This window comes from Mucilaginibacter rubeus (assembly GCF_014643835.1).
GTDB classification, from domain to species: Bacteria; Bacteroidota; Bacteroidia; order Sphingobacteriales; family Sphingobacteriaceae; genus Mucilaginibacter; species Mucilaginibacter rubeus.
Window position 1 is genome coordinate 257,554 of the sequence record NZ_BMKD01000006.1, and the last position, 57,671, is coordinate 315,224.

The window sequence follows — 57,671 nt, forward strand, 5'->3', positions numbered from 1 at the left end:
TCCATGGCGTCCCGGTATGGAACCTGCGCAAAAAGTGGTGCAGCTTAACGCCATGATTAAAGCTTTTGCCGATGCCAATAAAATGGTTTATGTAGATTACCATAGCGCCATGGCCGACGAGCGCAAGGGTTTGCCGAAAAATTTAGCCGCTGACGGCGTGCACCCCACTGTTGAAGGGTACAGGGTAATGGAGCCATTGGTTGAAAAGGGTATTGCGGAAGCGTTGAAGAGGAAGTAAGCCCGATAAACTTTAGCAGTTCATGTTGAGTTTCGAATCTGGCGAACTTTCGAGGTGCAATGATAAGCCGGACAGACTTGCGAAGTTTTTAAAACTTCGCAAGTCTGGTTCCTACAATATGGCCTGGGGACACGCCTTTAAAACCGGTAAGCAAATACCTTCTTTTAAAAATGTGATGCTTTTAACTTAGTAAATCGCATATTAGGACTTAAATACAGTGGCAAAGTTGATGGCACAGATCAACTTGCCGATGAAATCCTCATAAAAAATAGAAGATCTCCATGAAAAACTTATTCAAGCTCCTGATCATCATATTATCGCCGCTGGCATTACATGCTCAAAATCCGGTAGTTGTAAAACAACAGGCAACCCTGATGGCCCAAAGCATGACCAAAGGAGATTATAAGACTATTGTTAGTTATACTTATCCCAAAGCGGTGCAAATGGCCGGCGGCAAAGAAAAAATGGCCGATATGATTGGTACAGCTATGCAGCAAATGAAAACTGCGGGCATCAGCTTTGAAAACATTACAGTTGGCACCCCTGGTAAATTTTATAAAGCCGGGAAGGAAATCCATTGCCTGCTGCCTGAAACTATCATTATGGCAAGCCCAAAAGGCCGTATGGCCATGCACAGCAACCTATTGGCGGTTAGCGGCGATGGTGGCAAAAACTGGTCGTTCCTGGATATGAACAATTCAACCGCGGATAAGGTGAGGCAACTGATCCCCAACTTTAACCCGGCTATGAAAATTCCGCCGGCTACTACAGAGCCATTACAATAACAGCGAGGTTTGGGCGGTTGGCTTATTATCGTCTCTCTGGATAAATTGAGGGCGCATTAATTGGGTGCCCAAAGCGTCATTAAGTTTTTCAACCACATAATCAGCAAGCTCTGGTGAGTAGCGCTCATCATGCTGGTGCATAAAAAACCATACCGATTTAAGGCCTTGCTCTTTCCAGTTTTTGATCCGCTCAACCCATTCATCAACACGGGCATAATCTGTTGGGTGCAGGCTGTTGCCTACAAAACGGATAAAGGCGTGGGGTGTAGGCAATGCCATATGCACCACATCGCGGCGGCCACTGGCATCAGTTATGATAGAGCCAATATTGAGATCGCGGAAAAGATTAAATACCTTGTCGCGGTTTTCGGCAACGGCAAACCAGTCTTTATGGCGCAGCTCAACAAATACGGGAATATCTTTTGGTAGTTGTTCAAGATAGGCTTTAAGCTCCGGGAAACTCTTTGGCGTGTAATTATCGCTCAACTGCAAAAACAGCGGACCAAGCTTATCGCCGAAGGCCAAAATGCCTTCATAATACGTGGTTGTAATATCTTCGGCATTTTTTAAGCGGCGGATATGGCTAATGCTCTGCGAAAATTTAGGGCAAAATTTAAACCCAGGATTACTATCGGCCTTGGCCCTCCATTTGGCGATGGTATCGGGCCCGTAAACATTGTAAAAAGTGGCGTTAAGCTCAATACAGTCAAAGTGTTTAACGTATTCATCTAAAAAATTAGCGTCTTTGGTTTTTGGCGGGTAGATCTTACCAACCCATTCCTTACGCCCCCACTTGGCGCAGCCAACATGCACCTGCAGCGGCGCGTCGTTTTTTGCTGCTGCAAGGGTGTTTAAGGTTATCTGCGGATCAGCCGGCAGGATAAAATCAACCCCTGCTAATTCTTCATCGGTTACTCTGCCAAATTCCATATCGCTTTTTTGTGGGAAAGATAGGAAATTGTCTGAATCAGAATTTACAGGATTAACGAATTTTCAGAATAAATGATTTGTTCGCAATACATCCTGTTAATTTAAAAATTCTGTAAATTCTGATTCAGACAATCAACTACAAGAACATCCCGCCCGAAGCTTCAATACGCTGAGCGTTGATCCAGCGGGCATCTTCGGTGCAGAGAAACGCTACTATACCACCGATATCATCCGGTTGGCCTACCCTGCCCAATGCGGTAGATTTCGACATCATTTCTTCCAAACCGGGATGGGAGTCGAATGCTGCTTTGGTAAAGTCGGTTTGGATAATACCCGGAGCTACAACATTTGCGGCTATACCACGGCTGCCCAATTCTTTTGCCAGGTATTTGGTGAATACCTCAATAGCTCCCTTCATAGAGGCATAAGCGGCATACCCGGGAGTTGAGAAACGGGCCAGCCCGGTCGAAAAATTAATGATCCGGCCACCATCAGCAATTACGGGTAAGCTCTTTTGTGTTAAGAAGTACACGCCTTTAAAATGCACATTAAACAGGTTATCAAAATCCTCTTCCGTAGTTTGCGCGAATGGCGAGGCCGCGTCAATACCTGCATTATTGATCAGGAAATCAAAGGTATCATGGTTCCATTTTTCGTTTAGGGTTGCTTTCAGTTTTGTAATGAAAGCATCAAAGGTGGATACGATACCTGTATCCAGTTGCAAAGCAGCAGCTTTTTGCCCTGCCAATTCAATTTCTGCAACTACTGCTTCAGCTTCCTCTTTTTTACTGCGATAAGTAACTATTACATCAATACCTTTTTTAGCCAGGTGCAATGCCGCATTTTTTCCAAGCCCGCGGCTTCCGCCGGTTATCAGTGCAATTTTATTTGTTCCCATTGTGATGTTTTTTTTAATGTTTTAACAATACAAAGGTGCAATAGTTGGGAATGAAAATTATGGTGACTACTTCAGATTAAATGGTGACCATTTCAGTTTTTTCTTTCAGATACTTCTCCAAAGAATTCGAAATAACATTGTTTTTTTACAATAACTGCAAGTTTATCCCATTCAAAATCAGCGCAAAACGAATAAAAATTAAATTAAACTACTTAAACTATAGGAATTATATAATTTATTATTACATTTGTACTGTCAACAACGACAACACGTTCTTTACATAACTTATCAAGAAAGACTGAGGGAAAGGCCCAAAGACGTCTTAGCAACCTGTACATCCGCATAATGTAAAAGGTGCTAATTCCTGCTCCTGTGCAAAACGGGAGAGAGATAATTATATCTACACCCCACAACCGATCTGATTAAGTGAATTTTTATGGTTTTCAAGTCGCGTGACCGAGAGGATAGGTGGGGGTCCGCAATACCCTAAACGGCAGTTCGAATCTGCCCGCGACATCAAATTTTTCCAATCCTTTTTTTTATAGCTTACAGGTTAACTCTGTACCTTGTTGAGATCCGCAGGTACGGGTAAATTTTGTCTACATCCGGGTGATTTTTATAGTTTCCTTCCAACCTGAAATATCCAGGTTCGGCACTTATCGAGAGGTCTTTTAACACACGGTAACTTATCTCATTGGTTATGGTATGTAAAAAATAATGTGACTTATTACCGTTAATAGTCATGAGCCAACTACCGCGATAATTAATACTATAATAAAATCTGTTACCTATATTAAAACCAGCTCTGCCGTTTATGGCGAAACCCGAGCCGTAGTCATAATTACGCCCTCTATACAGGTAGGGATCGGGAGCGGCTCCTAAAATGATAAGCCCCGCACCCACCGCCGTATTCACTTTAAAGCCATTCAATAATCTAAATTCGGATAGTAAATTAGCCTTTACGCTTTGCCCTCCGTAAAAGAAAGCGGCATTACGTATATAATCATAATTAGCCGATATGATGATCAGGTTTTCCACGCTATCCGATATTGACACGTCCCATCCTGCAAGAGATCCATAAACACTGATCACATTAACCGCACTGCTATCGTCTTTTCCAAACTCGGCTGTGATGGAAATATTGCTGAAAGGTGTGTGCAAATTTTCGTTAGAAGCGCCGTAAAGCAGCTTCGCCCGGCCAAACCAACCAAACCGTCCATGGGTTAACAATCCCTGGTTGCCGCTGTTAAACTTACGTGCGCCCAGATCAAATTCGGCACTTACTTTTGATGAATCATCCTGCGACCTATTTGCCGGCCCAACAACCTTTCCCCATTTTCCATCAATAATGCGGTTAAGCCCATTCATCGGGTTAACCAAAAAACCCAGCACCTCACTGGCCTGCCGTTTAAAACCCCGGCGATGGTTATTAATGATCTTATTTGATAGCCGATAGGTCATTTCACCCAATACTATGCCGCCAAAGCTGGTGTTGATAAAATCATTAGGGGCGGGTGCCTGGTTTTCGGCAAATGTTTCCCACAGGTAACTGCCCACCATAGTAGCCGGTACTGATTGCCAAAAACTATAACCATTACTCCTGAAGGCGCTATAAAACATGCTGCCGTGATATGGATGTCCAAACTGGTTGGTTTGAAACGGATCATTGTCCCAGGTCCAACTGCCTGGGTTCAGGTTATGGCCTGTTGTTTTCCAGGAAATCCGGGCATAATCAACGTTGACTATATAGCGATCATATGTCCAGGGCGCAATCTCGGCGAGGCCAAGCCCTAAGGCAGCCCTTCCAAAACGTTTCTGTTTTGCCGGCGGATCTGAAAATCGTGTTATGGTATCTTTTTCCTTACGCAGGTCAAAAATATTAACCTGGGCCCCTACTTGCCGGCTGCAGAAAAGCATGAACAGTAAAAGCGGCAGTATAATTCCTAACCTTCCGGAGTATTGCCTGGTAAAATGGTAATCCGTTAAAGTCATATACACTAACAATTTAAAAGATACAGCTACGAAAGTTATAAAGGATGAAGTGAATTAGGTTAAAAAATGTTTGAACAATATTTAATTAATGTTAAGCGGATATAATTTTGATAATGCATTGGGCGGTAATGGGTGCCAATAATTGTTATTTCCTTATTTAAGTACTGAAACATATTTTCATATATTTAGCATTGCTTAACCTGTATATTAAGCACCATAACCAGTATAAATTATTGCAATTACTTTTTACTTATGAAGATCTTCAATATCATATGGGTTGTACTTTTTGTCACATTTGCAGGTTTACAGTATAACGATCCAGATCCTTACCTTTGGATGCCTATTTACCTTTATTGTGCCTGGTTTTGCTACCTGGCAGCAAAAAAAGAATTTTACCCCATTGGCTATGCAGCCGGCATAATCATTTTTACAGGTTATGCCATTTATAAGATATTTGATAACAACGGCCTTATCGACTGGTTTAAGTTCCATCATGCCGAAAGCCTTGTGCAAACCATGAAAGCCGAAAAGCCCTGGATTGAAGAAGTGCGTGAGTTTTTCGGGTTACTGATCTGTGTAGCAGTACTGGCAATTAACTGGATCTATGCTATAAGAGAAAACAAAAAAGTACCGGTAAAAAAGGGAAAAAAGTAAGCCCCCTCTAAATCTCCCCCGGTAGGGGAGACTTTTAAGGTCCCTCTCTCCTGGAGATGAGGCTTCTTTTTACAAATACGACAACCCATTAAATTCCCCATCACTATAATAAAAGGGCTCAAAACCGTCTTCGGCAAGTTCACAACTTACCTGCATGGTGGTAAAAGTAACATCGCCAAAAATATTGGCTATGGCCGAGTCGGCAGCATCATGGCCGGTAGCTATTTTGATTAGGCCGTTTAAAGGTACCAGCCGTGTTGCATCAAAAAGAATCCACTTGCCGCCCAGGTATGCCTCAAAACAGGCATGAAAATCGGCTGGTTTCAGGTGATAGGCATACCCTGTAAAATAGCGGGCAGGTATGGTAAGCGCACGGCAAAGGGCTATGCCCAAGTGTGCAAAATCACGGCAAACGCCGGCCTGCTCGGTAACGGTATCAAAAGCTGATGTTTGTGAATTGGTTGATCCGCTTAAATATTGTACGTTTTTATTGATCCAGTTGGTTAATTCAACCACCTGCTCAAAAGGGTTGGTAACATGCCCGAACATATTATGTGCAAGCCGGTATAATTTGTCCGACTGACAATAGCGGCTTGGATTTAAATATGGCAGCACCGGCGAAGGCAGCTCAGAAACGTGGGTTTCCTGTAAATTACCGAAATTGGTTATTTCATAACAATTATCAACCGTAGCTTTGTAGGTAACTTTAATATTGGGCGTATCGGCACTTACATCAAAACGTACCAAACGATTTTCGCCTTGCAGGGTTTGCAGCTCTTCAAACTTGATATATGGTTCCAGGCCAAATTCTTCACTTATTACCGTTTGATTTGGGCTGCGTAACGCGTGTATGTTTAAAATCAATGTGCCCGGCGACCGTACTACATATTCCATTTGGGTAAACACATCGAATTTCATGTTATCAGCTTTCTGTTTTTATTTCTTCTAATTTGTTAAATGTGGCATCCATCCAATCCTCCGAAATATGCTCAAGTGCCAGTTTCAGTTCCTCGGCCCATTGGGTTGAGATATGTTCAAGGTCCTGCTTATTATAACGCTGCTCAACAATATTGAAACTATCCTTTTTATAAACAGCCACATCTATCGGAAAATCGACATTGTTCGAGCTTACCCTTGTTGAATCGAATGAAAGAAAACCTGTTTTTAGCGCCAGTTTCAGGCTCGAATCTTCATTAAGGATACGGTTAAGGATAGCTTTACCATGCCCCGAATTTCCGATAACCACGTATGGCGCCCCCTGCCCTAACTCCACCCAGTTTCCTTCGGGATATAGCAAAAAAAGCTTGTGTTCATCATCATCGCGCAGTTGCCCGCCAATGATGGTATTCAGGTCAAATCGTAACCCGGCTGCATCAAGCGACGCTTTATCTTCCTGTGCGGCACGCTTTACCTGTTCGCCAAATGCATTCACGGCCTTATACATCTTATTAAACTCGGCTGTCTCCAATAATTCATTAAAATATATCACGGCCTTATCACGCACCGAGCGCAAACCGCTGGTCATGATAAACAGCGAAAAATGATCCTTTTGTTCTATAGTGATCTTCTTTTTTACAGTGGTATCAGTCCCCGAAGTTATACGGGTATCGGCAATGGCCAATAAGCCTTCTTTAACTTTAATTCCCAGGCAATAAGTCATTTGATTAGCGTCGTTCGTTATAAATTAATACTTGCCAAAGTAATTAAATAATGCGAGATTTATTTACCGGTTATTCATAAACCATTTATTTGCCGATACATCTTTTTCGGGCCTAACTACCTTTTATTTTATTGCATACAATGAAATTCAAATCAGCATTACTCATCCTGGCATTTATTTTTAACCTCAACTTTGTCAAAGCGCAAAAACACAGCCCTGTCCCTGTTATTTTCGACACGGATATCGCCGGAGATTATGACGATGTTGGTGCGATGGCTATGCTGTATGCCTTTGCAGATAAGGGTGAGGCCAAAATATTAGCAACCATATCCTGCAATGCCTTCGAAACTACCGCACCAACCATCAGTGTGATCAACACCTATTTTGGCAGGCCCAATATCCCCATAGGTATTGTAAAAAAAGACAAACCCAATAAAGACTGTGCACAGCAATGGGCCCAGGCTATTATTGCCAAATATCCGCATAACATAAAATCAAACAGCCAGGCAGTTGAAGCGGTAGCACTTTACCGCAAGGTGCTGGCAAAGCAAGCCGATGGCAGCGTAACTATTATTTCGGTAGGATTTTTCACCAACCTGGCCGATCTGCTCCGGTCGGGAGCTGATAAATACAGCAAACTGGATGGAGAACAACTGGTGAAAAAGAAAGTAAAAAAACTGGTATCCATGGCTACGGGAATAGGTACCGACGGTAAAACCTTTAGCGAATACAATGTAAATGTGGACGCAGCCTCTGCGCAAAAAGTATTTAAAGACTGGCCTACACCTATTACCCTTAGCGGTTTTGAAATAGGTGAAAAAATCCTGACCGGAATCCGCCTGATCAACAATACATCAATAAAAAATAGCCCGGTAAAAGACGCCTTCCAGATAGCGCTTACAAAAGACAACAACACAACCGGCCGAAACAGTTGGGACGAAACCGCCGTACTAACAGCCATCAGGGGGCCCAAACCTTATTTTACCTATCGCAAACTTAACATGGAAATAAAGGACAACGGTACCGATGTAGTGGTACCGGGAGAGCGGTTTCTATATCTTCAATTTGCCATGCAGCCCGGGGATATTGCAAAGGGCATTGAACAATTGATGATGCACCAGCCTGTTAAAAAATGAACAGCGCCACACTGCTAAAAATACCAACTACTTGGTATTGAATTTTTACGCGATAGATAGCACCTTAGTTTAATTATGAGCGAACCCATTAAAATTCAGGTATCCATCTTTTGCGAGCCTTGCATTATCTGCGGCAGCAGGCCTGTAATTGCACAGGCTAAAGGTAAATTTATTGTAAGATGCGGCACCAACCCAAATCATTATCAAACGCCGCCCGGAATGGTGGATATAGCCAATTGGAATAAACATAACCGCCGGGAGCCTGATTTTACCCCAAATATAGGGCATCTTAAACAAGGCTGATCACTTAAAATAACGAGTTACCACATAGCCGATGGCTTCTTTTATATAGGTCCCCCAACCTGCTAAAGCACCTGCATTAGGTAGGAAATCATCGGCAGATACCGAAAACCTGCGGCTGGAAAAATTGCAGGGGTATGCAACCACGTCAACACCCTGTTTTTTAAATATCATCAGGGAACGGCGCATATGAAATGCCGAGGTAACCAGTAAATAAGGCCCTTTAAGTTTATGCTGCTGCAAGAGTTCTTTTGAAAAAGCGGCATTTTCAATGGTATTGCGGGATTTCGGTTCGCTTAGTACGCAACTGTCCGGAACCTGCATTTCCCTGAGTTGCTCCCTTACCCAATCGGCCTCCCTAAAACCCGATGGCCTCAAAAGCCCGTTTCCTCCTGTGATAAGAAGATGGCTGACTTTACCTGTTTTTTGCAAACGAACACCCTGGATAAACCTATCAGCGGCAGAGTTAAAGAAACCGCCGCCATCGCCATCATCCGAGCTAAAACCACCCAGCACTATAGCACAGGTATACTTTTTATCGGCTGGTACAGTAATCTCCCTGATATCCCAACACCAGCTAACCAGGTTAAGTAACAATGAATTAGAGAAAATATAAAGCACAATAATACCTGCAAGCAAAAATTTCCGTTTACGTTTTACGTTCTTTGAAAAAAGGGCGATCAATAAAATTGCGAATACCCATAGAAGCAAATTCATTAAAAACGAAAGAACTTTTGAAAAAATAAAAAACATATGGCGGTTATGGTGTTTAAGTACTTCAAATATAGAAGCTTTTATCAGGTGAAGTAACAAACTGGCATCATCATTGTCATATATCAGAAAAGAAAAATAAATTATGGGCTTTATCAAAACTCTTGCTATAGGTGCTGCAGTTGCTTACGGAATAAATTACGTAACCAAAAAAGGACCCGACGGTAAATCAATTATCGATAACCTGGTTGACAACGCCCCCGAATGGGCAGATCGCGCTAAAAAATACGGCGAACTTACTTTGGAACAAATTGCCGTGCGCACTCAAAATTTCAGGGATAATAACAGGCGTTAATACGTCCTGCCTGGTACTTTATATGTTAACATTTGTTATTAGCCGGCTTTATCTCCTGTCTAAAAAGTTATTGTAGAATAAAGAAGATGTGTCATTGCGAGCGTAGCGCGGCAATCGCATACTTTACAGAGTGGCTATGCTTCCGTGCGGTTGCTACGTTCCTTATAATGACGTGATTATAAGTTACTGATTTATTAAGTATATTTTTTTGATCGTTTTTTTTTAAATATTGGCGTTGCCTGCGGCCCGTGCTATCCGCTCATACTACGCAAGCCTTAGCCACTTGGCCGGTATCCGCTCCTATCACTAACGCGGCCCCCGCGCAGCATTGCAAAAATATATTTTTAATATTATCACGCTGGGAATTGTCTGCAAACGGCATAACTCTTTAACTATTTATCCTGTAATCCTCCAATCCTATAAATCAAGGTTCCTTACCAACCATTGTTCACGATACTGTTTTGGTGTAATTCCCTCAAAACGCTTAAAAAACTTGGTAAAGTTTGATGGATCAAAAGTAAGCCGGTTAGCTATTTCGGCTACACTGACCTTGTTTTCCTGCAGCATGGTTTTGGCAATCCCCATGATTTTTTCCTCGAAAAAGGAACAGGGATGTTTGCCTGTGGTGAGTTTAATAGTATTGCTCAAATGGGTAGGATGGATATGCATTTCATCAGCAAAATCACGGATCTCGTACATGTCCAATACGCGGTTGTTCAGCACATCCTCAAGGTGTTTGTCAATGGCCTTCAGATAGTCGGCGGTAATTTCATGCTGACGGGCCAGTATCTTTTTCGGAACAGTAAGCGTTGCTTCCATCATACAAAATTAAGCAAACAGATCGGGCTTAAACAGCGGTGCTACCCGCTTTTTAGATGCCTGCTCATAAGCATATCCCAATTTTATGATGTCGCCCTCTTTGTAGGCTGTACTAAAAAACGATAACCCAACCGGCAGGCCATGGGCCAACCCCATGGGCACTGTAATATGCGGATACCCCGCCATAGCTGCAGGACCTGAAAAGCTAAAACCATTATCATAGTCGCCATTTACCAGGTCGATACATACAGCCGGGCCATTAGTGGTACCTATGATGGCATCAAGTTTATATTTGGCCAGCATATCGTCAATAACTTTACGGGTACCTGTATTGGTTTGCTTAACTGCGTCAAGATACTCCTTACTGTTCAGGTCACCTTTGGCTTGAGCTAACTCCATCGTTTCCTGTTTAAAGAAAGGCATTGCTTTAACGTCATTTTGCTTGTTAAAGGCAATTACATCGGCCAGGGTTTTTATTTTGCTGTTGGCGTTGCCAAAGTATTGATTAAGGCCGTCTTTAAATTCATAAAGCAGCACGGTAAATTCATTTTTGCCTATGGTTTTTAGCTCCTTGTTTAATTCTATCTCCACCACTTCGGCACCTTTACTTTTCAGGGTTTTGATGGCATCCTGTAATAATGCCACAACGGTTGGGTTATCATTAAGCGCAGATTTCTCAATCCCCAGGCGCTTACCCTGTAAACCATTGCCGTCTAAAAATTTGGTATAATCCGCCTCGATCCTGCCTTTACTACCAAGTGTTGCCAGGTCGAGCGTATCAATACCGGTAAGCGCACCAAGCAGTATGGCGGCGTCCTTAACTGTACGCGCCATTGGTCCGGCCGTGTCCTGCGTTTTGGAAATGGGGATTATGCCCGACCGGCTCCACAAGCCCACAGTTGGCTTAATGCCCACCAGGCCGTTAACCGATGCCGGCGACACTATCGAGCCGTTGGTTTCTGTACCGATACCAATAACGCAAAGATTGGCTGCTACAGCCGTTCCGGTACCGGCGCTTGAACCGCTGGGGTTCCTGTCTAAAACATAAGGGCACTTAGTTTGCCCTCCCCTGCTGCTCCAGGCGCTGGTTGAATGTGTAGACCGAAAGTTTGCCCACTCGCTTAAATTGGTTTTGCCCAATATCACAGCACCTGCCTCACGAAGCTTGTGCACTATAAAAGCATCTTGCTTGGCAAAATTATCGGCCAAAGCTAATGAGCCCGCCGTGGTGTGCATGTTATCGCCGGTATTAATATTATCCTTTATCAGCACAGGTATACCATGCAGCGGACCACGCACCTTACCCTTTTCACGTTCCCGGTCCATCGCATCGGCCATGTTCAAGGCATCTTTATTAAGCTCGATAACCGAGTTAAGCATGATGCCTTTTTTATCTATCTGATCAATGCGTTTCAGGTACAGCTCGGTAATCAGCCTTGAAGTAAACTGTTTGCTCTGCATTTTTTGCTGCAGATCGGTAATGGTTATCTCGCTCAGTTCAAATATATCGTCCTTACTGTTATCGGCAGCGGCAGTTTCATCGGCTTTATTTTCGGCAGATGGCTGATTGCAGGAAGCCGCTACTAAAGTAGATATCGTTAACCCGGCTAATGAACCGATTTTGAGGAAATTTCTTCTGTGCATAACTGTTTAAATAAAGGCATTACAAGTAACAAAATATTTAACTACTTTGAAAGGTGTGGAGGTTGGAGATAGTTAAATGTTACAATAAAGTGGCGGTGCAAATCGTGTTTACTCATAACAGGATAAAAACAGATGTCACGCTGCCGGTCGAAGCATGGCGGGCAAGCCTCTACGAGCGAGTCTCCGACAAGCTACCCATGACATGTTTAAAAAATACATTTTTGTCAGCAGGTAAGCTTCGGGCAAAAACGGGCAGAACAATGGTGGGCTTGAGCGAAGGAAAGGGCATAGCAAGTTTTTGCAGAAGCTGGAGATATGTGTGGGCGAAGCGGGGCAAAATAATTGCAGCCGTGGTTCTGACCGCTTGCAGGGAAAAGGCCGGGCGATGGATATTGGGGCAGGGTGAGCGCAAAGAAGCCTTTCTGCTGACTTGATTTTTTGGTTACTTTTTTATCAAGAAAAAAGTAACTGGCCCCGCGCGGCCAAAAGCGCGACGATGTAAGTTAACTACTAATGAAGCCTGTTACCAGTCTGTCCGCAGATTGCTTCGTACCTCAATGACGTTGCGGGGATGTCATTTTACCTTCTGAGACTCTGGATTTAAATCACTCAGACTGACGGCCTCACTCTTGGCTTCAGAATGCCGTTGGTTTGATCGGCCGTCATGACAACAGCAATCTGACATAATCTTATTTAGATATCATCCCCGATATCACATTAATGCTCAATGCCACAATAGCTGTATTAAACGCAAAAGAAATCAACCCGTGCAGCCAGGCCAGCCTGCGGATAGAGCGTGCGGAGATCTCCACGTCAGATACCTGGAAAGTCATGCCTACTACAAACGAAAAGTATACAAAATCGAGGTAATCCGGCTCTTTTTCATCACCCGGAAATTCAAGACCGCCGAGATGTTTGAGTTTTTTATCATCATCGGGATCTGTAGTATAATACATATGGGCATAACGCAAGGCGAATATAGTGTGTACCAGCCACCATGAAACAATAACCGATGCCATGGCCAATAAAACCCGCGCCGTCACAACCGCGTCCGATTGGTTTTTTGTGGATAACAACAGAAATACTATTGCCAGCAAGCTCATCAGCGATGATACTATCACAAACAAAAATATCAGTGTGCGGCTTGAGTCTTCGATACTTGCTATTTTACGGATCTCGGCGGGGTTAGCCGTTAGGATAATGATCCAATCCATAATAATGATGCATAAACCAAATGCTATCCAGGTTACCAAAGCAACCGTTGGTACCGAAAAACGCGCCCAGGATAAAAACAGTGTTATTGCTGCGGCCCCTAACGAGATCAAGAGGCGGTGATGGGCATCAAGACTAAAAAAGACTTTGGTTTTTGTTTTGGCTTTTTGAGGCATACAATTTAAGCTACACCATAAATATGATAATGTTTGATGTAGATTAAATGAAGATACTAAAAATCGTCTTCCTCAACAATCCAGGCCACACGGCCTACCTGCCCGTCATCCAGTTGTACTTTGATACCGCGTGAATGATACGCCGCGCTGGTTAACAGCCGTTTTACGAAACCCCTGGTCAGCGTACCTGTACGCTGGTCTTTTTTTAGTATGATGTCAACCTCAAGGCCGGGGTATATATCGCTTCTGTTTTGTCCATTCATGACCGTTGATTTATTTGATTACGTTGATTTCGCTGATTTTATTTTTTGATTTTTTTGATTGATATGATTTCACCGATTGAATAGATCGACAATAATCTTATCACAAAAACCAGGCAAATATCAATTTTTCGCAAGATAATCGGCTATAAAAGTTTTAACGCGTTCTTCGTTGCCATTGTCAAAACCATCAATTTTTTTTACTACTATATTTTTATTATTAACCAGGTATACCTGTGGTATGAACCCCAAATTGTACTGTGCCTGTGCTTTAGAAAACACCTGCTGAGGTATGATGAGTTGCTGCCAGGGCATATCTTCAGCTTTCATAACTGGTAACCAGTTCTCTTTCTTTGCATCTATTGATACGCTAACAAATCTGATATCATCTTTATTAAATTGGGCTGCTATCCGCTTTAAGGAAGGGATTTCCTGGCGACATGGGCCGCACCAGCTTGCCCAGAATATCACCATATTTAACTTTTTTGTATTATCCACCAGGTTCACCGGCTTTTCATCAGCATCATTGAAAACGCTATTAGCAAACTGATTTTTATCTGCAGGCTGATTATCAATAAACCGTTTCAGTTTTTTCCCATAGTACGATGCTTTTGCTTCATCGCCAAAAGAGTTGAATAATTCTTTCAATTGGGAATGATCTAAGTAAAATCTAAAACCATGCAACGCAAGTAAACTCCAATAAGAGTCGGGATTCTGACTGATAATTTTTTTTATCCTTTCTGCTTGCGCGGTTCTCCTAATACCATCTTTACTTATACGGATATAAGGCAGCGTTATATTCTTCAAAAACGACTCGGATTGTGGCCCACCTTTTAAGATCGCTCCTTCAGTTTTTGAGAGGTCTCCGGTTATTGTGGTTATTCCCGAACTTATAACAAAAAAAGTATACCTGGAATGATTTTTTGAAGGCTCATACGGATTGGCAACATCTATAAATTGCTGTTTTCCTTTTTCGTCGAGATAATTTAACTGAACAAGATCGGCAAAAAAAGGGGTATCCCGTTTAAATCTAATTTCGAACTTTCCATCAGTAACTTTGGCAGAGTCTGTGGCTTTACTAAAAAATGAATAAGCGGGTTTGTAATACACCCATTTACTTTTAAGGCCTTTTATATCTCCTTTAATTATTACGGTATTATCATGTTTACAGGAAAACACGCTGATAAGCATCAGCAGGATGGTGTAATAAGGTTTTTTCATTGGTTTAGTATCAGGCTGCTAAAAAAATTCCTGATACCATTATAACTATTCAACCAGCCCTTTTATTGCCTGCTCTACTTTTCCGAAATCAAAATAACTGATCAGTTTATCAAATGAGGCAGCAATCTGCTCGTTTCCAAGGTTACCGATGCTACCCTCGTGGGTATGGTTCACCGTTTTATCAGGATTAAAATTTCCTGCTTCAATAGCCAAACCAACCTGTTTATAAGCATCGCGGAATGGCGTGCCGCTTAAGGTTAAACGGTTCACTTCCTCAACACTAAACAGGTAAGCGTATTTGGCATCATCCAAAATGTCCGTTTTTATGGTTATATTTTGCAGCATGAAGGTTGCCATTTGCAGGCAGTGTTTCAAATCGGCAAAAGCAGGAAACAGCAATTCTTTCAGTAATTGAAGCTCACGGTGATATCCTGATGGTAAATTAGTGGTCATCATGGCTACATCGGTAGGCAGTGCTTGCAGGCGGTTACATTTGCCGCGCATAATTTCCCAAACATCGGGGTTTTTTTTGTGCGGCATAATGCTGCTGCCGGTAGTTAATGCGTCAGGATAGCTTACAAATGAAAAATTCTGGCTCAAGTACAGCGTTTGATCCATTGCCATTTTAGCCAGCGTAGCCGCAATGGTTGATATGGCCTGTGCTATGATCCGCTCGGTTTTACCACGGCCCATTTGTGCGTAAACAACATTGTAATTCAGGTTATCAAAACCTAAAAGCTGTGTAGTTAAAGTACGATTAAGCGGAAACGACGAGCCATAACCGGCAGCCGAACCCAGCGGATTTTTATTGGTAATGCGGTAAGCAGCCAAAACCAGTTCAAGGTCATCAACCAGGCTTTCGGCATAGGCGCCAAACCATAAGCCAAATGATGATGGCATGGCCACCTGCAGGTGGGTATAACCCGGCAATAAAACATCTTTATGTTTTTCACTCAATTCAATAAGCTGGCGGAACAAGGTTTCGGTGCTTTCAACAACTTCCTGCAACTGATGACGGAAGAAAAGCTTAAGGTCGACTAAAACCTGGTCGTTACGTGAGCGGCCGCTGTGGATCTTTTTACCGGCATCACCAATGCGTTGGGTGAGCAGCAGTTCAACCTGCGAGTGAACGTCTTCCACATGCTCATCGATCTTGAAACCGCCTTTGGCAATATCTGCATAAATGTTTTTCAACTCGCGCTGAACAAGTTCCAGATCGGTGCTATCCATCAGCCCTACGCTTTGCAGCATCCGGGTATGGGCCAACGATCCTAAAACGTCAAACGCCGCCATTTGCTCATCAAATTCACGGTCGCGGCCAACAGTAAAGTTTTCAACCAGTTCGTTAACGTTGGTAGTTTTTTGCCATAGCTTGCTCATGGTGCAAATGTATAAATTATCTGAACTGTCTTATTTTGTCTGAACTCGAATTTATTGAATTAAATGAATTTATTGAATTTGCTCAGCATTCTGTTAATTCCTTAATTGCATAAATTCGGGTTCAGAAAAAAATCAGCGTAATCAACGTAATCAGAAAAAATCAATGGTCAAAATTCAGGTTCAGACAGTTCAGGATGCCAATCTCAATCCATCCGGGTAACATTGTTGATTGTGACAACTTATCATAGGCTTTGGCCAATATTGTATAAACCGCTATCTTAACCACATGAAACACCCTTTATGTAAGCCATTGCTTAGCATTGCCTTATCATTTTGCTTTTATTCGGTAACACATGCCCAAACGCCCGGGGCTGCAGGTCTTAAAAGTGAGTATCTTGTAAACCCGATAGGTATCGATAATACACATCCCCGCTTAACCTGGCTCATGAATGATAAGGCACAGGGAGCAGCTCAAAGTGCTTACCAGTTGTTTGTTGGTACAGATTCAGTTGCCGTTGTTACCAGTAAAGGCAACGCGTGGGCCACCACCAAAATTGCTTCGTCAAATAATCTTGTTATTTATAGTGGCCAACAACTAAAACCTTTTACTAAGTATTTCTGGAAGGTTCAGCTTTGGGACCGGGCAGGTAAAAAGCTTGCCCCATCAGCTATAAACAGTTTCGAAACCGGCATGATGGGCATGCAAAACTGGAAAGGCTCATGGATCAGCGATAATAAAGGGATAGCAGTAAACCCTGCCCCCTATTTTCGGAATATGTTTAAGGTAACCAAGCAAATCCGCTCGGCAAGGGCGTATATCGCAGTTGCCGGTTTGTATGAACTTTATATCAACGGTAAAAAGATAGGCAATCACAGGCTCGACCCTATGTATACCCGGTTCGACAGGCGCACGCTTTACGTTTCATATGATGTGACCGCGCAGCTGCAAAGCGGTAAAAACGCGGTGGGCGTGTTGCTGGGCAATGGTTGGTATAACCACCAGAGTACGGCCGTTTGGTTTTTTCACCAGGCACCGTGGCGGGGCCGGCCTGCATTTTGCATGGATTTGCGCATCACTTATACCGATGGTACAGTTGAAACAGTAAAATCCGGCACCGACTGGAAAACATCCCTTAGCCCTATCGTTTTCAATAGTATCTATACTGCCGAGCATTACGACGGTCGATTAGAGCAACCAGGCTGGAACACTGCCAATTTTGACGATAGCAAATGGAAACCGGTCATTAACCGCTCGGCCCCATCCATGAACATTGTATCGCAGGCTATGCAGCCTATCCGCGCGGTTGATACCATCAGCACCAAAAGCGTTACCAAAATTGACAGCGATGTTTGGGTGTTTGATATGGGCCGAAATATTTCGGGCGTGAGTCAGATCACTGTTAAAGGAGACTCGGGCACCGTGATCCGCCTAAAACATGCTGAAAGATTAAATAAGAACGGCCACGTTGATCAATCGAACATTGATCTGCATTACCGCCCAACTGATGATAAAGACCCATTCCAGACCGATATTTTCATTTTAGGCGGCAAAGGTGAAGAAACATTTTCACCTCGCTTTAATTATAAGGGATTTCAATATATTGAGGTAAGCAGCAGTAAACCTATCCAGATTAGCAAAGAAAACATCAAGGCATTTTTTATGCACAGCGATGTGGAACCCATTGGTACAGTGAAAGCATCAAACCAAACCATTAACCAAATCTGGACGGCTACCAACAATAGCTACCTCAGCAACTTGTTCGGCTATCCTACTGATTGTCCTCAACGCGAAAAAAACGGCTGGACAGGCGATGCCCATATTGCCAGCGAGACAGGTTTGTACAACTTTGACGGAATAACTGTTTACGAAAAATGGCTGGCCGATCATCGCGACGAACAGCAGCCAAACGGTGTATTGCCGTCCATTATCCCAACCGGTGGCTGGGGCTATGAATGGGGTAACGGGCCCGACTGGACCAGTACCATCGCCATCATCCCATATAATATTTATTTGTTTTATGGCGATAGCAAACTACTGGCCGATAACTATACAGCCATTGAAAAATACGTGAACCATATTGATGAGCTTTACCCAACCGGGCTTACCACCTGGGGCCTTGGCGATTGGGTACCGGTAAAGTCTGTTTCGCCTGTTGAACTTACTTCATCTGTTTATTACTATACCGATGCAAGTATATTGACCAAAGCAGCTAAAATATTAGGCAAGCAAGCCGATTATGTAAAATATTCGGCATTGGCCAATAAGATCAGGAACGCCATCAATGCTAAATATTTAGATACTACAACTGGCTTTTACGGCAACGGCTTGCAAACAGAACTAAGCGTGCCGCTTTACTGGGGTGTTGTGCCCGAAAACATGAAAAGCAAAGTTGCAGCTAACCTGGCCAAACGTGTTGAAGCTGATAATTTCCATCTGGATGTGGGGATATTAGGTGCTAAAGCCATTTTAAGTGCGCTAAGCGATAATGGTTACCCGGATGTGGCTTACAAAATAGCATCACAGGAAACCTTCCCATCATGGGGATGGTGGATGGTTAACGGCGCTACCACACTATATGAAAACTGGCAAATAGATGCCAAATCCGATATCTCCCTTAACCACATCATGTTTGGCGAAATCGGCGCATGGCTGTACAAAGGTATTGCAGGTATCCACCCTGATCCTGAACATCCCGGCTTTAAAAATGTATTGCTTCAGCCTCATTTTGTACCAAACCTAAATGAATTTACGGCTACCCATAAAGGGCCTTATGGTAACATTGTTTCATCGTGGCAACGCACCGGTAACAGTGTAACTTATAAAGTAAGCGTGCCTGCAAACTCAAGTGCAACAATTAGCTTCCCGGCTGGTAAAGTTTATCTTGCGGGCAAAGCAATCAACAACCCTGCGTTGTATAAAATAAATGCGGGCAGCTATGTGTTCGAGGTAAAATAATATCACCGCAAATGCCATAGTATTTTCATATTTTAATATCTGCGCATATCAAATGACCATTTACTGACAGGCCGGGGCAACCCCGGCCTGTTTTTGTATATAAATTTGTCGCACCTTATTTACAATCACTGATACACCATGCGCAGGATACTTACTATCGTATTTTTATTATTTGTTGCCAAATTTGCCATGGCAGGCCCTGAAGAGCCATGGTCATTAAGCACCGATAAGGAAGGCATCAGGGTTTATACCCGCCACATCCCCGATTCAAAAATCAAAGCCATTAAAGTAGAATGCACATTTAATGCCACTGCTGCTCAGTTGGTAGCTGTGCTTATGGATATTAAAACCTGCAGCGAGTGGGTTTATCACACCAAATCGGCTACCATTATTAAGCAGGTGTCGCCATCAGATATTTATTATTACTCGGAAGTAAACATACCATGGCCGGTGCATAACCGCGATTTCGTAGCGCATTTAAAGGTTACACAGGACCCTAAAACCAAAGTTGTCACTATTGACGCTCCGGTTATCTCAAACATGGTACCCGCGAAAGATGGCATTGTAAGGGTGGAAAATTCAACCGGCAAGTGGATTATTACTCCTGTTGATAGCTCCCATGTAAGTATTGTGTACACCCTGCACCTTGATCCCGGAGGATCTGTACCTGCATGGCTTATTAACATGTTTGCCGCACAAGGCCCTACCGAAAGTTTCAAAGGTTTAAAAAAACAATTGCAGAAACCGGCTTATAAGGATGTGAAGCTGGCATATGTGCAGTAGTTGCGTTCTGTCTGAACTCGAATTTTAGGAATTAAAGAATTTATCGAATTGGTTTGTTAGTTCCACAATTCCCGTGCTATTCTAAGTCTGTTAACTATCGGGGAGTATGTAGTTATAACTACACACATAGTACATCCATAGACAGAGTCTGCGAACAGCAAACAGTGAAGAATTTGCTTGGTAGTTCACTGCATAAAGATTCTGTCTATTCTTTAATTCCTAAAATTCGAGTTCAGACAAAATCCTGTCTTCCAAAAATCCCCCCAAATCCAGGTTCAGACAACTTGCAAATAAACGTCAGCATTTTGCAAATAAAATTGAAAACTCGTATCACACTTAGCTGTACTTTCGGTGGTAGTATATAACCGTTTAATTTGCCGGCAGGATACCAGGGGATAGTTGTGCAAATTATAAACGCTAATATTGCTTTAACCAATAAAGTAAACGTATAAACGATGAGAGTTGCCTTGTTTGTTCCTTGCTATGTTGACCAGTTTTACCCAAAAGCGGCCATTGCTACGCTGGAGTTACTGGAGAAACTTGGCTGTGAGGTTCACTACCCTAAAAATCAAACCTGCTGCGGGCAGCCAATGGCCAATTCGGGCTATGAGCATTTAACCGGCGGCTGCAATAATCTATTTGTCGATAATTTTTCGGGATACGATTATGTCGTTTGTCCGTCGGGAAGTTGTACCCTGCACATCAAAGAGCATTTACATGCTGATGGAAAAGAGGACCAGGCAACAGAGATCCGCAAAAAAGTTTATGAGCTTACCGAGTTTTTGGTAGATATTTTACGGGTTAAACAACTTTCGGCAAGTTTCCCTTACAAGGTTGGTTTACACCACAGCTGCCATGGTTTGCGTGGTTTACGCATAGCCCAAATGAGTGAGCTTGTTGCCGAACCATTCAGCAAACCGGCCCAGTTACTGGATCTGGTGAATGGACTGGAACTGGTACCACTTAGCCGCCAGGATGATTGCTGCGGTTTTGGAGGAACGTTTTGTGTAGTCGAAGAGGCGGTATCGGCCAAAATGGGGAAAGACCGTGTAGCTGATCATATATCGCACGGGGCGCAATATATTACCTCGGCCGATCTTTCGTGCCTGATGCACCTTGAGGGCATCCTGCGTCGCCAAAACAGCGATGTTAAAGTAATTCACGTAGCCGAAATTTTAAACAACAGCCTGTAATGAGTACCGCTACTACCAAAGATCACCCGCATTTAGCTGCCGAATTTAACCGCGATGAGCCCCGTGTAAACTGGCATGATGAAACCCTATGGTGGGTACGTGCCAAACGGGATATTGCCGCTCATAAACTCCCCGAATGGGAATTGCTGCGCGAAACGGCATCCCAAATAAAATTCAACGTACTCTCAAACCTGAGCACCTACCTGGAGCAGTTTGAGGCCAATGCCACCAAAAATGGGATCATAGTACACTGGGCGGCCGACGCCACAGAACATAACCAAATTGTACACGGCCTGCTTGAACAAAAAGGCATTACCAAAATGGTAAAAAGCAAATCGATGCTTACCGAGGAATGCCATTTAAATGAATACCTGAAAGAGCAGGGCATTGATGTAATTGACTCCGATCTCGGAGAGCGCATTGTACAGTTGGCCAATGAACCGCCAAGCCATATTGTGCTGCCTTGTATCCACAAAAAAAAGGAAGAGATAGGTGATATTTTCCACGAACATTTAGGTTCGGCCAAAGGCGAATCAGATCCTAAAATATTGACTGAAACTGCCCGTCAACATTTGCGCGAGGTATTTTTAACCCGTCGCGCAGCACTTACCGGTGTTAATTTCGCAGTGGCCGAAACAGGTGAGTTCGTGATCTGTACCAATGAGGGTAACGCCGATATGGGAGCGCATTTAGCCGAGATCCATATCGCATCAATGGGCATCGAAAAGCTTATTCCAGAAAGGAAACATCTTGGTGTGTTTCTGCGCCTGCTTACCCGCAGTGCTACCGGACAGCCTATTACCACTTACTCGAGCCATTTCAGCAAACCGCAGGAAGGCACCGAAATTCATATTGTTATTGTTGATAACGGGCGCAGCATTCAGCTGGGTCGCGAGGAGTTCCGCAACTCGTTGAAATGTATCCGTTGCGGGGCTTGTATGAATACCTGCCCGGTTTATCGCAAAAGTGGCGGTCACAGCTATCATACCGCCGTTGCCGGGCCAATAGGATCCATCCTGGCCCCTAACCTCGACATGAAAAAATATGCCGACCTGCCATTTGCCTCTACCCTTTGCGGTTCGTGCAGCAACGTGTGCCCGGTTAAGATAGATATTCATGACCAGCTGTATAAATGGCGGCAGGTGATTGTGAAGGAAGGATATTCGCCCAAAGCCAAAACTATGGCCATGAAGGCCATGGCATTGACGCTGGCATCGCCAACTTTATACCGCATGGGAGGCAAAACCGGGCGACTGGTGTTTAAATATGTCCCATTTGCGGTAAACAATAAATTAAACCCATGGTACAATCAACGCGAAATGCCAAAAGCACCCGATGAATCGTTTGGCGAGTGGTATGCCAAAAGGAAAGGAGCAAAAAACTCATGAGCCGGGAAAAAATATTAGCTGCTGTAAAATTTAATCAGCCCGCTGCTATGCCGCTGCCAGATATGGAAGTGCTGAATAAGCTAACCGATGTCAGAACTGATCTGGTATCAAAATACAAAGCCATCGCGACAGCAGGCGGCAGCTTTGTTTATGAGGTTAGTGGCTTTGACGAGATCAAAACCATCATTAATAATGAATTTAAAGCCGGCGTTAAGATCATATCCGCCCTTAACGAACTGAGCGATTATATTTACGCCGAAACTGTAAAGCACGAAGACGGTCACACTTTTGCCGATGTAGAGTTGACCGTACTCCGCACCCAACTTGGCGTTGCCGAAAATGGGGCCCTTTGGCTTACCGAAAAAGATATGGGCAGCCGCGTACTACCTTTTATTGCCCAGCATTTGGCGGTAGTGATTAGCAAAGATGATTTTGTACCTACTATGGCGCAGGCTTATCAAACTATTGGCGATGCTGATTACGGCTATGGCTCGTTTATTTCCGGCCCTTCAAAAACTGCAGATATTGAACAGTCGTTGGTTATAGGGGCTCATGGGCCAAGAAGTTTATCGGTGTTTATACTTTCTTAAAGATCTTTTAAAAGCGACCTAAAAGTAACGTCATTGCGAGTAACCATCAGGGAAGCCCTGAAAAAAACGTAATGACATGTAAAATATATTTTAGCGGTGTTGCGCGTGGGCCGCGTTAGGGATTGCAGTGTAAAGTCCACAGCGCGTAGAGAAGTTGCGGGCAGGAAAGGCGAGGACTTGCAACGGAAAGCCCGGGCCGCAGGCAACGCCCATGTTATGAAATTTATCAGAAAAATATACTTAATAACCTGTACTGTTTGGGATTGCTTCGTACCTCTGCAATGACGCTTTTCATTTGCATCCCCCCCAACTCTCCCCCCTAAAAACCTTATCTCGCGCTCGTTTGTAACGAGTGTGTAACATGGGTTTGCGTTTGTAACGCAACTGGCAATGCAATCGCCAAACCATTTTAAGCACTCGTTACAAACGAGCGCAAGAACTTAACTTACTAAGCCCCATACTTTTACTCTAAAAATCAACAATTTACAACAATGACAAATATATGATACAAAAATATACCGATTGGTATATTTTTGTATTGTCAAAACTAAAGGACACACAACAACATGAAAACTTCACAAAATACAGTATTGATAACCGGCGGCAGTGCCGGCATAGGTTTTGAAATTGCAAAACAACTATCAGCTAAAAATAACCATGTAATTATCATTGGCCGCAACCAGGAACGTTTGGAGAAAGCAGCCGCTCAATTACAAAATGTAACCGCTATTAAAGCAGATATCTCAAATGCAGATGATGTAGAGGCACTAACCGCAAAAGTGAAAAAAGATTTCCCTCAGCTAAATGTGGTGATCAATAACGCCGGTGCAGCTTCAATCAATGACCTGCTTACCACACCTAATGTTTTTGAAAACGCGCAAACTGAAATGTTTACCAACTATATTTCAGTAATCCGCCTTAACGAAAAATTGCTTCCTGTTTTACAACAGCAAAGCGATGCCGCCATTGTTAACGTATCGTCAATAGTTGCTTTTTTGCCTGGTAAACAAACTGCTACCTATTCGGCAACTAAAGCTGCCTTGCACTCTTATACCATTTCATTGAGGGCAGCTTTGGAAAACACCAATGTTAAAGTATTTGAGTTGATGCCTCCATTGGTTGACACCGAATTTTCGGCAGAGATTGGCGGTCATAATGGGATCCCGGCTTCGCAAGTTGCCGATGAATTTGTATCCGGTTTTGAAGCCGACAACTACGAGATCCGCGTTGGTGGCACCGAACCATTCTACCGCTTGTTCCTGTCAAACCCAGCCGAAGCATTGAAAGCTCTTCACCAGAGATAATTCTCTGGCTTAATTTTTTTATCCTAAAAAATACCGATTGGTATTTTTTAGGATAATTATTAGTTCCAAATCTCATACTTCAATGAAAAAAAGCATCCTTATCATTACCGTAATAGCTGCTGCTATCATGGAACTGATAGACACCTCCATAGTAAATGTTGCCCTCTCGCACATGAGCGGTAACCTTGGCGCCACACTCGAAGATACTTCCTGGGTTATTACAGCTTATGCCATTGCCAACATCATCGTAATACCAATGACCAGTTTTTTAACCACCAAGCTTGGCCGGCGTAATTATTATATCGGGTCTATCATCGCGTTCACTTTCTTTTCGGCCATGTGCGGACTCGCGTCAAACATATGGACACTGGTTGCTTTTCGCTTTTTGCAGGGCATCGGTGGCGGCGCGCTGTTATCAGTATCTCAGGCTATTGTATTTGAGGTTTACGGCAAAGAACGTGTGGGCATAGCCAGCGCGCTATTTGGCGTGGGTGTGTTTTTAGGCCCAACTATTGGCCCTACTCTGGGTGGCTTCATTACCGAAAATTATAGTTGGCCATGGATCTTTTACATCAACATCCCTATCGGTATTGCTGTAACTATATCCAGTTTATTGCTGGTCACTGAACCGGAGATCAAAGCCAAAGTAAAAAGTGTAGACTGGTGGGGCATCCTCCTGCTCGTCATCGGCATAGGCTCCCTCCAAACCGTATTGGAACGCGGCGAAACGGACGACTGGTTTTCGGCAGGTTATATCATCGTGCTTACTATAATTGCTGTTATCAGTCTCAGTACTTTCATTTGGTGGGAGCTTACAACGCCTAACCCTGTTATCGATCTTAGGGTGTTGCGAAGCAAGTCGCTCGCGGTAGCGGCTATATTGACGTTTGTGACCGGTTTTGGCCTGTTTACGTCTGTATTCCTTACGCCTGTTCTTGCTCAAAGGGTGCTTCTGTTCCCGCCTACCATCACCGGGCTTATTCTGTTACCGGGTGCGGTTCTGGCCATTGTGGGCTTGTTATTTTCGGCCACATTGTTAAAAAAAGGCGTATCGCCATTAATTATTATCACCGCCGGTTTCATCATCTTTATCACCTTTACCTGGCAAATGTCGCGCATGAACCTGGAGGCAGCACCTGGCGATTTGGTTGGTCCGCTTATTTACCGTGCCATGGGTATTGCCTTATTGACCGTTCCGCTTACAGCTTTAGCTGTATCGGGGCTCGAACCTAAAGACATTCCACAGGGAACTGCTTTAAATAACATGATGCGGCAGTTAGGAGGTTCGTTTGGTATCGCCGTTATCAACACTTATGTGGCCCAACGTTTCGGATTGCACCGCAATGACCTGTTATCTAATATTAATATTTTCAACGATCAAACTACGGCACGGATAGCCAAGCTTAGCAATTATTTCAGCAGCCGGGGTTTTTCATCATTTGACGCTCATAAAAAGGCCATTGCGGTTATTGATAATACCATTAACAGGCAATCATTTTTATTAAGTTACCTGGATGCCTACCTATTTTCTGGTTTGATATTTTTACTGGCTATGCCGCTGTTATTCCTTGTTATCAACCGTAAAAAACAAGCCCGGGCTGTTGTTATCATAAATGACCACTAATTAAATACCAATTGGTATATTTGTAATATGGAAAACGAATTGTCAAAAGCCGAACGTACACGTCAATTCATTATTGAGCGTACCTCACCCGTGTTCAATAAAAAGGGGTATGCCGGTACATCTCTTTCCGATCTTACCGAGGCTACCGGGCTCACCAAGGGCAGTATTTACGGTAACTTTAAAAATAAGGAAGAAGTAGCTGCCGAAGTATTTGAATATAACTCGGGCAAAGTGCGCAAACAGATCCAGGAGCGGATTCAGCGGGCTACCAGCTACCATGACAAATTATTGGTTTATGCCCAGGTATACCACAGTTTTACGCGGGGTGATTTTATTCCCGGCGGCTGCCCTATTCTGAATACTGCTGTTGATGCCGACGACACCAACCCATTGCTGAAAGATAAAGCCGCCAGGGCGGTGATCCGTTGGAAAACGGGCATCGAAAACCTCATTAAAGCAGGCATCGATGCAGGCGAGCTTAAGCCGGGCATCAACACTACAGAAACGGCCTTAAGCATGATAGCGCTTATTGAGGGCGGTATCATGATCTCGAAAGTGACAGATTCTCCTGCAAATTTGGATATCGTTTTGGCATCTGTTCATAACCTCGTAGATAACCTGAAGCTGTAAATAATAACAATATCTTAGAGCTACAGGTTGTTACTTGATTGTTACAATAATTGGATATAACTTTGAAAACAAAAGAAACGTCCCCCGCGTTATCTTCTTTACCAATTATTAATTATGTCAAAAAAGATCTTGATCCTCGATGATAGCGAGGATATTTTGGAAGTGATGAAAGAAGCTCTGGAAATGGAGCACTATGAAGTTGAGGTACTGAACTATACTGATGACATATGCAAGGCGGCCCTATCAGCTAACGCCGACCTTGTAGTTTTGGATTACATTTTGTTCGGTATAAACGGTGGCGAACTTTGCCACATGCTAAAAACAAACCCGGCCACGGCGCATATCCCGGTGGTGATGGTATCGGCCTACCCGCGTGTGCTGGAATCATTAGGCAGCTATGGTTCCGATGCTTTTATTGCCAAGCCTTTTAATTTGAGCGATGTTATCGACACAGTTAACCATTGCTTTTTGGCAGCCGGTGATGATGTGGCACACATCGTTTAAAGATTTTTCTTATTGCACTCTTAAACTTACGAAGTTTTAAAAACTTCGTAAGTTTTTCACCATATCCGTTCAGGAAATTTATTCGATCTACCTGAACAAATCAAAACTATACTGCGCTATGCTCCAAAACTCATCAAGCGCGATAATTCTTGGTTTAAAGAAAGAGATCAGCGCGGGCCAGTCCTGCTGGTTAAATACACTTACGCCGGGTAGGGTTTTAATAATGCGGCTCACTGTTTTACCATACTCATCGGTAGTATGCAACTCCCAGTCCCATTCTTCCTCAAGCTGGCTGTTTAGGACATTCTTTAGCTCAACAAACTGATCAAACATCAATTGTTGGATATCAGCATCGGGATGACTCATTTCAATAGCTATAAAGGCAGACTTTTTATCAGCTTCCATTTTAAAGTACAGGTGCTTGATACCAGTTTTATAATTAACCCAGTTAGTGCGCAGGCCATCGGCCGAAAGCTGGGGTTTGAGGTATTGCCCAAACGCTGTCCAGAACGCCTGTTTTAGTTGAGTTGCCTGCTCTTTTGAGTACAATTTACCGGGATTGATGAGGGGCAAAAGTAAGGTTTTTAAAATAAACCGCCATCCTGAGTTTGAAACAGGGTGAACGTTGAAGGCGATATAACAAAGGAAGAGCTGTCAGTCTGAGCCTGTCGAAGACTCGTGCGCAGAGGCCTTGCCCACCATGCTTCGACAGGCTCAGCATGACACCCAATTTTAATCTTTTCGCGTGTGACCTTCGAAAGACGCACGCTGACACCCCAAGCATAACGCTTTTAATGACTTTCTTCTAACCTTCTTATTACTTATTAAACCATATCTTTACAATTACCACACTAATATTTTATGGCAAGCTACCAGGTAAACTGTATTGATAAACCCAAAGCATCAAGCACACATGAGCAAATAACCCACATCGGTTATTATGAATCGTTAGACAGACCAAGAGTAGTGATCTCCGTTGCCGAAGCCATAGCCCGTATCGAAGTCAACAGCCAGGCTTTTTATGTAAGCACCGAGCGGGGCAAAACCTATCTTACTATAGTAAAACCCCAAAACGGCAAAAAACACCTTAAGTCGTTAGCAGATAAGTCGGGTATCGATAACCTGCTAACGCTCGAAGAAGTTTAGATCGCAGAAGTCAAAACCCTTCGCCTTTAACCTTTTTCCTTTCACCTCAAAAACAATCTATTCCTTTTTGTCAACTATGTACGAGGTAATTTTTTTTACCTTGTCATTTTCAAGTTCATATATATCCGCATAGTACATAGCCATGTCTTTGCCATCTTTGTCTTTGCACCGAACAAGGCCATCGACAGCCGCAGTGTTGCTGTCCACAATAATATGCTCCTTGGTTGATGACACCATTTTCACGTCTTCCATTCCGCCTAAAAATTGCTCCACTTCATTCTTCCCGTTCATAATAGTTACGGATGAGCCTTTCATAGTCCATTTTACGTCGTCGGCAAAAAAACTTAGGATCTTTTCAACGTCATTATTATCAAAAGCGTCGATAACCTGCTGTACAATTTCTTTAGTTGTCATGATAGTATGTTTTTGTTTAGTATAAAGTTAAGCCTAATGTGGCCTGGCGAAGAGGGGCAAAAATGCCATTATCGGGGTGCTATATGACTTATATGATTCAAAAAGTACAATTCTTCAATTGATATTATTCCATCACAAATAACCTTCAAATCATTTCTATTATTTATATTGCCTCAAGATAACCAACCTTAACATGATGAATAAACAGCCGGTAGTTCAAAGCCCCAATACCTTCCTGAAAACTATATCAATAATCCACCTGGCTCTGATCGCCGGACAAATTATGTTTGCCGCAGTAACTTTCATGATAACTAACAAAACCACTACTGGGCAGCGTGATAACGTGTTCATTTATGTTGTACCCATAATGGCCTTTACTGGTCTTGCCGTAAGCAACATATTATTTAAAACATTGGTGAACAAAATTGACGGCCAAAGTCCGTTGAAGACTAAACTCGCTGCTTATCAATCTGCCTTGATCGTGAGGTTTGCTTTATTAGAGGGGCCTTCCCTTTTTGCTATTGTGAGCTTCATGCTAACCGGCAACCTGATTTTTTTGGGCATATCCGGAGCTATCATAGCCTACTTTATTTATCTGCGCCCAACAAAGCAAAAAACTGAAGACGATTTAAATTTAGGGTATGAGGAAAAGGCAGAACTTGATGGCGCAGGTAAAGTTTATTGATGATGTATTAGACAAATGAGATCTAAGTTCAAATTTTGGCCTAAATTCCTTATACTGATGTGCCTGTTTTTGAGCTGTCTGATGTTTATTTATATTTTCATTAATTTCGATATTCTTTTTGCTCACGGTAAGCCCCTTCATTTCCTTATATGATATTTAACTGGACTATCTGTAGTTTGATAGGGTATCAACTAAATCATAAAGCCCATAAAATAGTTATTGATGGTGACACAGTAATCAGGGTTCGCTGGTTTTGGATTTGGCTTAAAAAAAGTTTATAAAATAAGCGATATAGAAGGCTTTTTGACCTATGCAGTATCCTATAAGAAAAATGCTGTTGAATATTTATACCTAATTTCCGGAAACGAAAGAATAGTAAAACTATCAACCTATTATCACCAAAACTATCAAGAACTGAAGTTGTCATTAGTTCAGCATCAGATTAGAAATTTAGCCAATGAACATTGGACGATATGGAAACATATCAGCGCATAAATAATGGGGGCTTTTATATAAACAGCATTTATTTTTTATGAGATATAAGTTTAATTCGCGCAATTCAACCTAATTTGACAAATTTGCTCCTGCTAATTCATACCTGATCTATGTATCCCGAACTAATCAGCCATGTTAAACGATATGTTCAGTTGTCACTGGCCGACGAGGAAACTATTTGCCGGCATTTTGAATTAAAGAAGTTTAAAAAGAAAGAGCTCATTTTAGAACCGGGCAAACATTGTGCAGGTAATTATTTTGTACTCAAAGGGCTTGTAAGGCAGTACTTTGTTAACAATAAGCTTAATGAGCAGATCATCCAGTTTGGTCTTGAAAACTGGTGGATAGCCGATCAGGACAGCCTGCTTAATCACCAGCCCGCCACAACCTATATCCAAGCCATTGAGGCTTCAGAAATGCTGTTGCTTACCGAAAAGAATCGTATAGCATTATTTGAAGCGGTTCCACAGATGGAAAGTTATTTCCGGATCATGATGCAAAAGGCCTTCATTGCATCACAAAGGCGTATAGGTTATATCTTTAATCAAAACGATGAGGAGCGTTATCGTCACTTCACCGGTTTGTTCCCGGCCTTTGTACAGCGGGTACCCCAATATATGCTTGCTTCCTATTTAGGCTTCACCCCACAATTTTTAAGCAGGCTCAGGGCTAAAAAAATCTGATTTTCTTAAACTCAGTTCATTTTTTGAGGCCATGTTTATCCCCAATTTTGTATTAACAAAAAAGAAAAAAACATGAATCGCTTAAAAATCAACATCGCCGAACCGGCTGCATACAGGGCCATGTTTGCCCTCGAAAAATACATCGAAAGCACTGAGTTAACCACCCGTCATAAAGACCTGATCAAGATCCGTGCTTCACAAATTAATGGGTGTGCCTACTGCGTGGATATGCACACTGCCGATGCCCGCAAAGCCGGCGAAACAGAGCGTCGTATTTATAACATCAGCGTATGGCACGAATCACCTCTTTTTGATGAGCAGGAACGTGAAATATTAGCCCTTACTGAAGAAGTAACCCTGATCACCGGCCGCGTATCTGACGAAACCTATAAAAAAGCCGCAGAATTGTTTGACGAAAAATACCTGGCACAAGTGATTATGGCTATCATCACCATCAATGCCTGGAACCGCATTGGTGTAACTACCCAACTTCAGCCACCACTCGATTAATCCTTTTTAATTTTGTTGTTTTGATTTTAGGCCGCCTGCATTACCGGGCGGCTTTCTTGTTAACTTAAAACTAAGCCGATATCCAGGCCATCATCAACGCCACTTCATAAGTACCTAAAACATTGGCCGGATCATTGGCAATAATTTCGTGCACCTGAGCTTCGTCATCAACTGTAAGGATGCCAAGGCCATAAACGCCTTTCGGGTCGAAAACCGGGCCAAAAATAAGCACCAGGCCTTCTTTCATTTTCCCTTTCAGATATTCGGAATGAGCTTGCATAATAACGCGTTCGTCATCGGTCATATCGTTAGGAAACGTTGGGCGGTTGCCGGTCAGTTTAATTACGAAATGCTTTTTCATCCTAATAAATTTAAGAATTATTACTGAATGGATAAGTAAGGGAATAATTATTGATGGTTATATTAAATCATTTTGTAACCTTAAATAACCATTCCTATGACAACAGAAGCAGGTGCAACAGTTGGCAGCGCCAATGACGTAGTGCTTTCCTTCATAAAAGCATTAAACGAAGAAAATTTTGCAGAGGCCCGCAATTGCGTGGCAGACGACTTGAAATTTGTAGGCGTACTTGGCCAGCGCGACGGTGCCGATGCCTATTTTGCCGATATGCAGCACATGAAACTAAAATATGATATTAAACGCGTGTTTAGCGATGGCGATGATGTATGTATCTTTTATGATATTGATATGGACCGCGCCACCATATTCAGCTGCGGGTGGTATCATGTGGTTGATGGTAAGATAAACTCCATCAGGGTAATATTTGATCCGAGACCATTGTTGTAACTGACAGAGCGGTTGAAGACTTACGAAGTTTTAACAACTTCGTAAGTCTGGATTTTGGAAGATGATTACGTTGTATTATGTTAATTACTTCCTTTCCCAATTATCCGTGCGGAAAGGCGAAGCCGGTAATCCGACGCCATTGTACAACGAACTTACCGGGTTATTGGCCCAGGCGTACCTTACGGCAACCGGGTTTGTAACATCCGGGCTGCTCACTATAACCTTATCGCCTTTTATAACAGCGGTAGCCCAATGAAACTTCATATCTTCACCGGCTATGGCAAAACCCTGCATATTGTCGCCTCCCTGTGCTTTTAAACCGCCATCGGTATAATTAAAGCTTAATTCAATTTTATCACCCTCGATTTTTTGTGATTTGTACATCGGCCCGGAATAGGGCTGTTTTTTATGATAGGTTTTATCAAGCGCGACCAATGCCAGCCTCCGGCCAACTTCCTGTTTATTTTTTGGGTGGATATTATCAGCTTCGCCCAGATCGGCAGCTACAGCCATGCCGGTGTTAGGCAGTTCAAGTGTTTGGGTTTGAGCTTCTCGTAATTCGGCCCAGCTGGAAGGAACAGGTTCGGTATCACGTTTTTGCCAGTTAGCTAACTGTACAAAATAAAACGGAAAATTGCCCTCGTTCCAAATGGTGCGCCAGCCGTTTATCATGCCCTCAAATAATTCTTTATACTGGCCCGACCTGCCTGTATTGGCTTCGCCCTGGTACCAGATAGCACCACGGATAGCCATAGGTGTAAGCGGATTGATCATCGCATTATACAATACAGCCAACCGGTTCGGGTTATTGGCAACAGGCATTGGCGGCAGGCTTTTTATATTAAAACCAACTTTATAATCCCAGGTACCGGCTAAGGAGATCTTTTCACCCGATGCTGATACCAACTGCATTTCATCGGCGCCGTACAGACCGCCACCGCCACCGCTGTCAAAAACCCGCACGGTGATCACCGACTCCCCGGCCTTTACCTTTGTAGCAGGAATAATGTAATTACGCGACTGTGTGTAACCATCCGTAGCGCCTATCTTTTCACCGTTAAAAAATGTTATTTCATTATCATCTATCTTACCCAGGCTAATCTTTACATCCTGCCCGGCCCAGGCTGCAGGAATGATGATCTTTTTACGGAACCAAACAACGCCATCGAAATCTCCTAAAGCGCCTTTTTCAAAAAACTGGGGCAGCAACATGCTCCGCCAGCCGGCAGTATCAGGATTAAACGCGTTATTATTGGTATACCCCCAATCAGCAGCGGCGGCAAGTTTGTTCCAAGCATCCATTTTTTGTGCAAAGGTTAATGGCGTTTCTGTTTTAGCAGATTCCTGCTGCTGTTTGATCTGTGCGCTGAAAACCGGGTTATTAGTAAGCGTGTTTTCATCGCTCCAGGCTTCGATCATAGTACCCCCCCAGTTTGAACTGATGAGGCCGATAGGAATTTTAACCTGTTTATTGATCTCCCTGGCAAAAAAATAAGCTACCGACGAAAATTCGCCGATAGTTTGAGGTGAGCATACCATCCAGCCGTTATTGGCAACTTTAATATTGGTTTGCGGGGTAAGGCTCGTTGCCTGCGATACCTGTAACAAACGGATCTCCGGATAATTTGCGTTGGCTATTTCTTCTTTATAGTTATTTACCTGGCCCCAACCGGCCACGGGCATTTCCATGTTCGACTGGCCCGAGCAAATCCATACCTCTCCTATCAGTACATTATTTAAAACCACCGGGTCGCTGCCGTCGGTTATAGTTACCTGGTAAGGCCCTCCGTACGATGGCGTCTTGATCTTCGTTTTCCAGTTACCATCAGCATCGGCAATGGTTGTATAGGTTTTATTGTTCCATGAAGAGGTAATGGCTACTGTTTTACCCGCATTCGCCTTGCCCCAAACCCGAGCCATGGTTTTTTGCTGTAAAACCATATTATCGCTAAAAACACCCGGCATGATCACTTTGGCAAATGCACCGGCATTAAGCAATACACTTCCGATTAGTATGGATAAACACTTTTTAAGGTTCATTAATTTAGGTTTAATACGGTAATTATTGACGAATTGACTGGCCCTAAGTTAAGTGTAACCGACAAATTAAAAAACGTCCTGGCAACATTTAATAAACAATTCATTTCTGTAAGGCTAACGAATGCAGCATATCAATGGTCAGTAAGGAATTTGCATTTATAAGTTTCGAAGAATAATGGGAGAAAGTGCCTGGATAAAATGAGCTGGCCCGGAAGGCGAATAAACAATGTGCTATCCCTGGCTAACACATTGTTTTTTTAACTAAAACTGTATTTTACAATGAAAATACTCATTAAAGAACTATCGGGAATATCGTTAGGCAGCATTAAACGCTGCCTGGTATGTTTAAATTATACCGTAAATTTTTCAGCAAAAACACATCGTTAATCCAATCAACCGGACACAGCCGTTAACATCTCCATATTTCAAGAAGACGACCTTGATAGGGTTATTGTTACAGGATAGGATATTTTTTTCAATACTGATAAGTTTAGGGTTGATGCAAAACTAAACATTTCGTTAATAAAAAGATCAAGAAGGATGTAAAAAAGGTGTTTTTTACCTATTAATTAATATAAAGATTATAAGTTACAGTTACCGGCACATCCAATTTGGCGGATATAATCCCATCTTTTTACCATTTTTTAAGCCCGGCCATCATTAACTATGTTATAGCTTTTAGCTATCCGCTTATAGAATTAATTGATTGTGATTGTTGCTATTAACATCCTACTTTTATAAAACTTAATACCCAACGGCGGTTTAAGCAGTCTATTCAATTTATAACTATAATTATGGAAAACGGATCAAATGACATCAGTAAATGCCCGTTTCACAACGGTACAATGAAGCACAATGTTGGCGGCGGCGGTACACGGAACCACAATTGGTGGCCTAACCAGCTAAAGCTTAATATCCTTCGGCAGAACTCTTCATTATCAAACCCTATGGATGAAGGCTTTAATTATGCCGAAGCCTTTAAAAGCCTCGACCTTGAAGCTGTAAAAAAAGATCTGCACGCGCTTATGACCGATTCGCAGGATTGGTGGCCGGCAGATTTTGGTCACTATGGTGGTTTGTTTATCCGCATGGCCTGGCACAGTGCAGGTACCTATCGTGTAGGTGACGGTCGCGGAGGTGCCGGAGCAGGCTTGCAACGTTTTGCGCCGCTTAACAGTTGGCCCGATAACGTAAGCCTTGATAAAGCCCGCAGGCTGCTTTGGCCTATTAAACAAAAATATGGCCGCAAAATTTCATGGGCCGATCTGATGATCCTTACAGGAAACATAGCACTTGAATCAATGGGTTTTAAAACCTTTGGCTTTGCCGGCGGCCGCGAGGATGCCTGGGAAGCAGATGAATCGGTATACTGGGGTTCAGAAACTACCTGGCTGGGCGGCGATATCCGTTACGCACATGGTTCGCCGGGTGTGCAGGAAGGTCATGGTGTACTGGTATCAGATGATGATGCCGATGGCGATATTCATACACGAAACCTCGAAAAACCGCTTGCAGCCGTACAAATGGGCCTGATTTATGTAAACCCTGAAGGCCCCGATGGCAATCCTGATCCTATCATGGCAGCTAAAGATATCCGGGATACCTTCGGCCGGATGGCGATGAATGATGAAGAAACCGTTGCGTTAATTGCAGGCGGCCACACTTTTGGCAAAACCCACGGTGCTGCATCTGCAGATAATGTAGGGAAAGAGCCCGAAGCTTCTGACATTGGCGCACAGGGCTTTGGCTGGCATAACGGTTATGGCTCAGGCAAAGGTGCCGATACTATTACCAGCGGCCTGGAAGTAACCTGGACTACAACCCCTACCAAATGGAGCAATAACTTTTTCGAAAACCTGTTTGGCTTTGAATGGGAATTAACCAAAAGTCCGGCCGACGCGCACCAATGGGTAGCTAAAAACGCGGAAGCTATCATCCCCGATGCTTATGATGCTTCGAAAAAGCATTTACCAACCATGCTCACCACCGATCTTTCTTTAAGGTTTGATCCTGCATATGAAAAGATATCAAGGCGATTCCTGGAAAACCCTGATCAGTTTGCTGATGCCTTTGCACGCGCATGGTATAAATTAACACACCGCGATATGGGGCCAAGAGCACGTTACCTTGGTGCCGATGTGCCTGAAGAGGTATTGCTTTGGCAAGACCCTATCCCGGCTGCTGATTATGCGCCGATAGTTGAAAGCGACGTTGTTGCTTTAAAGGGAAAGATACTGGCATCAGGCTTAAGTGTACCTGAGTTGGTTTCAACAACATGGGCTGCTGCTTCTACCTTCCGTGGTACTGATAAGCGCGGTGGTATAAACGGTGGCCGCATTCGCCTGGCCCCGCAAAGGTACTGGCAGGTAAACAACCCTACGCAACTGCAAAAAGTACTGAGTGTGCTTGAAGGCATTCAAAATGAGTTTAACAGTGCTCAAACCGATGGCAAAAAAGTTTCACTGGCCGATTTGATCGCGCTGGCAGGAAGTGCCGCTATTGAAAAAGCTGCTAAAGATGGCGGGCATACTATCACCGTTCCGTTCACTCCGGGCCGTACCGATGCCTCACAGGAAGAAACCGATGTAGAATCATTTGGCTATCTTGAACCGGCAGCCGATGGCTTCCGCAACTACCGCAGGTCAAAATTTGCAGTATCAACCGAAGAATTGCTGATTGATAAAGCGCACCTACTCACCCTGACCGCTCCTGAGTTAACCGTATTGTTAGGTGGTCTGCGTGTATTGAACATTAATTTTGACGGATCGAAACACGGTGTATTCACCACGCGCGAAGGTGTGCTTAGCAACGATTTTTTTGTAAACCTGCTTGATATGGGCACTGCCTGGAAAGCCACAGCTGCCGATAGAGAACTTTACGAAGGCAGCGACCGTGCTACCGGTGCAATAAAATGGACAGCAACCCGCGCCGACCTTGTGTTTGGCTCCAATGCCGAACTAAGAGCTATTGCCGAAGTATACGGAAGTGCCGACGGACAAGACAAATTTGTAAAAGATTTTGTAGCTGCCTGGACCAAGGTGATGAACCTTGACAGGTTTGATCTGGCTTAATATTAAAGTATACTGTAAACAAATACAGTGTCAGAAAAAAATGGGTGTCATGGGTAGCCAGTCGAAGCATGGCGGGTAGGGCCTCTGCGCACGTCCTTCGACAAGCTCAGGATGGCAGTCCCTCTACACCTAATGTCATTTATGAATACACTGTTGGGCTATTATTCACATGTAATACATGTAAATAATAGCCCACAGTTTTTTAATTAAAAATCCGGGTAAACTTAAATAGCGCCCTCGGTTTGTCTTTAAATCAATTTATCGCTTTTAGCGTTGTGCTTTCTGCTTTGAGCTTCATTATATTAATTCCATATAACTATAGTCAACATTGGTTGTAATTGGCGAAAAGCGTCTCATCATCTCTTCTGCTTTAGTCACCATATTTTTTGAGCCGATGAAGATGCCTGTACGCTGATGCAGCTCGGTAACATCAAGATCTAAAATGCGTTGATACCCGTTACTGGCTTTTCCCCCAGCTTGTTCAATGATGAAAGCCATAGGGTTGCACTCATAAATTAAACGCAGTTTCCCTTTTGGATCGCTTGCATTTGCCGGGTAAATAAAAATCCCGCCTTTTATCATATTCCGGTGCAGGTCGGCCACCATCGATCCGATATACCTTGCCTTAAACGGCCTGTTTGTTGTTACATCCTCTACCTGGCAGTATTTGATATACTTTTTTACTCCGTCAGGGAAATGAGAATAATAGCCTTCATTTATAGAGTAAATTACCCCATCATCAGGGATTTGCATTTTGGGATGCGAGAGGCAAAATTCACCGAGTGAAGGATCTAACGTAAAACCGTTTACCCCTTTGCCTGTTGTGTAAACCAACATGGTTGATGAACCATAAATCACATATCCCGCGGCTATCTGCTCGGTACCCCTTTGTAAAACATCTTTAATGGTAGCTCTTCCCTCTGTTGTTGTTCTGCGGTAAATAGAAAAAATGGTGCCCACGCTCACATTTACATCAATGTTAGACGAGCCATCCAGGGGATCTATTGCTACAATGTATTTAGCATTTTTTGAGATCTCACTGTCGATATCAATATATTCATCGCTTTCTTCCGATACTACCACACAACATTCGCCGCCGTGCTGTAAGGCCGAAATAAACTGTTCATTGGCAAAAACATCCAGCTTTTTCTGGCTTTCGCCCTGTATGTTTACCGAACCGTTATCGAGGGTCAGATCAGCCAATCCCGCCCGGTTAACCTCCCTGTTAACAACCTTTGCAGCAATGCCTATATCTCTCAGCAACCTGGATAGTTCGCCTTTGGCGTATGGAAATTCTGCTTGTTTTTCGATGATAAATTGGCCTAAAGTTTTTACCGCTTTCATATAAATAAAATTTTAATATTAGTACCGCTACCCGGATTGAGTAGCGGCTTTAGCATTAGTTAATAAATCGTTCGTATCAGGCAGATAGGCAGAGCCGTTTTGCCGCTTCAATCTCATCCTCTATTTTCCTGATAGCCATTACGGTTTTAAAAAATGAGTCGGGAGTAACGGAGATGCTGTCAATCCCTTCTTCTACCAGGAACTGGGCAAAATCAGGATAATCGGATGGCCCCTGCCCGCAGATCCCCACTTTTATACCTCTCTTCTTCGCGGTTTTTATCAAGGATGAGATCATGAATTTTACCGCGTCGTTACGCTCATTATACAAGCCGGCCACTAAGGATGAATCACGATCGAGTCCCAATACCAGTTGGGTTAGGTCGTTGGAGCCGATTGAAAAACCATCGATGTAATCAGCAAATTGCTCGGCCAAAATCACGTTCGACGGAACTTCGGCCATCAGATAAACTTCAAGCCCGTTTTCCCCGCGTTTCAGGCCATACTCGTTCATGGTTTCGTATACCAATGAAAGTTCATTCACTGTGCGGCAAAAAGGGATCATCACCACCACATTATCAAGGCCCATCATCTCTCGTACCTTCTTAATAGCTTTACACTCCATCCCAAAGGCATCTTTATATACTTTAGAATAGTACCTGGATGCTCCCCTCCAACCGATCATTGGATTTTCCTCATTCGGTTCGAAATACTTGCCGCCCGGCATATTGTAGTATTCATTGGTTTTAAAATCCGAGAAACGTACAATTACTTTATTGGGATAAAATGCAGCGGCTATCTTGGCTACTCCATACGATAATTTTTCAATAAAAAACGCCTCTTCACTATCATAACCCAGCATAGCCTCCTCAATATGCGCTGTTAATGAGGCATCATTCAGGCCCCTGTGCTCGAGGAGGGCCAACGGGTGAATTTTTATGTAGTTATTGATGATAAATTCTTCCCTGGCAAGCCCTACGCCTTTTCCGGGATAATGCGCATAATTAAATGCTATTTCAGGCGATCCGATATTCATCATCAGCGGGGTTTCAATTTCAGGCAGGTCATTAAGATCATGTTCCCGCTTACTAAATGCTACTATGCCGCTGTAAATAATTCCGGCATCTCCTTCGGCGCATGAAGCGGTTATTTCATCACCGGTTTTTAGGATAGTGGTAGCGCATTCGCAGCCAACTATTGCCGGAACGCCTAACTCGCGGGCAACAATGGCGGCATGGCAGGTTCGGCCACCTTTATTGGTGATGATGGCCGATGCTTTTTTCATTACCGGTTCCCAGTCAGGGTCGGTCATATCAGTAACCATGATATCGCCGGGCAAAAAGTTGATTTCGTGGATATTTTGCTTACCAATACCGGAGAGATTATGTACCCTGCCTGTCGCTATTTTATCGCCAACAGCGATCCCTTTCAACAAGATCCTGTCCGCTCTGTCGGGATCATTGATGCGAAATTCGGTAAGCAGGTTTACCTGCTTGCGGGAGTGGATGGTTTCGGGCCTTGCCTGTACTATAAACAACCGGCCGCTGATCCCGTCAACCGCCCATTCAATATCCATAGGGCACCATTTGCCTTTTAATTTTGTGTAATAGGCCTCAATGATAATTACCCAATTACTCAATTGGATGATCTGATCGTCCGACAGGCAAAATCTTGAGCTTTCATCAACAGGAGTATCAACGACTCTTACAGCCTCTTCTTCGGAATTGCCGTAAATCATCTTTTTATGTTTTTTGCCTAATTTCTTTTCAAGGATGGGCCTGAAACCGCTTTTAAGCAGCGGCTTATAAACGATAAATTCGTCGGGATTAACCGATCCCTGTACCAGCATTTCGCCTAAGCCGTACGATCCGTTAATGATTACGGCATCTTTGAAACCACTTTCTGTATCTAACGAAAACGCAACCCCCGAAACGCCAATATCAGAGCGTACCATTTTTTGAACGCAAACAGATAGGCCGACATTGAAATGATCATAATTAAATGATTCCCGGTAGCTGATTGCCCTGTCGGTAAATAATGAGGCAAAACAATTCTTTATCGCTGTTAATAGGTTTTCTTCTCCCCTGATATTTAAATAAGTGTCTTGCTGGCCTGCAAATGATGCATCGGGCAGGTCTTCAGCAGTAGCCGATGAGCGGACTGCAACGTCGGCTGCGTTATCTGCATATTGGATCAGCAGATCCTTATAAGCTTCAAGGATCTCATTCTGCATAACAGCAGAAAACCGGCCGTTTTGTATAAGCTTTCGTATTTTACTGCCACAGGATAACAGAACCTGCAAGTTGGACAGATCTTTATCCTCAAGGATATCCCTGATCATTTTATCAAGCTGATTGTCTGCAATGAACTGGTAATAAGCCTTACTTGTTATGATAAATCCATCAGGAATATCAATACCAAACTGCGATATGTTCTGCATCATTTCTCCAAGCGATGCATTTTTACCTCCTACTAACTCAATGTCACTTATCGAAGCTTCAATAAGTTTCATAGTAAACTTCTTTTCCTTCATGGCTTAAATTTTATAAAACGAAGTTAGGCGCTTAACAAACTGCCCAATGCTTAAATATTCACAACAAGTAATACTATATTCATAACATATTACCTATTTTTAACTTTCTATATCACTATAGTATAAAAATGAAAGATTTCTTCGAGCAAGTACTGAAAGTCGACAATTCAGCTTTTACAATAGCCGAAGCAAAAACCTACCATGCTATCAATAACTTCCACAACCATCCGGAGCTGGAACTTATTTATATTATAAGTGGTGAAGGCACTTTTTCGATAGGAAATACTTCAAAAAGGGTTTCGGGGGATACTATGATCATCATAGGCTGTAACGTACCTCATATGTTCAAATTTGAAACCAACCGCTACTATGATTACTCCATGAAAAGTGGTAAAATACCCAAGCCACTACAACTGCTTACCCTTCATTTTGATCCTAATAAATTGGGAAGCACTTTCATGACGCTACCAGAAAACAACCTGATAAACAATCTTTTAAATAGCGCCAAAAATGGATTACTAATCAATGAAAATTCTAAAGCTGTGGCGGTCGACTTTATCCGTCGAATAGAAAATTCGGCCAAGCATGAACAACTTCCGTTATTGCTGCAACTGTTAAATAAAATTGCCGAGGGGGAACAGGTCTCAAACCTTGCCGGTGAAACGGAGAAGAAGATCTTTAACAGGATAGATGAAGTGCGGCTAACAAAGATCTATCTGTATACCATGGACAATTTTTACAAAGACATTAAGCTTAAGGAAATAGCTAACATCATACACATGGTGCCGAAGGCATTTTGCCATTATTTTAAATTGCGTACCGGCCAAACCTACTTTGATTTTTTACTGACCGTAAGAATAGAAAACTCCTGTAAACTGATTAGGGAGACCAATGAAAATATAAACTCAATCAGCCGCGATTCGGGGTTTAACAACCTTTCAAATTTTAACAGGTATTTTAAATTAGCTACCGGGAGCACACCAATGGAATACAGGAGAAAATTCAGGGAGTTTTAGGATCGTTAAAAGCCCGTTTAAAAAAACAAATGCAGGCTTCTTAGGGCCTGCGTTTGTTAAATAAATAATAGAACTAAATTAATAACCCGGATTTTGTACCAGTTTCGGGTTCAACTGCATTTCCGGTCTTGGGATCGGGAAAATACGTTTATTAGGATCGGCATCTGTTTTTATACCCCATTTTTTCTCAAACTGACCAAAGCGGATCAGGTCATTACGACGCCACGTTTCCATAGAAAATTCGCGGCCCCGTTCATCTAAAATATCAGACAGTGTTACCGAAGTTAAAGGCGAAGCTTTTGCACGCGCTCTCACCTGGTTAACCAATGATAAAGGCGAATCGCCATTGGTTGCTGATGCGCCGCGTAAAATAGCCTCGGCTTTTTCAAGCAAAATATCGGCATACCTGAACATAGGCACATCGTTGCCCTGGTTACGATCGTTACTTAAGCTATCAGGATAAAATTTATTGTTCCTGTAACCTTCTTCGTTAGCAAGCTCGTCATTACCGATGTCAAAAGTAGCAGGGTTTTTCCATACGATATCTGGTGTAAATTCTAACTGGTGTACAACAGTAGCATTTGGGTTAGGGCCTGAGTAGCTTGCATCCAGTCCGATATTAGTTGTTGTGATTAATATTGGAGAGCCATCATTGTTGTACTGCTTGCCAACTAAAAATTGCTTTTTGCGAATATCATTTGCATCATTAAACAAGGCATAATACTCCTTGTAGGTGTACACCGGCCCATCTGGCGTGTACGGCATTTTATACTTACTTTTCAGGTTAGGGTTCAGCGTCCAGCGGGCGTAATACTGCCCCTGTGCCAAAATGCCGTCATAAGGTATGGCAAAAATAAAGTCCTTAATACCCGGGCCGTTATTAGGTTTAAACATGCCTAAATAATCTGCATCTAAACCATATTGACCGCTTTTAATAACGTTATCACACATGGTAACCGCGTCCTGGTACCTTGGTGTACCAATGTAATATTGCGCGTTAAGGTACATTTTTGCAAGTATGGCATACGCCAAACCTTTGGTCGGCCTGCCATAAGTAGTTACCCCTGCTGTGCCGCTCAGATCAGGAATCTGGGCAAGCAATTCACTTTCAATAAATGCAAACACTGCCGCCCTTGGCTGGGTGCCCAGGTTGGTGGTATCGCCAAAGGTTTTGCTGATAGGCACGTTACCAAACAGGTCCATCAGGTAAAAATATGACAGGGCACGCATGGTTTTAATTTCGGCAATGGTTTGTTTTTTTGAATCGCTTTCGGGCGTAGGTGCCAATAACGACAATACCTGGTTACATAAACTGATGGTTCCGTAACCTCCCGACCAGCAAGTTTCGGTCATGCCGTTATCAGGCGTAACAGTGTGCAGGTTTACGGTTGAATAGGTACCGCCGTCAAGCCAGTTACCACCACGTGCCACAAGTACGCATTCATCGGTACTTAAATTTTGCAACAACCAGTATTGCCTGCCCGGCGCCCCGCGAAACGAGGTATAGATAGGCCCGGTAGCAGCTACATACTGCGCTGGTGTAGTAGGAAAGTTAGCCGTTGTAAGCGCCGATTTTGGCGTGATATCCAATTTAGTACAACCTGAAAGGTAAATTGCTCCTATAAACATGGCAATGAGGCCAGGTTTTATATATCTTTTTAAATTATTCATGTCAGTTAGGTTAAAATTTATTATAAATCAACTTGTACGCCGGCAAGGAAGCTCCTTGTTTTTGGATAAAAATTATTGCTGTCTACCCCGATAAACTGGCCGCTTAATTGGTTATCGATGTTCAGGTTCAATTCAGGATCAACGCCTTTGTATTTGGTGATGATAAATAAATTAGTACCGGTAACATACAACCGGATACCATGTACATAATTACCCGGAACATTTATTTTATAAGACAGTGTAGCATTACTTAACCTGATAAAGGCTCCACTTTCAAGATAACGTGTTGAATAATAATAGGCATTAACATCGGTACCCGGCTCGCTTAATGTTAAAGCAGGTACGCCATGTACCGAAGCCTGGGTAGGCTGGTTAAAGCTGGCTAATGATGCATTCATGATCTTGTTACCGCCCTGTCCCCTGAAAAAGAAGTTAAGGCTGAAGTTTTTATAGGTAAGATCATTACCAAAACCAAACGTGTATGTAGGTTGGGCATTGCCTGCATAAGTCTGATCGGTACTTTGAGGTGTTGTTGTTGGCTGGCCATTAGCACCCATGAAGGTAGATACACCATTGGTGCGGCCAAGGTATTTCAGGGTGTAAAATTCGCCAAGCGGATAACCGGCCTCAATGATTGATGTTTTGATACCGCTTTGTCCTGGACCTTCCGGATCGCCTGCATATATTTTTGAAAGGTTTGGCGCCAGTGCAGTGATCTTATTTTTATTAAATGAGATATTGCCATAGCTGCTCCAGGTAAAATCTTTTGTTTTTATTGGTGTTCCGTTAAGGGCTATCTCAACACCTTTATTGGTCATACTGCCTACGTTTTCAACTTTTGTATTTACAAAGTTGTTAATAAGCGATACCGGTACCGTGGTGATCATATCGGTTGTTTTTTTATTGTAGATATCAACCGAGCCGCCCAAACGTCCTTTAAATAAGGAAAAATCAACGCCGCCGTTTAACGTAGCTGTACTTTCCCATTTCAAATCAGGGTTTGGGTTTTGAGTTACACCAATTGCACCAATATAAGCGTTATTGTAATAAAAGCTACCGGTAGTGCCATAAAGCGTGAGGGGCGTATAAGGCGAGAAGCCTAATGAGTTACCGGTTTTACCATAGCCAACGCGCAATTTCAAATCATCAAATAAGGATTGAGATTTCATAAAACCCTCGTCGATAACCCGCCATGCGGCCGAAGCGGCCGGGAAATAACCCCAGCGTTTATTAGTACCAAAGGCATTTGAACCGTCACGTCGTAAAGATGCCTGTAAAAGATATTTGCCCCTGTAGCTATAATTAAGACGAGAGTAAAAGGATATTAAACGTAAAGTTTCGACGTTAACGTTACCATAATCAACCCGGTAGTTCCCGGAAGGCGTACCTAAACTAAGATTGTCTGAACCCGTAGCATCCGAAATAAATCCTTGATTGGTTGATTGAAAGCCATTCCCGGTGGTAGTTTGATCTATTGAATAGCCAAACAGGGCTTTAAAATCATGTTTATCGCCCCATTTATGAGCATAGGTCAAATAGTTTTCAAACAACTTTTTGTTATCCTCATAAGTTGAACGGATGGCTTTGCCGTTGAGGCCAGGTGCCAGCTCTGATGCAGAGTTGTAATAGGTATTATTGTCGGTATTTGTTTCCTGGTAAGCTAAGTTAAAATTGTAAAGCAAGCCTGCAGGCAGTATCAACTCACCGCGTACATTACCCAGCAACAAGTTAACTTTTTGTTTGTAGCTATCGTTAGTAATAAGCCCTACCGGGTTATAACCTAATTTTAAAGTAGGATCGTTGTAAAAAGTACCATCGGCATTGTAAATAGTGCGGGTAGGTAAATACTGTACTATCGATTTAAACAACCCGGGGCTTTGTCCATTTGCCGATGATAGCGGAATATCATTAACTAACAGGTTAGAATTGGTTACCGAATTACTTAGCGAAAAATCCAATTTCAATTTATCATTCAGTGCTTTTTGGGTGATATTAAGCCTGCCTATAACACGCTTCATATCGCTGCTTTTAACTATACCCTGGTTTTGCAGGTAGTTTATGCTTCCGTTATAAGTAGTTTTATCGGTGCCACCGCCAAAAGAAAGGTTATGATTTTGGGAAAATCCGGTGCTGCGTTCAACGGCTTTTTGCCAGTCGGTATTTCCACCGTTGTCATTCGCAGGGGTAAAACTTTGTCCGTTAGCTTTTACATAGGCCCTTAACTGGTCGGCGCTGGCAACTTTAAACTGGTTAGATACTTTTTCAAATGATCCGTATCCGTTATAAGTCATCCTCAACTGGCCTGCTTTTGCCCTTTTAGTAGTAACGATAATTACACCATTGGTAGCCCTGGTTCCGTAAATTGCCGCTGCCGAAGCATCCTTCAACACATCTATCGAAGCAATATCTGATGGAGCCAATAGGTTAAAATCGGCGCCAGGCACGCCGTCAATTACATAAAAAGGCACAGACGCTGCGCCAGCCCTTATTGAAGATGGACCGCGCAGTGTTACCGAAGCTTTACCATTAGGGTTACCATCGTTGGTGATATTTAAACCGGCTACTTTACCTTCTAACAGATCAGCAGGAGTTGCAACAACACCGGCATTAAATTGCTCGGCTTTTACAGTTGCAATAGCGCTGGTCAATTCCTTTTTGGTAGTAGTACCATAACCAATTACTACAACGGTAGATAACGAGTTTGCCGAAGGCAGTAAAATTACTTTTATAGATGTTTGTTTGCCTACGGCTATTTTTTGAGTTTCAAAGCCTATGTAAGAAAACACAAGCACAGCTTTTTCGTTGGCAACCTGCACCCTGAATTTACCATCTATATCGGTTACCGCACCCGTTGCAAGGCCTTCTATTTTAACAGAAACACCTATTAAGGGCTGCCCTTTATCATCAACAACAGATCCGGTAACGATAACTGGCGGCGGGAGCTCGATCTTCTTCTCTACCGGTGGCTTTGGCGCGGGTTTAACCAGCAAACTTCCTTCAACCTCGGTATAGATAAACTGGTTATCTAATAAAACTGTTTTCAAAACAGCCTGCAGCTTTTCATTATGAGCTGTAAGGGTTACTTTAACATCGCTTACAATGTTATTCCCGGTGTACATGATCCGTACGCCGGTACTGGCCGAAATCCGCTCCAGTGCATCAGCAAGAGGGGTATTTTTTAATTTAACGGTAACTGGCTTTTCCAGTACGCTTTGTCCGTATGAGTTATCAGCCATGGCAATGGTTGACAGGGAACAGACTACTAATAAAATGATCGCATTAATTTTCATAACATATGTTATGGCTCGAAAGACTCTTTCGGGTATGTTTATTTTCATATTTTTGCTATATTAAAGTGTTATAGGTCAAGCTGGAACGTGCTGCGGTTGTGAGAGGCCCTGTGCATGGTCCATTAAAAAATCTTTACATTTTATTCCTCCAAAACTGGCCCGGCCATTTTGGAGGATCATTTTCTCTTTCCTTGGTTTAACTCATAGCAATTTCATTTTTTTAGGTTGTCAAACATTTATTTGTTTTTATAATTGGTATATCAGGTACATTAATTACAGCCTTTGCCCTTTAACGTATAAGCATCGCCTGCCTTTTTAAAATGGGCATTTATAAGGGCTTCCGTCAGCTTCAATACTTTTTCTAATGGCATATTGTTAAAATCGGCGTATAACGTACAGTTCAGTAAATTTTTGTCGGCCCTGATTGTTACATTATATTTTCGCTGCACATCGGCCAAAACATCAAACAAAGGGGTGTTATGGTATTGCAGTTTGCCCTGCTGCCAACTGATTACAGACGAAGCATCTTCAATTTTTCCGGTAATCAGTTTTTGGCTGGTTTTATTATATACCATTTGCATATTCGCTGTGAGTAATACAGCAGGATGTTTTGAGGCCGTTGGAACAACTCCTACTTTTCCGCTTACCACGGTGACCTTAACCGATTTATCTTCGGTATAAGCTTTAACATTAAAGCTGGTACCTAAAACAGTGGTTTTAATTTTACCCGAGTGAATGACAAACGGTTTGCTGCTATCGTGCGCTACTTTAAAGAAAGCCTCGCCTGTAAGTGTAACCTCGCGCATCTTCTCTTTAAACTTATCCGGGTACTTTAAACTACTGCCGGCATTAAGGCAAATGCTCGTTCCATCGGGCAAGGTGATCAGTTTAATTTCGCCGTTTAGTGCCACCGTTTCCTGGTAGTGAACCGGGTTTAACCAGTTGTCCAATTGTTTTCTGAATATATATGCTGCACTAAAAACGGCTGTTACAGATGCGGCTACAGCTATTTTCACCAGCAAACGCCAAAGAGGAAACACCTTTCTGGGCGGAGGCTTAATTATACGCTGATGGATATTGTTAAGTATCTGATCAGATTCCTGCTGGCTAAGGGACAGTTTTTTTTCAAGTGCATCTTTACTGAAACCTTCAAGCGCTACAAGGTATAATTCTGAAACATCTCCTTGCAGGTATTCGGCAAGCCAGCGCCTGTCCTCAGGAGTTAAATTCTCGGTATTATAAAGCCTTTCTAAGCGTTTGACTATAGTTTCCACAAGCTATTTTTATATAAATACGCCGGGAGCTTTAAAACGGGGGGATGGGTTTATAATTATTTTTAAGAAAAATAAAAACTCATAAAATTGAGCTGCATTTAATTTTTTTTCACAGCCACATTATTGTCATCAATGTACTGCAGCCCTTGTGTTAACTTACTTAAATACTACCTTTATCATCAATAAATAGCTAAATAATTACCTCTGTATGAAAAATGCCTGGACAGAAAAATGGGACCAACGATATGCCGAAGAAGAATTTGCCTATGGTGAACAGCCTAATAATTTTCTACAACAACAACTGTCACTTTTAAAACCCGGCAAAATTCTTTTCCCTGCAGAAGGCGAAGGGCGCAATGCTGTTTTTGCCGCCGGGCTTGGCTGGGCAGTTTCTGCATTCGATATAAGTGTTGAGGGACAAAAGAAAGCCCTGAAACTTGCAGAAAAAAAACAGGTAGCTATTGATTATCAGGTTGGAGAGTTGCAGGAGCTCAACTATACAGCGGGGCAATTTGACGTGATCGCCTTGATTTATGCGCACTTTCCTCCCAACATCAAATCACTTGTACATCAAAGCCTTAATAAATATTTAAACGTCGGAGGGCTTATCATTTTTGAGGCTTTTAGTAAAAGTCACCTTGACTACCTTGCAAAAGATGAAAAAATGGGCGGTCCGAGAGATATCGAATCACTATTTTCTTTAGAGGAAATTAAAACAGATTTTAATAATTACGAGATTTTAGAACTTCTGGAAACGGCGATCCATTTAAATGAAGGGCCTTATCACAGCGGACAAGGCTCGGTTATCAGGTTTGTAGGAAGAAAGAAATTAGTTGGAGCAATTGTTTAAAATAAATCCCCATCATCAATTTGTTCCAATCCAATAACAAACCATTATAACTCCTGCGGTTTTCCATTCGGCCTGGTGTTCTTTTATGTGGTTTTTAACTGCCACAACCGCATGTCCGAGGTATTCCTTAACAGTATGTTTAGAAAGGTTCAATTTCTCGGCAGCCTCTTCATAGGTTTTCCCTTCCAATTTGCAAAGGGTAAATACCTTTTTTCGCTGCGGCGATAATTGGTTAATAGCCTGTTGTAATAAATAATATTGCTCATCCATTAACTGTACGTCGCCGTTATCGGTTTCCATTTCAGCAAAAGGCATGGTGTTAACAACAGCCGTTTCGCGTACTTTTTTGCGGAGATAGGAGATGGATTTATTGAAGCTCAATACAAACAACCAGCCGCTTACCGATTGATCGGGGTTAATATCAGCCCGTTTTTCCCATAGAGCCACAAAAATATCCTGCAAAATATCCCGGGCGATATCATCGTCTTTAGTGAGTTTGAATATGTTACGATAAATAGCCTGATGATACTTTTGATAAAGCATATCAAATGCACCGATGTCATCATCGTGTAAGCGAAACACTAAATCTTTATCTCCATTTGAATCCATAAAAAACTGATAATTATTTATTTATTCTTTAATCAACAGGCAGGAATTATTGTTAAAAGTACAACTATTTTTCAATCAACGAAGCCACGCCATAGCAGCGCCATTAATTATTTATTCAGTAACAGGTAGGAGGCTTATCGCCTTTTGTAAAGCTTGACCCAGACTATAAACTTATTTTTTATAGCCTGGGCTAAACAGGTAACTGGAATGACCAATATATAAAAACGGGACTAAACTACAGCCCGTTAAATTACAACTTAACTGTCGCGGGCAGGTATTTGGCAATCAAGTCCTCATAATAAGGTTTTAACTCCGATACTACCGGCGGTTTCGGGCTTTTGGAGTACAGATCGTAGGGGTTAAATTTATCAACCCATTTAAACATCTCCTGGTCATGCGCGTTCAATAAATGATCGTAAGCTTTTTCGCGGTGCTGTGAGTAAAATGAGTGATAGCGGATCATGTACAAAGCTTCTTCGGGCAGGTAATCTTTGGTGATATGGTACAGGTACTCATCATGTCCCCATGACATATGCACGTTTTCGAGCCCGCATTGATGAGTATAAACGCCATACTTGGTATTGTAACGCTCATCGTAGCTATCAGGATTTGCGGCAAAAAATTCCGGGTAAACTATCTTATCCGAAAACTTGCAGCCTACCGGGAACGTGTCGCCCACTACATTCCATTGCGGTTCGCCAAAAAGGCAAAGTACTTTACCCAAATCATGTATAAAGCCTGTTAATACAAACCAATCCGGGTGACCATCTGCACGGATAGCCTCTGATGTTTGCAGTAAATGCTGCAGCTGATCGAGCGAAATATCCGGATCCGATTCGTCAACCAGCGTATTCAGATATTCCATTGCCGACCACCATGGCATTTCCTTTTTATCAAACTGTAAAAAGTTTGCCTTTTTAGCCAGCACGTTTCCATAAGTTTGATAAGTATGGTTAAGCCTGTAAAACTCGCGCACAGGGTTATCTTCCTCGTTGTTGTAAACCCTAAACTCCTCCTTAGCTTTTTCGGTACCCGGTTCAGGATACCTGCTCAATACATCATCTTCCCATACATCAAGACTTGGCAATGGCGAGATCTCTTTTTCAGTTAACTTTTCCATATTGTAAACCTTTTATTAAATATTAAGCACCTTGATATTTATTGCGCTCCAAACCAAATACCACAGAAAAATCCAATTAATTATTGCGGCTTTAAGTTTTACTGGAGCTGCAATTCAATGCTCCGTTTAGTTTTATAATGATTAAATTTTGATAAAAAAAACGGTCCTTTTATATTAACTGCAATATTTATTTACGTAAACGATTAAGTTACACTAACGTTAAAAGCTGCACGCACAACGTTAAAAGCCCTTAAATTGATTTAGCAAGGCTGATTCCTACTGTGAAATGGAATTACCTCTTAAGGATCTTATTTTTACTTGTTCCGGGAATCTGAATGCCTTTAACCGAAGATTTGCTTACCCCGTTAAACACAATCACCGGCAGTGATTTAACCTGTGGTATTTTGAGGCCATTAATAGTCAACCCATCCACATTATCAAACACGCCGGCAGCCCTGAAATCATTTCCCAGGCAACTAAGGGTTACATTTTTAAACGTTACCCCTTCTGCATGGCGCGTGTAAAAGCCCCAGGCTGGCAATTCACCAAACATTGAAAATTCGGGATAATCATGCGGGTTTTCGGGGATCTTCGCCAATGAATCGAGGCTAACACTTGCCACAGCTTTGCTGGCATCTCCATGGTACACTATCTTAATATTTTCGAGGATTACATTTTTAACCGGGTGCCCCGGCAAGCCCGCAATTGACGAAGGAAAGATATTATGGTCCCCTTTAACTAAAGGCCCTTCCATCGGGTAACCTTTATCGGGTTTACCTTTAGGCACATCAACAGTTACATTACTGATACGGATGCCATTGATGCGGCTTACCACGGTATCTTTATTACGATGACCAAGGCGAATAAAGATGGCATTGCCTGTATTAGTGGCACGGATGTCGCTGATATCAATATCTTCCATCACGCCACCATCAACACACTCCAAAGCAATGGCCGACCGGTAGGTATCGTAAATTTTCACATTCTTTATCGTTATCTTTTTAAAACCGCCACGCGAAGCCGTGCCAAATTTGATGCCACTGGCACTTGACCTGGTGGTACAGTTTGCAACATAAATATTTTCACAGCTGCTGTTCCTGTCGCTTGATTTTAGGCAGATGCCATCATCATCGGCATTAAAAAAGCTATTGGTAAGCTTTACATTTTGGCAGTCGACCAAATCAATACCGTCGTTATTCCAATAAGTATTGCTTTCTACTTTTATACTGTCAATAACCAAATCGCGGCATTTGGTGTAATCCTGTACCCATACCAAACCGTTTTTCATGGTTACACCTTTTATCTGCACATCGGTGCAATTGGAAAAATGGATCAGCTTAGGCCGGTTAGGTTCCTCGGGCTGAGTTTGGCCCCATGGGTTTTGCTTTTGCCATAACGAATCTCTTAATTTCCCTGCCTTCAGCATCGCGAAAAGGTCTTTCAGTAATTCTTCACCGTTTCCGTCAATTATCCCTTTACCTGTTATGGCAATATGCTGCAAGCCATTGGCAGCTATCAATGGAGCTGCATGGCCTTCGCCGTAATCAATTCTTTTTGCGCTGCCCAGCAATACAGCATTTTTGGCAAGGTTAAGGGTGACATTTGATTTTAGGCTGATAGCAGCCGTTAGAAACTTTCCGGCAGGAACATATACCGTACCGCCTCCCTGCTCGCTTGCATTATCAATAGCTTTTTGAATGCTGACAGTGTTATTGGTAATACCATCGGCTTTAGCGCCATAATCGGTAATGTTAAATACTTTTTGCTGAGCATAACCCGCAAATGGCGTTATAAGCAACGTTAAAAAATGAAAGATTTTCATTATCAGTTATTATTAAAAGAAAAATTTAAGCAGGTTTATCGCTTATTGAGTTTACGAACAATGAAGCGTTTAATTGTACATTAAACACCTAAACTATTAAACTTTCAATTTAATTGGCGATGGCGGTGTACTTTTTATTTACGTAAACGTTTACGTAGCGCCGGTATCGATAACAATCGTTATTAAACCGGGGATTATTTCATACGCGTTAATATATCAAACAATGCTTTTGGTTTAAATCAATTTTATATCTTTGCCCCTGTCTGCTCCCGTAGTTCAATGGATAGAATTATGGTTTCCGGTACCATCGATATGAGTTCGAATCTCGTCGGGAGCACAAAAGAGACTTGCAAGTTGCAAGTCTCTTTTTGTTTCATCTATTCACTTCCGCATACCTTTTCCTAAACGCCGTAGGGTTCTCCCCTTTATACTTTTTAAAAATCCTATTCAGGTGGCTTTCATCGGTAAAACCAAACTCATAGGCTATTTCGCTCATGCGTTTATCGGTGTATTGCAGGCGGGTTTCTATCAATTTCAGCTTATAGCTGGTAATGTACTGCTGTAAGCTTTCGCCGGTGGTTTTCTTAAAATATTCGCTGATGTAGTTTGGCGAAAAGTTAAATGAGGAGGCTATACACTCGGCCTTGAGGCGGTCGGGCTGGTAAATATATTCGTGGATATAGTTAAGCAGCGGCAACGTAGTTGTTGAAGGCTGTTTTAAAATATTGGCATGCTGCTGTAGCGTGATATTGCGGGCGGCAATGGTTATAATGGTATTCATCAATTGCTCAACTACCTCATTATGCTGAGGAAACTCGTTTGATGTTTCTCGTTGTAAAGCCTCTATCAGCGCCCTTACCAGCGGCTTATCGGTAACAGTTTTCAAAATACAACCAGGCAAATGGTTATGGTTATGAAAAATGTATTCCATTTTTTTAACCCACTTTTCGCTTTGTGTTTTCAGGTAGCTATCAGTAAAGCGGATGAAGTAAAAGCGGGTTAGCTCGTGCACCTCAAAGCCGTGGTGATCTTCCGGAAAAATCAAAAAGAATTTATCAGAAGCATAAGGCAGTTCATGCCCGTTAATGATCTGGATCCCCCTGCCTTCCAGCGTAAATACCATTTCGAAAAAAGTATTGCGGTGCGGTTTAGCCGTATACTGGTTTGTTTCAAGCAGCTCCAGTTCATAAGGCCGGTACAGGTTTTTGGTTTCCATACCCGTAAAGTTACAGATCATCCCCATGAATGTACAAGACCAAAGCCCTGATTATACAGAACTTTGACTTATCAAAACAAACACATCATGAACGATTTAACATTTGTACTACTAAGACTGGCCGCCGGAGCCAGTATGTTTGGTCACGGCCTGGTCCGCTTACCTAAACTAAATGGTTTCAGCCAATGGATGGTTGGCACTTTTGAAAAGTCAATGCTGCCTGAAGCTATGGTAACACCCTTTAGTTACTTGTTACCAATTGCCGAATTTATTATAGGTATATTGCTCTTATCGGGCTTATTTACTAAACCTGCTTTAATTGGCGGCAGCCTGGTAATGATCCTGTTAATATTTGGCAGCTGTTTGATCGAGAACTGGGAGATCCTCCCTTCACAGCTGATCCATGCTGCTTTCTTCGCCGTACTGCTTCAGTTTGCGGCTAACAATACCTATTCATTAGATAACCTTTTCTTTAATAAATAAGATCATGAGCTCAAGAAGAGATTTTGTAAAACAAGGCGGACTTTTAGGGTTGGCCGGCCTTGTGGGCAGTAATTTGGCATCGGCTAAACAAAACACACCGGTAAATAACTTTAATACCTCAAAATGGGCCGATGGTTCAAGGCTGGTGGTTTCTGTATCCATGCAGTTTGAGGCCGGTGGTCAGCCGGATAATGCCGAGAGCCCGTTTCCGCAGAATATGCAAAAAGGTTATATCGATCTGCCCGGTGCAACCTGGTTTCAATACGGTTATAAAGAAGGGATTCCCCGTATGCTGGATAACTGGGATAAACTGGGCATTAAAGTAACGTCGCACATGGTTGGTTCGGCTGTACTTAAAAACCCCTCCTTAGCTAAAGAAATTGTGGACCGCGGACACGAAGCTGCAGCACATGGCATGAATTGGGCCACGCAATACACCATGCCCTATGAACAGGAAAAGCAGTTTATAAAAGATGGCGCCGATGCCATTAAAAAAGTAACCGGTTTTACCCCGGTAGGCTACAACGCCAATTGGCTGCGCCGTGGCGAAAACACGCTGAAAATATTACAGGAACTTGGTTTTGTATACCATATTGACGATTTGAGCCGCGATGAGCCTTTTATCATCCCCATAAATCAAAAAGATTTTGTGGTGGTACCTTATACCATCCGCAACAACGATATTGTGCTGATTGAAGGCAAAAATTTCTCAACAGATCAATTCCTCACACAGTTAAAAATTGAATTCGACCAGCTTTATGTCGAGGCCGAGTTCAAACGCCGGCAAATGTCCATCAGTTTCCACGATCGCATCGGCGGCACCCCACAAATGGCTAAAGCCGCAAACGACCTGATCAAATACATTCAACAACACAAAGGCGTAAGCTTTAAACGGAAGGATGAAATAGCTAAAATGGCATTGGAGGATAAAACGACGATAAGGGAGAATTGATCCTCTGATCCAGGGGCTGTCAGTCTGAGCCCGTCGAAGACTTGCGCGCAGAGGCCTCCCCGGTATGCTTCGACGGGCTACCCATGACACCCATTTTTAGCAAATTGTTCATGCTAAACTCATTCCTAATTCTCCTTCATACCCGGATATTGGTCAAAAAGAGCTTTTAGCTTTTGAGCCATTTCAGGGTATTCATTTATAACATTGGTACGTTCGCTGGGGTCATAAGCCAGGTTAAACAGTTCGGTTTTTGCAGGTAGCGGCGAACCTGCTACGCCACCAACATTGTTATTTGCCTTTACTTCACGATACTTCCAGTCGCCAAGGCGCACAGCCTCGCAAACGCTGTTGTTATAATAGTAAATAGGTCTGTGTTCGGGATGTTTAGGCACTTTGCCAGTTAATACATCAGCTATCGACTGCCCATCCAAGGTACGGCCTTTCGGCAGCGGGGCACCAGTCCAATTGGCAAGTGTAGGCAACACATCCAGGTTACTCATCATGCTGGTGATGCTTGCGCCAACCGGAGTATGATTTTTCCAGTAAACAATGAATGGCTCACGTACCCCGCCTTCATATGTTAATCCCTTGCTGCCGCGAAATACACCGGCGGTACCTGCATCCCAATGTTTAGTGGCACTATCGCCAAGCATCCGGTCAGGAAAATCTACCCATGGACCATTATCGCTCGAAAACATGAATATTGTATTATCAGCCAGTCCCTGCTTTTCAAGCTCTGCCCAAACCTGGCCAAGGCTTTCATCAAGCTGTTCAACTACATCACCTAAATGACCGCCATCGCTTCTGTTTTTATTTTTCGCCGATGATGCAAAGGCTACCGGTAAATGCGGCATATTATGAGCCAGGTACAAAAAGAAGGGTTTATCATTCTTTTTTTGTTCCTTAATAAAATGGATGGCTTCCCGTTGATACAACTCTATCAGCGATGAATCGGCAGGTTTTAAGATCTCGGGCTTATGATTACGGAACACTTTAATAGTAGTATCTGTTTTTACATAAGGCGAACGATAATCATGGCTGTACAACAAACCATAGTATGAATCAAAGCCCTGTGCCATGGGGTGGTTGTAAGCAGCATGGTCGCCGAGGTGCCATTTGCCTATCATGGCAGTTTTATAGCCAATTTGTTTCAGCATTTCGGGAATAGTAACTTCCTGATCGGGGATACCAAGCTTTGATCCGGGGCCTATCGGTGTCGGTAAATTCATCCTTGAAGCATAGCGCCCAGTAAGCAACGAAGCTCGCGAAGGTGTACAGGTGGGGCTGCTCACTACGTAATTGGTAGCCCTTACACCCTTTTGTGCCATTTTATCCAAAAACGGTGTACGGATCACGGGATTACCATAACAACTCAGGTCGGAGTATCCCATATCATCGGCCAGTACAAAAATGATATTAGGCAATTGCTTTCTCTGTGCCGAAGCCGGTGCAATTAAAAATATAAAAACCAAAAGGAAAAGGCCTTTGCAGGTTAATTGGGTGAATTGTTTCATTACCTGGTGAAAATAGTTTTTTATAGCGGATGACCGTTAAAAATAACTTAACTTTTACAATGGGGAATGACAGTGACGGAAAGCCAAAAAGCTTTCAAGTCGTCTCGTGACAGTAATAGGCTATGAAGGGCAGTTAAAGAAAACGGCATGGCGCATAGTTGACTCACCCGGTCTACGCTTCGCTGGACCACCCTCTCTATCCTTCGGATAAAGAGGGTAAGAAAAATATAAATAAATCGCCCTTCTTTACGCTTTCGTAGAGAGGGGTGACAAGCGCAGCGATGTCGGGGTGAGTTGATACGGCGTCTAATTCTTTGTTTATGCCCTAATCAACAACTACTGCTTACCAGCCTTCCTCAACATTTCCCTATGCTCCTTGCCCCATTTTATCATCTCCAAAATGATGCCGCCAAAACTCCGGCAGTACTCTGTCGATTCGTACTCAATTAAAACCGGCGAAGTTGGGGTCACCGTACGTTTAACAAGTTTGTTCATCTCCATGGTTTTCAGCTCGCGCGATAACATGCGCGTGGTGATGCCGGGGATGCTCCGCTCAATTTCTCTGAAACGTTTGTTTCCGTTGCAAATAGAATTAATGATTGGCAGCGTCCATTTACCGCCAATAACATACATGGTGTCTTGTAAAGCCTGCCGCTCATCGGCATGATTACGTTGGTATGACGTTATTCCCTCTTCCATACTGGTATACTCTGTGTAACTGGTTACAAAATTATACCAATTATAACATACTTTTGCATCAAAAAATAAAATACCATGTCAAAAAC

General features: G+C 42.8%; 54 protein-coding genes, 1 tRNA gene and 1 riboswitch (2 of these 56 only partly in view). Of the genes, 28 read left to right on the top strand and 27 right to left on the bottom strand.

Features of this window, described 5'->3' with window-relative positions:
* Together IEX80_RS20075 and IEX80_RS20080 are read left to right on the top strand one after the other, a co-directional pair.
* Window positions 1-238 carry the final stretch of a GDSL-type esterase/lipase family protein gene (locus tag IEX80_RS20075; RefSeq protein WP_188833921.1) on the top strand. 1,343 nt of this gene lie to the left of the window's left edge, so 238 of the gene's 1,581 nt are visible here — the last part of the coding sequence; its start codon lies beyond the left edge, outside the window; it ends in the stop codon at window positions 236-238.
* Window positions 239-519: 281 nt separating this feature from the next.
* On the top strand, window positions 520-1,023 hold the full coding sequence (locus tag IEX80_RS20080) for a hypothetical protein (RefSeq protein WP_176628555.1): 504 nt from the start codon (window positions 520-522) through the stop codon (window positions 1,021-1,023).
* Here IEX80_RS20080 and IEX80_RS20085 read toward each other — a convergent pair.
* The 3 genes from IEX80_RS20085 to IEX80_RS20095 form a co-directional block, all read right to left on the bottom strand.
* Complete coding sequence (locus tag IEX80_RS20085) at window positions 1,015-1,953, bottom strand: DUF72 domain-containing protein (RefSeq protein ID WP_188833922.1); 939 nt, start codon at window positions 1,951-1,953, stop codon at window positions 1,015-1,017. The two genes, IEX80_RS20080 and IEX80_RS20085, sit on opposite strands and share 9 nt — an antisense overlap.
* Before the next feature lie 136 nt (window positions 1,954-2,089).
* Window positions 2,090-2,851 (bottom strand): SDR family oxidoreductase, encoded by a 762-nt coding sequence (locus IEX80_RS20090; RefSeq protein ID WP_188833923.1) that lies wholly within the window; start codon window positions 2,849-2,851, stop codon window positions 2,090-2,092.
* 282 nt (window positions 2,852-3,133) lie between these two features.
* A riboswitch (SAM riboswitch) is annotated at window positions 3,134-3,248 on the top strand.
* Between the two features lie 149 nt (window positions 3,249-3,397).
* The gene (locus tag IEX80_RS20095; RefSeq protein ID WP_188833924.1) at window positions 3,398-4,843 is read right to left on the bottom strand and encodes a DUF3943 domain-containing protein; all 1,446 of its coding nucleotides are present in this window, start codon (window positions 4,841-4,843) and stop codon (window positions 3,398-3,400) included.
* Between the two features lie 252 nt (window positions 4,844-5,095).
* Between IEX80_RS20095 and IEX80_RS20100 the strand changes: the two genes are divergently transcribed.
* Entirely contained in the window at window positions 5,096-5,497 is a 402-nt protein-coding gene (locus IEX80_RS20100) for a transmembrane 220 family protein (RefSeq protein WP_176628551.1), read from the top strand.
* Window positions 5,498-5,566: 69 nt separating this feature from the next.
* On the opposite strand, the gene IEX80_RS20105 is transcribed toward IEX80_RS20100, so the two are convergent.
* Complete coding sequence (locus tag IEX80_RS20105; protein WP_188833925.1) at window positions 5,567-6,415, bottom strand: transglutaminase-like domain-containing protein; 849 nt, start codon at window positions 6,413-6,415, stop codon at window positions 5,567-5,569.
* A 4-nt stretch (window positions 6,416-6,419) separates the two neighbouring features.
* Complete coding sequence (locus IEX80_RS20110; RefSeq protein WP_090527862.1) at window positions 6,420-7,157, bottom strand: proteasome-type protease; 738 nt, start codon at window positions 7,155-7,157, stop codon at window positions 6,420-6,422.
* A gap of 140 nt (window positions 7,158-7,297) precedes the next feature.
* On the opposite strand from IEX80_RS20110, the gene IEX80_RS20115 reads away from it, so the two are divergent.
* Entirely contained in the window at window positions 7,298-8,293 is a 996-nt protein-coding gene (locus IEX80_RS20115; protein WP_188833926.1) for a nucleoside hydrolase, read from the top strand.
* Between the two features lie 75 nt (window positions 8,294-8,368).
* Complete coding sequence (locus IEX80_RS20120; protein WP_188833927.1) at window positions 8,369-8,596, top strand: hypothetical protein; 228 nt, start codon at window positions 8,369-8,371, stop codon at window positions 8,594-8,596.
* Here IEX80_RS20120 and IEX80_RS20125 read toward each other — a convergent pair whose 3' ends face one another.
* On the bottom strand, window positions 8,597-9,310 hold the full coding sequence (locus IEX80_RS20125; protein ID WP_188833928.1) for a YdcF family protein: 714 nt from the start codon (window positions 9,308-9,310) through the stop codon (window positions 8,597-8,599).
* 139 nt (window positions 9,311-9,449) lie between these two features.
* Between IEX80_RS20125 and IEX80_RS20130 the strand changes: the two genes are divergently transcribed.
* Complete coding sequence (locus tag IEX80_RS20130; protein WP_090527874.1) at window positions 9,450-9,659, top strand: hypothetical protein; 210 nt, start codon at window positions 9,450-9,452, stop codon at window positions 9,657-9,659.
* A gap of 417 nt (window positions 9,660-10,076) precedes the next feature.
* Here the strand turns inward: IEX80_RS20130 and IEX80_RS20135 are convergent, their stop codons facing one another.
* Together IEX80_RS20135 and IEX80_RS20140 are read right to left on the bottom strand one after the other, a co-directional pair.
* Entirely contained in the window at window positions 10,077-10,478 is a 402-nt protein-coding gene (locus IEX80_RS20135) for a helix-turn-helix domain-containing protein (RefSeq protein ID WP_176628547.1), read from the bottom strand.
* A gap of 9 nt (window positions 10,479-10,487) precedes the next feature.
* Window positions 10,488-12,122 carry an amidase gene (locus IEX80_RS20140; RefSeq protein WP_188833929.1) on the bottom strand — a complete coding sequence of 545 codons (1,635 nt, stop codon included), beginning with the start codon at window positions 12,120-12,122 and terminating at the stop codon, window positions 10,488-10,490.
* 62 nt (window positions 12,123-12,184) lie between these two features.
* On the opposite strand from IEX80_RS20140, the gene IEX80_RS20145 reads away from it, so the two are divergent.
* Window positions 12,185-12,556 carry a hypothetical protein gene (locus IEX80_RS20145; protein ID WP_188833930.1) on the top strand — a complete coding sequence of 124 codons (372 nt, stop codon included), beginning with the start codon at window positions 12,185-12,187 and terminating at the stop codon, window positions 12,554-12,556.
* Between the two features lie 255 nt (window positions 12,557-12,811).
* Here the strand turns inward: IEX80_RS20145 and IEX80_RS20150 are convergent, their stop codons facing one another.
* The 4 genes from IEX80_RS20150 to argH all read right to left on the bottom strand — a co-directional run bounded on the left by IEX80_RS20150 (window position 12,812) and on the right by argH (window position 16,371).
* Window positions 12,812-13,336: a DUF1345 domain-containing protein gene (locus tag IEX80_RS20150; RefSeq protein ID WP_229701690.1), complete on the bottom strand. Its 525-nt coding sequence runs from the start codon at window positions 13,334-13,336 to the stop codon at window positions 12,812-12,814.
* A 230-nt stretch (window positions 13,337-13,566) separates the two neighbouring features.
* Window positions 13,567-13,773 carry a YwbE family protein gene (locus tag IEX80_RS20155; protein WP_091211944.1) on the bottom strand — a complete coding sequence of 69 codons (207 nt, stop codon included), beginning with the start codon at window positions 13,771-13,773 and terminating at the stop codon, window positions 13,567-13,569.
* 120 nt (window positions 13,774-13,893) lie between these two features.
* On the bottom strand, window positions 13,894-14,991 hold the full coding sequence (locus IEX80_RS20160; protein ID WP_188833932.1) for a TlpA disulfide reductase family protein: 1,098 nt from the start codon (window positions 14,989-14,991) through the stop codon (window positions 13,894-13,896).
* 45 nt (window positions 14,992-15,036) lie between these two features.
* On the bottom strand, window positions 15,037-16,371 hold the full coding sequence (gene argH, locus IEX80_RS20165) for an argininosuccinate lyase (RefSeq protein WP_188833933.1): 1,335 nt from the start codon (window positions 16,369-16,371) through the stop codon (window positions 15,037-15,039).
* A gap of 286 nt (window positions 16,372-16,657) precedes the next feature.
* Here argH and IEX80_RS20170 point away from each other — a divergent pair, with 286 nt between their 5' ends.
* The 9 genes from IEX80_RS20170 (at window position 16,658) to IEX80_RS20210 (ending at window position 27,343) form a co-directional block, all read left to right on the top strand.
* The gene (locus IEX80_RS20170; RefSeq protein WP_188833934.1) at window positions 16,658-19,327 is read left to right on the top strand and encodes an alpha-L-rhamnosidase; all 2,670 of its coding nucleotides are present in this window, start codon (window positions 16,658-16,660) and stop codon (window positions 19,325-19,327) included.
* Window positions 19,328-19,465: 138 nt separating this feature from the next.
* Window positions 19,466-20,110, top strand: coding sequence for an START domain-containing protein (locus IEX80_RS20175; protein ID WP_188833935.1), 645 nt, complete (start codon window positions 19,466-19,468; stop codon window positions 20,108-20,110).
* A 455-nt stretch (window positions 20,111-20,565) separates the two neighbouring features.
* On the top strand, window positions 20,566-21,303 hold the full coding sequence (locus IEX80_RS20180) for a (Fe-S)-binding protein (RefSeq protein WP_188833936.1): 738 nt from the start codon (window positions 20,566-20,568) through the stop codon (window positions 21,301-21,303).
* Window positions 21,303-22,691, top strand: coding sequence for a lactate utilization protein B (locus IEX80_RS20185; RefSeq protein ID WP_188833937.1), 1,389 nt, complete (start codon window positions 21,303-21,305; stop codon window positions 22,689-22,691). The genes IEX80_RS20180 and IEX80_RS20185 overlap by 1 nt, the downstream gene beginning before the upstream one ends.
* Window positions 22,688-23,281: a LutC/YkgG family protein gene (locus IEX80_RS20190; RefSeq protein WP_090527908.1), complete on the top strand. Its 594-nt coding sequence runs from the start codon at window positions 22,688-22,690 to the stop codon at window positions 23,279-23,281. Before IEX80_RS20185 ends, IEX80_RS20190 begins: the two co-directional genes overlap by 4 nt.
* A gap of 566 nt (window positions 23,282-23,847) precedes the next feature.
* Window positions 23,848-24,585 (top strand): SDR family oxidoreductase, encoded by a 738-nt coding sequence (locus IEX80_RS20195; RefSeq protein ID WP_090527911.1) that lies wholly within the window; start codon window positions 23,848-23,850, stop codon window positions 24,583-24,585.
* Window positions 24,586-24,667: 82 nt separating this feature from the next.
* A complete protein-coding gene (locus tag IEX80_RS20200; RefSeq protein WP_188833938.1) occupies window positions 24,668-26,209 on the top strand; it encodes a DHA2 family efflux MFS transporter permease subunit in 1,542 nt (513 codons plus the stop codon).
* Between the two features lie 27 nt (window positions 26,210-26,236).
* Window positions 26,237-26,839: a TetR/AcrR family transcriptional regulator gene (locus IEX80_RS20205; protein WP_188833939.1), complete on the top strand. Its 603-nt coding sequence runs from the start codon at window positions 26,237-26,239 to the stop codon at window positions 26,837-26,839.
* A gap of 114 nt (window positions 26,840-26,953) precedes the next feature.
* A complete protein-coding gene (locus IEX80_RS20210; protein ID WP_188833940.1) occupies window positions 26,954-27,343 on the top strand; it encodes a response regulator in 390 nt (129 codons plus the stop codon).
* 87 nt (window positions 27,344-27,430) lie between these two features.
* Here IEX80_RS20210 and IEX80_RS20215 read toward each other — a convergent pair whose 3' ends face one another.
* Complete coding sequence (locus IEX80_RS20215; protein WP_229701691.1) at window positions 27,431-27,916, bottom strand: DUF4268 domain-containing protein; 486 nt, start codon at window positions 27,914-27,916, stop codon at window positions 27,431-27,433.
* 288 nt (window positions 27,917-28,204) lie between these two features.
* On the opposite strand from IEX80_RS20215, the gene IEX80_RS20220 reads away from it, so the two are divergent.
* Complete coding sequence (locus IEX80_RS20220) at window positions 28,205-28,489, top strand: DUF3892 domain-containing protein (RefSeq protein WP_188833941.1); 285 nt, start codon at window positions 28,205-28,207, stop codon at window positions 28,487-28,489.
* Between the two features lie 57 nt (window positions 28,490-28,546).
* On the opposite strand, the gene IEX80_RS20225 is transcribed toward IEX80_RS20220, so the two are convergent.
* Window positions 28,547-28,903 carry a nuclear transport factor 2 family protein gene (locus IEX80_RS20225; protein ID WP_188833942.1) on the bottom strand — a complete coding sequence of 119 codons (357 nt, stop codon included), beginning with the start codon at window positions 28,901-28,903 and terminating at the stop codon, window positions 28,547-28,549.
* A 193-nt stretch (window positions 28,904-29,096) separates the two neighbouring features.
* Between IEX80_RS20225 and IEX80_RS20230 the strand changes: the two genes are divergently transcribed.
* From IEX80_RS20230 to IEX80_RS20240, 3 genes are all read left to right on the top strand, one after another.
* Window positions 29,097-29,588, top strand: a complete 492-nt coding sequence (locus tag IEX80_RS20230) for a hypothetical protein (protein WP_139159976.1) — start codon at window positions 29,097-29,099, stop codon at window positions 29,586-29,588.
* A 605-nt stretch (window positions 29,589-30,193) separates the two neighbouring features.
* The gene (locus tag IEX80_RS20235; protein ID WP_188833943.1) at window positions 30,194-30,766 is read left to right on the top strand and encodes a Crp/Fnr family transcriptional regulator; all 573 of its coding nucleotides are present in this window, start codon (window positions 30,194-30,196) and stop codon (window positions 30,764-30,766) included.
* A 72-nt stretch (window positions 30,767-30,838) separates the two neighbouring features.
* Window positions 30,839-31,276 carry a carboxymuconolactone decarboxylase family protein gene (locus IEX80_RS20240; protein ID WP_188833944.1) on the top strand — a complete coding sequence of 146 codons (438 nt, stop codon included), beginning with the start codon at window positions 30,839-30,841 and terminating at the stop codon, window positions 31,274-31,276.
* 70 nt (window positions 31,277-31,346) lie between these two features.
* On the opposite strand, the gene IEX80_RS20245 is transcribed toward IEX80_RS20240, so the two are convergent.
* On the bottom strand, window positions 31,347-31,637 hold the full coding sequence (locus IEX80_RS20245) for a YciI family protein (RefSeq protein WP_090527937.1): 291 nt from the start codon (window positions 31,635-31,637) through the stop codon (window positions 31,347-31,349).
* Window positions 31,638-31,733: 96 nt separating this feature from the next.
* Between IEX80_RS20245 and IEX80_RS20250 the strand changes: the two genes are divergently transcribed.
* Complete coding sequence (locus IEX80_RS20250) at window positions 31,734-32,084, top strand: nuclear transport factor 2 family protein (RefSeq protein ID WP_188833945.1); 351 nt, start codon at window positions 31,734-31,736, stop codon at window positions 32,082-32,084.
* 84 nt (window positions 32,085-32,168) lie between these two features.
* Here IEX80_RS20250 and IEX80_RS20255 read toward each other — a convergent pair whose 3' ends face one another.
* On the bottom strand, window positions 32,169-34,124 hold the full coding sequence (locus IEX80_RS20255; RefSeq protein ID WP_188833946.1) for a sialate O-acetylesterase: 1,956 nt from the start codon (window positions 34,122-34,124) through the stop codon (window positions 32,169-32,171).
* 794 nt (window positions 34,125-34,918) lie between these two features.
* On the opposite strand from IEX80_RS20255, the gene katG reads away from it, so the two are divergent.
* Complete coding sequence (gene katG, locus IEX80_RS20260; RefSeq protein WP_188833947.1) at window positions 34,919-37,195, top strand: catalase/peroxidase HPI; 2,277 nt, start codon at window positions 34,919-34,921, stop codon at window positions 37,193-37,195.
* Between the two features lie 297 nt (window positions 37,196-37,492).
* On the opposite strand, the gene fbp is transcribed toward katG, so the two are convergent.
* Together fbp and ppsA are read right to left on the bottom strand one after the other, a co-directional pair.
* A complete protein-coding gene (gene fbp / locus IEX80_RS20265; RefSeq protein ID WP_188833948.1) occupies window positions 37,493-38,539 on the bottom strand; it encodes a class 1 fructose-bisphosphatase in 1,047 nt (348 codons plus the stop codon).
* A 76-nt stretch (window positions 38,540-38,615) separates the two neighbouring features.
* On the bottom strand, window positions 38,616-41,069 hold the full coding sequence (gene ppsA, locus IEX80_RS20270) for a phosphoenolpyruvate synthase (protein ID WP_188833949.1): 2,454 nt from the start codon (window positions 41,067-41,069) through the stop codon (window positions 38,616-38,618).
* Window positions 41,070-41,197: 128 nt separating this feature from the next.
* Between ppsA and IEX80_RS20275 the strand changes: the two genes are divergently transcribed.
* Entirely contained in the window at window positions 41,198-42,085 is an 888-nt protein-coding gene (locus tag IEX80_RS20275; RefSeq protein ID WP_188833950.1) for an AraC family transcriptional regulator, read from the top strand.
* Window positions 42,086-42,163: 78 nt separating this feature from the next.
* Here IEX80_RS20275 and IEX80_RS20280 read toward each other — a convergent pair whose 3' ends face one another.
* The 3 genes from IEX80_RS20280 to IEX80_RS20290 form a co-directional block, all read right to left on the bottom strand.
* Window positions 42,164-43,756: a RagB/SusD family nutrient uptake outer membrane protein gene (locus IEX80_RS20280; protein WP_188833951.1), complete on the bottom strand. Its 1,593-nt coding sequence runs from the start codon at window positions 43,754-43,756 to the stop codon at window positions 42,164-42,166.
* A 20-nt stretch (window positions 43,757-43,776) separates the two neighbouring features.
* Entirely contained in the window at window positions 43,777-47,046 is a 3,270-nt protein-coding gene (locus tag IEX80_RS20285; RefSeq protein ID WP_188833952.1) for a SusC/RagA family TonB-linked outer membrane protein, read from the bottom strand.
* Window positions 47,047-47,315: 269 nt separating this feature from the next.
* Entirely contained in the window at window positions 47,316-48,320 is a 1,005-nt protein-coding gene (locus IEX80_RS20290; protein WP_188833953.1) for a FecR family protein, read from the bottom strand.
* 208 nt (window positions 48,321-48,528) lie between these two features.
* On the opposite strand from IEX80_RS20290, the gene IEX80_RS20295 reads away from it, so the two are divergent.
* Window positions 48,529-49,170, top strand: coding sequence for a class I SAM-dependent methyltransferase (locus IEX80_RS20295; protein WP_188833954.1), 642 nt, complete (start codon window positions 48,529-48,531; stop codon window positions 49,168-49,170).
* 15 nt (window positions 49,171-49,185) lie between these two features.
* Here IEX80_RS20295 and IEX80_RS20300 read toward each other — a convergent pair whose 3' ends face one another.
* The 3 genes from IEX80_RS20300 to IEX80_RS20310 all read right to left on the bottom strand — a co-directional run bounded on the left by IEX80_RS20300 (window position 49,186) and on the right by IEX80_RS20310 (window position 52,721).
* The gene (locus IEX80_RS20300) at window positions 49,186-49,779 is read right to left on the bottom strand and encodes an RNA polymerase sigma factor (protein ID WP_090527972.1); all 594 of its coding nucleotides are present in this window, start codon (window positions 49,777-49,779) and stop codon (window positions 49,186-49,188) included.
* A gap of 250 nt (window positions 49,780-50,029) precedes the next feature.
* Window positions 50,030-50,899: an inositol oxygenase family protein gene (locus IEX80_RS20305; protein ID WP_188833955.1), complete on the bottom strand. Its 870-nt coding sequence runs from the start codon at window positions 50,897-50,899 to the stop codon at window positions 50,030-50,032.
* A gap of 292 nt (window positions 50,900-51,191) precedes the next feature.
* The gene (locus IEX80_RS20310) at window positions 51,192-52,721 is read right to left on the bottom strand and encodes a glycoside hydrolase family 28 protein (protein ID WP_188833956.1); all 1,530 of its coding nucleotides are present in this window, start codon (window positions 52,719-52,721) and stop codon (window positions 51,192-51,194) included.
* A gap of 265 nt (window positions 52,722-52,986) precedes the next feature.
* Here IEX80_RS20310 and IEX80_RS20315 point away from each other — a divergent pair.
* Window positions 52,987-53,058 (top strand) — tRNA-Arg (locus IEX80_RS20315).
* 36 nt (window positions 53,059-53,094) lie between these two features.
* Here the strand turns inward: IEX80_RS20315 and IEX80_RS20320 are convergent.
* The gene (locus IEX80_RS20320) at window positions 53,095-53,937 is read right to left on the bottom strand and encodes a helix-turn-helix domain-containing protein (RefSeq protein WP_188833957.1); all 843 of its coding nucleotides are present in this window, start codon (window positions 53,935-53,937) and stop codon (window positions 53,095-53,097) included.
* A gap of 87 nt (window positions 53,938-54,024) precedes the next feature.
* Between IEX80_RS20320 and IEX80_RS20325 the strand changes: the two genes are divergently transcribed.
* Together IEX80_RS20325 and IEX80_RS20330 are read left to right on the top strand one after the other, a co-directional pair.
* Window positions 54,025-54,420 carry a DoxX family protein gene (locus IEX80_RS20325; RefSeq protein WP_188833958.1) on the top strand — a complete coding sequence of 132 codons (396 nt, stop codon included), beginning with the start codon at window positions 54,025-54,027 and terminating at the stop codon, window positions 54,418-54,420.
* Between the two features lie 4 nt (window positions 54,421-54,424).
* Complete coding sequence (locus tag IEX80_RS20330; protein ID WP_188833959.1) at window positions 54,425-55,372, top strand: polysaccharide deacetylase family protein; 948 nt, start codon at window positions 54,425-54,427, stop codon at window positions 55,370-55,372.
* Window positions 55,373-55,497: 125 nt separating this feature from the next.
* Here IEX80_RS20330 and IEX80_RS20335 read toward each other — a convergent pair whose 3' ends face one another.
* Both IEX80_RS20335 and IEX80_RS20340 read right to left on the bottom strand, forming a co-directional pair.
* The gene (locus IEX80_RS20335) at window positions 55,498-56,886 is read right to left on the bottom strand and encodes a sulfatase family protein (protein WP_188833960.1); all 1,389 of its coding nucleotides are present in this window, start codon (window positions 56,884-56,886) and stop codon (window positions 55,498-55,500) included.
* 336 nt (window positions 56,887-57,222) lie between these two features.
* The gene (locus tag IEX80_RS20340) at window positions 57,223-57,585 is read right to left on the bottom strand and encodes a winged helix-turn-helix transcriptional regulator (RefSeq protein WP_090527994.1); all 363 of its coding nucleotides are present in this window, start codon (window positions 57,583-57,585) and stop codon (window positions 57,223-57,225) included.
* A 75-nt stretch (window positions 57,586-57,660) separates the two neighbouring features.
* Here IEX80_RS20340 and IEX80_RS20345 point away from each other — a divergent pair, with 75 nt between their 5' ends.
* Window positions 57,661-57,671, top strand: partial view of an SDR family oxidoreductase gene (locus tag IEX80_RS20345; RefSeq protein WP_188833961.1) — the start only. 805 nt of this gene lie beyond the right edge of the window; 11 of the gene's 816 nt are visible here — the first part of the coding sequence; its start codon is at window positions 57,661-57,663; its stop codon lies beyond the right edge, outside the window.

Bases quoted from the DNA above. Each gene is read 5' to 3' on its own strand.
- IEX80_RS20080 (WP_176628555.1), top strand. From the start codon at position 520: ATGAAAAACTTATTCAAGCTCCTGATCATCATATTATCGCCGCTGGCA.
- IEX80_RS20085 (WP_188833922.1), bottom strand. From the start codon at position 1,953: ATGGAATTTGGCAGAGTAACCGATGAAGAATTAGCAGGGGTTGATTTT.
- IEX80_RS20090 (WP_188833923.1), bottom strand. From the start codon at position 2,851: ATGGGAACAAATAAAATTGCACTGATAACCGGCGGAAGCCGCGGGCTT.
- IEX80_RS20095 (WP_188833924.1), bottom strand. From the start codon at position 4,843: ATGACTTTAACGGATTACCATTTTACCAGGCAATACTCCGGAAGGTTA.
- IEX80_RS20100 (WP_176628551.1), top strand. From the start codon at position 5,096: ATGAAGATCTTCAATATCATATGGGTTGTACTTTTTGTCACATTTGCA.
- IEX80_RS20105 (WP_188833925.1), bottom strand. From the start codon at position 6,415: ATGAAATTCGATGTGTTTACCCAAATGGAATATGTAGTACGGTCGCCG.
- IEX80_RS20110 (WP_090527862.1), bottom strand. From the start codon at position 7,157: ATGACTTATTGCCTGGGAATTAAAGTTAAAGAAGGCTTATTGGCCATT.
- IEX80_RS20115 (WP_188833926.1), top strand. From the start codon at position 7,298: ATGAAATTCAAATCAGCATTACTCATCCTGGCATTTATTTTTAACCTC.
- IEX80_RS20120 (WP_188833927.1), top strand. From the start codon at position 8,369: ATGAGCGAACCCATTAAAATTCAGGTATCCATCTTTTGCGAGCCTTGC.
- IEX80_RS20125 (WP_188833928.1), bottom strand. From the start codon at position 9,310: ATGAATTTGCTTCTATGGGTATTCGCAATTTTATTGATCGCCCTTTTT.
- IEX80_RS20130 (WP_090527874.1), top strand. From the start codon at position 9,450: ATGGGCTTTATCAAAACTCTTGCTATAGGTGCTGCAGTTGCTTACGGA.
- IEX80_RS20135 (WP_176628547.1), bottom strand. From the start codon at position 10,478: ATGGAAGCAACGCTTACTGTTCCGAAAAAGATACTGGCCCGTCAGCAT.
- IEX80_RS20140 (WP_188833929.1), bottom strand. From the start codon at position 12,122: ATGCACAGAAGAAATTTCCTCAAAATCGGTTCATTAGCCGGGTTAACG.
- IEX80_RS20150 (WP_229701690.1), bottom strand. From the start codon at position 13,336: ATGGATTGGATCATTATCCTAACGGCTAACCCCGCCGAGATCCGTAAA.
- IEX80_RS20155 (WP_091211944.1), bottom strand. From the start codon at position 13,773: ATGAATGGACAAAACAGAAGCGATATATACCCCGGCCTTGAGGTTGAC.
- IEX80_RS20160 (WP_188833932.1), bottom strand. From the start codon at position 14,991: ATGAAAAAACCTTATTACACCATCCTGCTGATGCTTATCAGCGTGTTT.
- argH (WP_188833933.1), bottom strand. From the start codon at position 16,371: ATGAGCAAGCTATGGCAAAAAACTACCAACGTTAACGAACTGGTTGAA.
- IEX80_RS20170 (WP_188833934.1), top strand. From the start codon at position 16,658: ATGAAACACCCTTTATGTAAGCCATTGCTTAGCATTGCCTTATCATTT.
- IEX80_RS20175 (WP_188833935.1), top strand. From the start codon at position 19,466: ATGCGCAGGATACTTACTATCGTATTTTTATTATTTGTTGCCAAATTT.
- IEX80_RS20180 (WP_188833936.1), top strand. From the start codon at position 20,566: ATGAGAGTTGCCTTGTTTGTTCCTTGCTATGTTGACCAGTTTTACCCA.
- IEX80_RS20185 (WP_188833937.1), top strand. From the start codon at position 21,303: ATGAGTACCGCTACTACCAAAGATCACCCGCATTTAGCTGCCGAATTT.
- IEX80_RS20190 (WP_090527908.1), top strand. From the start codon at position 22,688: ATGAGCCGGGAAAAAATATTAGCTGCTGTAAAATTTAATCAGCCCGCT.
- IEX80_RS20195 (WP_090527911.1), top strand. From the start codon at position 23,848: ATGAAAACTTCACAAAATACAGTATTGATAACCGGCGGCAGTGCCGGC.
- IEX80_RS20200 (WP_188833938.1), top strand. From the start codon at position 24,668: ATGAAAAAAAGCATCCTTATCATTACCGTAATAGCTGCTGCTATCATG.
- IEX80_RS20205 (WP_188833939.1), top strand. From the start codon at position 26,237: ATGGAAAACGAATTGTCAAAAGCCGAACGTACACGTCAATTCATTATT.
- IEX80_RS20210 (WP_188833940.1), top strand. From the start codon at position 26,954: ATGTCAAAAAAGATCTTGATCCTCGATGATAGCGAGGATATTTTGGAA.
- IEX80_RS20220 (WP_188833941.1), top strand. From the start codon at position 28,205: ATGGCAAGCTACCAGGTAAACTGTATTGATAAACCCAAAGCATCAAGC.
- IEX80_RS20225 (WP_188833942.1), bottom strand. From the start codon at position 28,903: ATGACAACTAAAGAAATTGTACAGCAGGTTATCGACGCTTTTGATAAT.
- IEX80_RS20230 (WP_139159976.1), top strand. From the start codon at position 29,097: ATGATGAATAAACAGCCGGTAGTTCAAAGCCCCAATACCTTCCTGAAA.
- IEX80_RS20235 (WP_188833943.1), top strand. From the start codon at position 30,194: ATGTATCCCGAACTAATCAGCCATGTTAAACGATATGTTCAGTTGTCA.
- IEX80_RS20240 (WP_188833944.1), top strand. From the start codon at position 30,839: ATGAATCGCTTAAAAATCAACATCGCCGAACCGGCTGCATACAGGGCC.
- IEX80_RS20245 (WP_090527937.1), bottom strand. From the start codon at position 31,637: ATGAAAAAGCATTTCGTAATTAAACTGACCGGCAACCGCCCAACGTTT.
- IEX80_RS20250 (WP_188833945.1), top strand. From the start codon at position 31,734: ATGACAACAGAAGCAGGTGCAACAGTTGGCAGCGCCAATGACGTAGTG.
- IEX80_RS20255 (WP_188833946.1), bottom strand. From the start codon at position 34,124: ATGAACCTTAAAAAGTGTTTATCCATACTAATCGGAAGTGTATTGCTT.
- katG (WP_188833947.1), top strand. From the start codon at position 34,919: ATGGAAAACGGATCAAATGACATCAGTAAATGCCCGTTTCACAACGGT.
- fbp (WP_188833948.1), bottom strand. From the start codon at position 38,539: ATGAAAGCGGTAAAAACTTTAGGCCAATTTATCATCGAAAAACAAGCA.
- ppsA (WP_188833949.1), bottom strand. From the start codon at position 41,069: ATGAAGGAAAAGAAGTTTACTATGAAACTTATTGAAGCTTCGATAAGT.
- IEX80_RS20275 (WP_188833950.1), top strand. From the start codon at position 41,198: ATGAAAGATTTCTTCGAGCAAGTACTGAAAGTCGACAATTCAGCTTTT.
- IEX80_RS20280 (WP_188833951.1), bottom strand. From the start codon at position 43,756: ATGAATAATTTAAAAAGATATATAAAACCTGGCCTCATTGCCATGTTT.
- IEX80_RS20285 (WP_188833952.1), bottom strand. From the start codon at position 47,046: ATGAAAATTAATGCGATCATTTTATTAGTAGTCTGTTCCCTGTCAACC.
- IEX80_RS20295 (WP_188833954.1), top strand. From the start codon at position 48,529: ATGAAAAATGCCTGGACAGAAAAATGGGACCAACGATATGCCGAAGAA.
- IEX80_RS20300 (WP_090527972.1), bottom strand. From the start codon at position 49,779: ATGGATTCAAATGGAGATAAAGATTTAGTGTTTCGCTTACACGATGAT.
- IEX80_RS20305 (WP_188833955.1), bottom strand. From the start codon at position 50,899: ATGGAAAAGTTAACTGAAAAAGAGATCTCGCCATTGCCAAGTCTTGAT.
- IEX80_RS20310 (WP_188833956.1), bottom strand. From the start codon at position 52,721: ATGAAAATCTTTCATTTTTTAACGTTGCTTATAACGCCATTTGCGGGT.
- IEX80_RS20320 (WP_188833957.1), bottom strand. From the start codon at position 53,937: ATGGAAACCAAAAACCTGTACCGGCCTTATGAACTGGAGCTGCTTGAA.
- IEX80_RS20325 (WP_188833958.1), top strand. From the start codon at position 54,025: ATGAACGATTTAACATTTGTACTACTAAGACTGGCCGCCGGAGCCAGT.
- IEX80_RS20330 (WP_188833959.1), top strand. From the start codon at position 54,425: ATGAGCTCAAGAAGAGATTTTGTAAAACAAGGCGGACTTTTAGGGTTG.
- IEX80_RS20335 (WP_188833960.1), bottom strand. From the start codon at position 56,886: ATGAAACAATTCACCCAATTAACCTGCAAAGGCCTTTTCCTTTTGGTT.
- IEX80_RS20340 (WP_090527994.1), bottom strand. From the start codon at position 57,585: ATGGAAGAGGGAATAACGTCATACCAACGTAATCATGCCGATGAGCGG.